The sequence below is a fragment of the Paenibacillus kobensis NBRC 15729 genome (assembly GCF_004000825.1).
In the GTDB taxonomy this organism is placed as follows: Bacteria; Bacillota; Bacilli; order Paenibacillales; family Paenibacillaceae; genus Paenibacillus_T; species Paenibacillus_T kobensis.
The window spans coordinates 1-57,671 of the sequence record NZ_BILZ01000027.1; the positions used below are offsets into that span (position 1 = coordinate 1).

At 53.1% G+C, this 57,671-nt stretch carries 53 protein-coding genes, 1 other RNA gene and 1 pseudogene (1 of these 55 running past the window's edge); 20 read left to right on the forward strand and 35 right to left on the reverse strand.

All coding sequences use genetic code 11. The annotated features are described in order from the left end of the window. From PKO01S_RS28820 to PKO01S_RS16180, 3 genes and pseudogenes are all read left to right on the forward strand, one after another. Positions 1–370 (forward strand): annotated as a pseudogene (locus PKO01S_RS28820) (hypothetical protein); the annotation flags it as partial. A 111-nt stretch (positions 371–481) separates the two neighbouring features. Beyond that, positions 482–1,906, forward strand: coding sequence for an RsmF rRNA methyltransferase first C-terminal domain-containing protein (locus PKO01S_RS16175; RefSeq protein ID WP_127532476.1), 1,425 nt, complete (start codon positions 482–484; stop codon positions 1,904–1,906). Positions 1,907–2,349: 443 nt separating this feature from the next. Then, positions 2,350–2,448, forward strand: a complete 99-nt coding sequence (locus PKO01S_RS16180; protein WP_006036210.1) for a hypothetical protein — start codon at positions 2,350–2,352, stop codon at positions 2,446–2,448. A 77-nt stretch (positions 2,449–2,525) separates the two neighbouring features. Here the strand turns inward: PKO01S_RS16180 and PKO01S_RS16185 are convergent, their stop codons facing one another. The 5 genes from PKO01S_RS16185 to PKO01S_RS16205 all read right to left on the reverse strand — a co-directional run bounded on the left by PKO01S_RS16185 (position 2,526) and on the right by PKO01S_RS16205 (position 8,031). Continuing rightward, on the reverse strand, positions 2,526–3,350 hold the full coding sequence (locus PKO01S_RS16185) for a Cof-type HAD-IIB family hydrolase (protein ID WP_174818581.1): 825 nt from the start codon (positions 3,348–3,350) through the stop codon (positions 2,526–2,528). Positions 3,351–3,539: 189 nt separating this feature from the next. Next, positions 3,540–4,322 carry a pseudouridine synthase gene (locus PKO01S_RS16190; protein WP_127532477.1) on the reverse strand — a complete coding sequence of 261 codons (783 nt, stop codon included), beginning with the start codon at positions 4,320–4,322 and terminating at the stop codon, positions 3,540–3,542. After that, positions 4,323–5,996 carry an RsmB/NOP family class I SAM-dependent RNA methyltransferase gene (locus PKO01S_RS16195; protein WP_127532544.1) on the reverse strand — a complete coding sequence of 558 codons (1,674 nt, stop codon included), beginning with the start codon at positions 5,994–5,996 and terminating at the stop codon, positions 4,323–4,325. A gap of 107 nt (positions 5,997–6,103) precedes the next feature. Further along, a complete protein-coding gene (locus PKO01S_RS16200) occupies positions 6,104–6,913 on the reverse strand; it encodes a GTP pyrophosphokinase (protein WP_127532478.1) in 810 nt (269 codons plus the stop codon). A gap of 20 nt (positions 6,914–6,933) precedes the next feature. Further along, the gene (locus PKO01S_RS16205) at positions 6,934–8,031 is read right to left on the reverse strand and encodes a quinone-dependent dihydroorotate dehydrogenase (RefSeq protein WP_127532479.1); all 1,098 of its coding nucleotides are present in this window, start codon (positions 8,029–8,031) and stop codon (positions 6,934–6,936) included. A 192-nt stretch (positions 8,032–8,223) separates the two neighbouring features. Here PKO01S_RS16205 and PKO01S_RS28825 point away from each other — a divergent pair, with 192 nt between their 5' ends. Continuing rightward, positions 8,224–8,367 (forward strand): hypothetical protein, encoded by a 144-nt coding sequence (locus PKO01S_RS28825; RefSeq protein ID WP_164779633.1) that lies wholly within the window; start codon positions 8,224–8,226, stop codon positions 8,365–8,367. An 8-nt stretch (positions 8,368–8,375) separates the two neighbouring features. Here PKO01S_RS28825 and PKO01S_RS16210 read toward each other — a convergent pair whose 3' ends face one another. From PKO01S_RS16210 to PKO01S_RS16220, 3 genes are all read right to left on the reverse strand, one after another. After that, positions 8,376–9,782 (reverse strand): L,D-transpeptidase family protein, encoded by a 1,407-nt coding sequence (locus PKO01S_RS16210; RefSeq protein ID WP_127532480.1) that lies wholly within the window; start codon positions 9,780–9,782, stop codon positions 8,376–8,378. Between the two features lie 234 nt (positions 9,783–10,016). Beyond that, a complete protein-coding gene (locus PKO01S_RS16215; RefSeq protein WP_127532481.1) occupies positions 10,017–10,253 on the reverse strand; it encodes a ferredoxin in 237 nt (78 codons plus the stop codon). Positions 10,254–10,342: 89 nt separating this feature from the next. Further along, positions 10,343–11,629, reverse strand: a complete 1,287-nt coding sequence (locus PKO01S_RS16220) for a DNA polymerase IV (protein ID WP_127532482.1) — start codon at positions 11,627–11,629, stop codon at positions 10,343–10,345. Positions 11,630–11,832: 203 nt separating this feature from the next. Here PKO01S_RS16220 and cimA point away from each other — a divergent pair, with 203 nt between their 5' ends. Then, the gene (cimA, locus tag PKO01S_RS16225) at positions 11,833–13,446 is read left to right on the forward strand and encodes a citramalate synthase (protein WP_127532483.1); all 1,614 of its coding nucleotides are present in this window, start codon (positions 11,833–11,835) and stop codon (positions 13,444–13,446) included. Between the two features lie 141 nt (positions 13,447–13,587). Here the strand turns inward: cimA and PKO01S_RS16230 are convergent, their stop codons facing one another. Then, entirely contained in the window at positions 13,588–14,127 is a 540-nt protein-coding gene (locus tag PKO01S_RS16230; protein WP_127532484.1) for a TlpA family protein disulfide reductase, read from the reverse strand. A gap of 277 nt (positions 14,128–14,404) precedes the next feature. On the opposite strand from PKO01S_RS16230, the gene PKO01S_RS16235 reads away from it, so the two are divergent. Next, the gene (locus PKO01S_RS16235) at positions 14,405–14,890 is read left to right on the forward strand and encodes a M67 family metallopeptidase (protein ID WP_164779634.1); all 486 of its coding nucleotides are present in this window, start codon (positions 14,405–14,407) and stop codon (positions 14,888–14,890) included. A 378-nt stretch (positions 14,891–15,268) separates the two neighbouring features. On the opposite strand, the gene PKO01S_RS16240 is transcribed toward PKO01S_RS16235, so the two are convergent. The 3 genes from PKO01S_RS16240 to PKO01S_RS16250 are packed head-to-tail and all read right to left on the reverse strand — an operon-like array spanning position 15,269 to position 18,517. Next, the gene (locus PKO01S_RS16240) at positions 15,269–16,003 is read right to left on the reverse strand and encodes an exonuclease domain-containing protein (RefSeq protein ID WP_127532486.1); all 735 of its coding nucleotides are present in this window, start codon (positions 16,001–16,003) and stop codon (positions 15,269–15,271) included. Between the two features lie 17 nt (positions 16,004–16,020). Continuing rightward, a complete protein-coding gene (locus tag PKO01S_RS16245; protein ID WP_127532487.1) occupies positions 16,021–17,094 on the reverse strand; it encodes a DUF294 nucleotidyltransferase-like domain-containing protein in 1,074 nt (357 codons plus the stop codon). A gap of 43 nt (positions 17,095–17,137) precedes the next feature. Continuing rightward, complete coding sequence (locus tag PKO01S_RS16250; protein WP_127532488.1) at positions 17,138–18,517, reverse strand: ammonium transporter; 1,380 nt, start codon at positions 18,515–18,517, stop codon at positions 17,138–17,140. A gap of 388 nt (positions 18,518–18,905) precedes the next feature. Here PKO01S_RS16250 and PKO01S_RS16255 point away from each other — a divergent pair, with 388 nt between their 5' ends. Together PKO01S_RS16255 and PKO01S_RS16260 are read left to right on the forward strand one after the other, a co-directional pair. Further along, positions 18,906–19,331 carry a MerR family transcriptional regulator gene (locus PKO01S_RS16255; protein ID WP_127532545.1) on the forward strand — a complete coding sequence of 142 codons (426 nt, stop codon included), beginning with the start codon at positions 18,906–18,908 and terminating at the stop codon, positions 19,329–19,331. A gap of 51 nt (positions 19,332–19,382) precedes the next feature. Further along, a complete protein-coding gene (locus PKO01S_RS16260; RefSeq protein ID WP_127532489.1) occupies positions 19,383–20,072 on the forward strand; it encodes a zinc metallopeptidase in 690 nt (229 codons plus the stop codon). A gap of 230 nt (positions 20,073–20,302) precedes the next feature. Here PKO01S_RS16260 and PKO01S_RS16265 read toward each other — a convergent pair whose 3' ends face one another. Continuing rightward, on the reverse strand, positions 20,303–21,205 hold the full coding sequence (locus PKO01S_RS16265) for a LysR family transcriptional regulator (protein ID WP_127532490.1): 903 nt from the start codon (positions 21,203–21,205) through the stop codon (positions 20,303–20,305). A 159-nt stretch (positions 21,206–21,364) separates the two neighbouring features. On the opposite strand from PKO01S_RS16265, the gene tpx reads away from it, so the two are divergent. Beyond that, a complete protein-coding gene (gene tpx, locus PKO01S_RS16270; protein WP_127532491.1) occupies positions 21,365–21,877 on the forward strand; it encodes a thiol peroxidase in 513 nt (170 codons plus the stop codon). 79 nt (positions 21,878–21,956) lie between these two features. On the opposite strand, the gene PKO01S_RS16275 is transcribed toward tpx, so the two are convergent. The 6 genes from PKO01S_RS16275 to PKO01S_RS16300 all read right to left on the reverse strand — a co-directional run bounded on the left by PKO01S_RS16275 (position 21,957) and on the right by PKO01S_RS16300 (position 28,379). Next, positions 21,957–22,352, reverse strand: a complete 396-nt coding sequence (locus tag PKO01S_RS16275) for a DUF1499 domain-containing protein (RefSeq protein ID WP_127532492.1) — start codon at positions 22,350–22,352, stop codon at positions 21,957–21,959. 132 nt (positions 22,353–22,484) lie between these two features. Next, positions 22,485–22,669: non-coding RNA, 6S RNA (gene ssrS, locus PKO01S_RS16280), on the reverse strand. Positions 22,670–22,742: 73 nt separating this feature from the next. After that, complete coding sequence (locus PKO01S_RS16285) at positions 22,743–23,504, reverse strand: YesL family protein (RefSeq protein ID WP_127532493.1); 762 nt, start codon at positions 23,502–23,504, stop codon at positions 22,743–22,745. Positions 23,505–23,645: 141 nt separating this feature from the next. Further along, a complete protein-coding gene (locus PKO01S_RS16290; protein ID WP_127532494.1) occupies positions 23,646–25,316 on the reverse strand; it encodes a DEAD/DEAH box helicase in 1,671 nt (556 codons plus the stop codon). Positions 25,317–25,453: 137 nt separating this feature from the next. Continuing rightward, positions 25,454–26,965: a copper amine oxidase N-terminal domain-containing protein gene (locus PKO01S_RS16295; protein ID WP_127532495.1), complete on the reverse strand. Its 1,512-nt coding sequence runs from the start codon at positions 26,963–26,965 to the stop codon at positions 25,454–25,456. Positions 26,966–26,975: 10 nt separating this feature from the next. Continuing rightward, positions 26,976–28,379, reverse strand: coding sequence for an MBOAT family O-acyltransferase (locus tag PKO01S_RS16300; protein WP_127532496.1), 1,404 nt, complete (start codon positions 28,377–28,379; stop codon positions 26,976–26,978). A gap of 109 nt (positions 28,380–28,488) precedes the next feature. Between PKO01S_RS16300 and PKO01S_RS16305 the strand changes: the two genes are divergently transcribed. The 4 genes from PKO01S_RS16305 (at position 28,489) to PKO01S_RS16320 (ending at position 31,711) form a co-directional block, all read left to right on the forward strand. Beyond that, the gene (locus tag PKO01S_RS16305) at positions 28,489–29,337 is read left to right on the forward strand and encodes a YitT family protein (RefSeq protein ID WP_127532497.1); all 849 of its coding nucleotides are present in this window, start codon (positions 28,489–28,491) and stop codon (positions 29,335–29,337) included. Between the two features lie 146 nt (positions 29,338–29,483). Continuing rightward, on the forward strand, positions 29,484–29,678 hold the full coding sequence (locus PKO01S_RS16310) for a hypothetical protein (RefSeq protein ID WP_127532498.1): 195 nt from the start codon (positions 29,484–29,486) through the stop codon (positions 29,676–29,678). 231 nt (positions 29,679–29,909) lie between these two features. Beyond that, entirely contained in the window at positions 29,910–31,100 is a 1,191-nt protein-coding gene (locus PKO01S_RS16315) for a putative glycoside hydrolase (RefSeq protein ID WP_127532499.1), read from the forward strand. A 158-nt stretch (positions 31,101–31,258) separates the two neighbouring features. Further along, entirely contained in the window at positions 31,259–31,711 is a 453-nt protein-coding gene (locus PKO01S_RS16320; RefSeq protein ID WP_127532500.1) for a peroxiredoxin, read from the forward strand. 93 nt (positions 31,712–31,804) lie between these two features. Here the strand turns inward: PKO01S_RS16320 and pfkA are convergent, their stop codons facing one another. The 3 genes from pfkA to PKO01S_RS16335 are packed head-to-tail and all read right to left on the reverse strand — an operon-like array spanning position 31,805 to position 34,225. Further along, positions 31,805–32,773 carry a 6-phosphofructokinase gene (gene pfkA / locus PKO01S_RS16325; protein ID WP_127532501.1) on the reverse strand — a complete coding sequence of 323 codons (969 nt, stop codon included), beginning with the start codon at positions 32,771–32,773 and terminating at the stop codon, positions 31,805–31,807. A 22-nt stretch (positions 32,774–32,795) separates the two neighbouring features. Continuing rightward, entirely contained in the window at positions 32,796–33,875 is a 1,080-nt protein-coding gene (locus PKO01S_RS16330) for a tetraprenyl-beta-curcumene synthase family protein (RefSeq protein WP_246070599.1), read from the reverse strand. A 32-nt stretch (positions 33,876–33,907) separates the two neighbouring features. Beyond that, complete coding sequence (locus PKO01S_RS16335; protein WP_127532502.1) at positions 33,908–34,225, reverse strand: hypothetical protein; 318 nt, start codon at positions 34,223–34,225, stop codon at positions 33,908–33,910. Positions 34,226–34,390: 165 nt separating this feature from the next. Between PKO01S_RS16335 and PKO01S_RS16340 the strand changes: the two genes are divergently transcribed. Further along, positions 34,391–35,581, forward strand: a complete 1,191-nt coding sequence (locus PKO01S_RS16340; RefSeq protein ID WP_127532503.1) for an MFS transporter — start codon at positions 34,391–34,393, stop codon at positions 35,579–35,581. Between the two features lie 607 nt (positions 35,582–36,188). On the opposite strand, the gene PKO01S_RS16345 is transcribed toward PKO01S_RS16340, so the two are convergent. Beyond that, positions 36,189–36,386 (reverse strand): cold shock domain-containing protein, encoded by a 198-nt coding sequence (locus PKO01S_RS16345; RefSeq protein ID WP_127532504.1) that lies wholly within the window; start codon positions 36,384–36,386, stop codon positions 36,189–36,191. A gap of 75 nt (positions 36,387–36,461) precedes the next feature. After that, positions 36,462–37,169: a class I SAM-dependent methyltransferase gene (locus PKO01S_RS16350; RefSeq protein WP_127532505.1), complete on the reverse strand. Its 708-nt coding sequence runs from the start codon at positions 37,167–37,169 to the stop codon at positions 36,462–36,464. A 157-nt stretch (positions 37,170–37,326) separates the two neighbouring features. Here PKO01S_RS16350 and PKO01S_RS16355 point away from each other — a divergent pair, with 157 nt between their 5' ends. The 3 genes from PKO01S_RS16355 to pepF all read left to right on the forward strand — a co-directional run bounded on the left by PKO01S_RS16355 (position 37,327) and on the right by pepF (position 39,882). After that, a complete protein-coding gene (locus tag PKO01S_RS16355; RefSeq protein ID WP_127532506.1) occupies positions 37,327–37,560 on the forward strand; it encodes a hypothetical protein in 234 nt (77 codons plus the stop codon). A gap of 101 nt (positions 37,561–37,661) precedes the next feature. Beyond that, on the forward strand, positions 37,662–37,841 hold the full coding sequence (locus PKO01S_RS16360) for a hypothetical protein (RefSeq protein ID WP_127532507.1): 180 nt from the start codon (positions 37,662–37,664) through the stop codon (positions 37,839–37,841). Positions 37,842–38,091: 250 nt separating this feature from the next. Beyond that, positions 38,092–39,882 carry an oligoendopeptidase F gene (pepF, locus tag PKO01S_RS16365; RefSeq protein WP_127532508.1) on the forward strand — a complete coding sequence of 597 codons (1,791 nt, stop codon included), beginning with the start codon at positions 38,092–38,094 and terminating at the stop codon, positions 39,880–39,882. 82 nt (positions 39,883–39,964) lie between these two features. Here the strand turns inward: pepF and PKO01S_RS16370 are convergent, their stop codons facing one another. The 10 genes from PKO01S_RS16370 to hemE all read right to left on the reverse strand — a co-directional run bounded on the left by PKO01S_RS16370 (position 39,965) and on the right by hemE (position 52,308). Continuing rightward, the gene (locus tag PKO01S_RS16370; protein ID WP_127532509.1) at positions 39,965–40,855 is read right to left on the reverse strand and encodes an ABC transporter ATP-binding protein; all 891 of its coding nucleotides are present in this window, start codon (positions 40,853–40,855) and stop codon (positions 39,965–39,967) included. A 4-nt stretch (positions 40,856–40,859) separates the two neighbouring features. Beyond that, on the reverse strand, positions 40,860–43,721 hold the full coding sequence (locus tag PKO01S_RS16375; RefSeq protein ID WP_127532510.1) for an ABC transporter permease: 2,862 nt from the start codon (positions 43,719–43,721) through the stop codon (positions 40,860–40,862). A 32-nt stretch (positions 43,722–43,753) separates the two neighbouring features. Beyond that, positions 43,754–44,617, reverse strand: a complete 864-nt coding sequence (locus PKO01S_RS16380) for an efflux RND transporter periplasmic adaptor subunit (protein ID WP_164779636.1) — start codon at positions 44,615–44,617, stop codon at positions 43,754–43,756. A gap of 142 nt (positions 44,618–44,759) precedes the next feature. Next, positions 44,760–45,464 carry an ABC transporter ATP-binding protein gene (locus tag PKO01S_RS16385; RefSeq protein ID WP_246070596.1) on the reverse strand — a complete coding sequence of 235 codons (705 nt, stop codon included), beginning with the start codon at positions 45,462–45,464 and terminating at the stop codon, positions 44,760–44,762. A gap of 35 nt (positions 45,465–45,499) precedes the next feature. Beyond that, a complete protein-coding gene (locus PKO01S_RS16390) occupies positions 45,500–46,507 on the reverse strand; it encodes a LacI family DNA-binding transcriptional regulator (RefSeq protein WP_307719835.1) in 1,008 nt (335 codons plus the stop codon). A gap of 402 nt (positions 46,508–46,909) precedes the next feature. Beyond that, on the reverse strand, positions 46,910–47,809 hold the full coding sequence (locus PKO01S_RS16395; RefSeq protein ID WP_127532514.1) for a DUF92 domain-containing protein: 900 nt from the start codon (positions 47,807–47,809) through the stop codon (positions 46,910–46,912). Between the two features lie 61 nt (positions 47,810–47,870). Then, positions 47,871–48,605 (reverse strand): glycerophosphodiester phosphodiesterase, encoded by a 735-nt coding sequence (locus PKO01S_RS16400; RefSeq protein ID WP_127532515.1) that lies wholly within the window; start codon positions 48,603–48,605, stop codon positions 47,871–47,873. 23 nt (positions 48,606–48,628) lie between these two features. Next, complete coding sequence (locus tag PKO01S_RS16405; protein WP_127532516.1) at positions 48,629–49,990, reverse strand: CapA family protein; 1,362 nt, start codon at positions 49,988–49,990, stop codon at positions 48,629–48,631. A 292-nt stretch (positions 49,991–50,282) separates the two neighbouring features. Beyond that, positions 50,283–51,242: a ferrochelatase gene (hemH, locus tag PKO01S_RS16410; protein ID WP_127532517.1), complete on the reverse strand. Its 960-nt coding sequence runs from the start codon at positions 51,240–51,242 to the stop codon at positions 50,283–50,285. Further along, positions 51,235–52,308, reverse strand: a complete 1,074-nt coding sequence (hemE, locus tag PKO01S_RS16415) for a uroporphyrinogen decarboxylase (protein WP_127532518.1) — start codon at positions 52,306–52,308, stop codon at positions 51,235–51,237. Before hemE ends, hemH begins: the two co-directional genes overlap by 8 nt. 286 nt (positions 52,309–52,594) lie before the next feature. Here hemE and PKO01S_RS16420 point away from each other — a divergent pair, with 286 nt between their 5' ends. Continuing rightward, complete coding sequence (locus PKO01S_RS16420) at positions 52,595–53,806, forward strand: MFS transporter (RefSeq protein ID WP_127532519.1); 1,212 nt, start codon at positions 52,595–52,597, stop codon at positions 53,804–53,806. 391 nt (positions 53,807–54,197) lie between these two features. Here PKO01S_RS16420 and PKO01S_RS16425 read toward each other — a convergent pair whose 3' ends face one another. Next, positions 54,198–54,827 (reverse strand): O-methyltransferase, encoded by a 630-nt coding sequence (locus PKO01S_RS16425; protein WP_407669660.1) that lies wholly within the window; start codon positions 54,825–54,827, stop codon positions 54,198–54,200. Positions 54,828–55,059: 232 nt separating this feature from the next. Here PKO01S_RS16425 and PKO01S_RS16430 point away from each other — a divergent pair, with 232 nt between their 5' ends. Continuing rightward, the gene (locus PKO01S_RS16430) at positions 55,060–56,208 is read left to right on the forward strand and encodes a THUMP domain-containing class I SAM-dependent RNA methyltransferase (RefSeq protein WP_127532520.1); all 1,149 of its coding nucleotides are present in this window, start codon (positions 55,060–55,062) and stop codon (positions 56,206–56,208) included. 157 nt (positions 56,209–56,365) lie between these two features. Next, positions 56,366–57,671: the 5' portion of a TerD family protein gene (locus tag PKO01S_RS28830; RefSeq protein ID WP_164779637.1), read on the forward strand. 218 nt of this gene lie beyond the right edge of the window; the window shows 1,306 of its 1,524 coding nt (coding positions 1–1,306); its start codon is at positions 56,366–56,368; its stop codon lies off the right edge, out of view.

Here is a 57,671-nt window from a genome sequence, read left to right on the forward strand (position 1 = left end):
CCGCGACAGCGGCGCGGCTTCGCGCGGCGCAGCTGGCGCTCGCGGCGGCTGGAATCCAGACGGCGATTGGACGCCAACGGCGGCTCCAAGCCGGGGCGGCTCACGCGGCGGCGCGGCGGCAGGCCAGCGCAGCAACGGTTTCGCTGCTTCGAGCGATAAGCGTTCGGCAGCAACCGGCAACCCGTGGGACGACGTAGCGGCAACAGGCCGAGGCGGCGGCAGCTCACGCCAAGGAGAGAACAACCGAGGCTCCCGCAGCCAGTCGTCAACAAGCGGCAAGCGAGGCGGCTCAGGCAACGCCGGCAACGCACGCGGTGGCGGCAGAAGCGGCGGTCGTTCGAACGGCGGCGGCGGACGTCGAGGACGCTAATCACCCGAACATTGTCATCACTTAAGTGGACCAATGCTTAGACCATTCTCGCCGCCGGCGCAGCTTCATCGCTTGCCGGCGGCGATTTCCAGTTAGAAGGAGTGTTATCCGTTGTCCGATTCCTTAACAACCCATCCCGCCCTCCCGGCATCCTACATCAAGCAAACGAGGGAACTGCTCGGCGACGGAGCAGACGCTTTCCTCGCCAGCTACGATGCCCCGCGCGCGTACGGACTGCGGCTCAATCCGCTTAAGGTAAATGCGCTTCATCTCAGCGAAGGGGAGCTTAGCCGGCTGAAATCAGAGTTTGACTTGCAGCCGATCCCTTGGTGCGCGACCGGTTACTATTACGATGAGACGACCCGCCCCGGCAAGCATCCCTATCACGCCGCAGGCTTGTACTATATCCAAGAGCCTTCCGCCATGTCGGCAGCGGAAGCGCTCGATGCTCAGCCCGGCGAGACGATTCTCGATCTCGCCGCTGCGCCAGGCGGCAAAACGACTCAAATCGCTGGCGCCATGAACGGTGAAGGATTGCTGATCGCGAACGAAATCCATCCTGCCAGAGCCAAAATATTAAGCGAGAACGTCGAGCGCTGCGGCATCCGCAACGCCGTCGTTACGAGCGCCTCCCCCGATCAGCTGTCGGTACGTTTCCCGGCAATGTTCGACCGGATTATGCTCGATGCGCCATGCTCCGGCGAAGGCATGTTCCGCAAAGACCCTGACGCGATTGCCGAATGGTCGCCTGAGCATGTCCAGATGTGTGCAGCTAGACAGGCAGACATTTTGGAGCATGCTGCTATCATGCTGAAACCGGGAGGACGGCTCGTTTACTCCACCTGTACGTTCAACCGTTCCGAGAATGAAAAGGCAATGAATACGTTCGTCGCACTGCATCCCGAGTTCACACTGGTGCACACGGAGCGGCTGTGGCCGCATCAATGCAAAGGCGAAGGCCACTTCGTTGCGGTATTGACGAAATCAGCGGAAGCCGAAGACGCAGCTGCGCTGCGAAGCCCAGAGTCTGACTCCCGATCCCGCAAAGTGGGCAAACCATCGAAAACCGGCGGCAAGGCGAACCGATTCGATTTGGAACTATCATTATTTGAAGCATTCGCAAAGGACACCGTTCCTGCACTCCGATTGGGTCCCGGCGAACCCGTTCGATTCGGCGATGCCTTATACTGGTTGCCGCACGACAAGGATGGCCGCTTCACTGCCAGTTCTATGGAAGGATTGAAGGTCGTTCGTCCCGGACTCCAGCTAGGCGAACTCAAAACCAAACGAATCGAGCCCGCGCACGCGCTTGCTGTCGCTCTTCGTTCGAACGAAGCAGCCAATGCTAATACTGTCTCCTATTCGGCCGACGCACCTGAGACCGCCGCTTATCTCCGCGGCGAGGCGCTGCAGGCTGACACCGGTCTTACCGGTTGGACAATCATCACCGTCGACGGCTACCCGATTGGTTGGGCCAAAGCAAGCAATGACCAACTGAAAAACCATTTGCCCAAAGGTCTCCGCAGAATGAGCTAATCCGCAGCACTCCGCCTGCTGCATTCGAACTTGGGCAGCTGCATATGCAAATACCCGCTCATGAAATAGAGCTAAGCGTCCTGCCCGACGCTTAGCTCTATTTTGCTTTAATCAGGTTCACGTCCGCCCTCCAGAACCATCGTTCCCGCAGCACCAAATGTCCCCCCACCGCATCAACCGCGCACGTTCCGCCCATTTTATCGCCCGCATGTCCACCCTTTCCGGCCGTACAAGCAGACTCCCCCGCCGTTTATCCTGCAATTCGAGACGGATTTACCTGCAATTTCGAAGATTACGGGCGCCCATTCTTGCGAAATACGGGATAAATGTCCAATCGTTCAGGGCTGAAATTCATACTATACTGTATACCGAGCAACGAGATATAAGAACTCAACACCAGCAAGTCTCGGGGGCCGGAATTTCGAGTCAGGGAGGAATATCGCATGTCCGGTGTATACGGCGGTGGAGGTTTCACGACGGCAGGTGTCATCCTGGTTCTGTTCATTCTGCTGGTAATTGTTACTCGCGGAATCTTGTACTAATCACCAGAGCTATGCGAAACCAATACAAAAACAGCCAGGCAGCACGCTGCCTGGCTGTTTTTCCTTCTTGCTGTCTGCTACTCAGCACCGCTGCCGAGCACATAATGCATCAACGCATGTTTAACGCCATCCTCCGCATTCGACCGCGTCCCGGCATCGGCCGCCTGCTTCACTTCATCCGGAGAATTGTCCATTGCCACACCGAGCCCGGCGTAACGAAGCATCGAAATATCATTGAAGTAATTACCGATCGCCATAATCCGCTCGCGGTCAATCCCCCGCTTCAGAGCGAATTGTTCCAGCGCACTGCCTTTGCTCGATGAAGGATGTTGAATATCAATAAAATACTCCCCGCTCCGAATGACCTGCAATCCGGTATCCCAAGCCCGCCAGTCCGCTTCCACCTTATCCAGCGTCTTCGGATCGGCGAATGCCGTCAGCTTGACGATTCCGCCAGGCAGCTTCGCTCCATGCTCCACAAGAATCGGCGTAATGCCGTATTTCGCATACATATCGAGACCTTCTTGATCGATCGCTTCGAAAATATACAAATCAAATGCCGTATTCAAATCGAAATGAACGCCGTTCTCCCGGCAATACTTCACATAAGGCTCGGCCTGTTCCTGGTCAAAATCGAATTGATGAACAACGCTTCTGTCATCCGCATCGATCGTAGCCGCACCGTTATGCGTAATAATGATGCCGCCAAGCTCCAGCTCTTCCAGCAGATGATATGCGCCGTTCGGCCCGCGTCCTGTGCAGAGCATAATTTGCGCTCCGCTTAATCCTGCCGCACGCACCGCTTCGCGCGTTCCTTCCGTTAACTCATGATCGTCTGTCAGCAGCGTCCCATCTACATCGAGCGCAATCAACTCATAGCGCAGCTCTTGCCGTGTCGTCATCGTTTCACCTCTATCATCATCTTCCAGCTAAAAACAAAGTTAAAACAGCCGTTCATCCTTCCACAACCAACAACCAGCCTTGAACGATTATTGCTTATCCTATCACACCGTTCCGGCTGCTACAAGCCGATCGCCTACGTAATGCCTGCTCTGGCAACGGACTGATCCTGCTCTCACCTAATAACAGCTTTAGGATTCGATAGACCGATGCGCACGCAGCAGCTCCAGTTCCTCTTCCGTCAGCTCTCGATACTCGCCAATCGGCAGCGATTCATCGAGCGCCAGCGGTCCCATCGATATCCGCTTCAAGTAGACGACCTGTTTGCCGACCGCCTGGAACATCCGCTTAATCTGATGGAACTTCCCTTCGTGAATCGTAATCGTAATTCGCGATTCATATCCTTCGCTGTTCGGCTCGACCGAATCGACCGTCAGCTGTGCAGGCATCGTCACATAGCCATCGTCCAGTTCCACGCCTTCGGCGAACCGTTCGCGGTCTTGCAAGCTGACCGGCATATCGCCTTGAACCCGAGCCACATACGTCTTCGGCACATGCTTGCGAGGGGACAACAGCTCATGCGCGAGCTGTCCGTCGTTCGTCAGCAACAGCAGCCCTTCCGTATCTTTATCCAGCCGGCCGACCGGGAATGGAGACAATACCTGATCATCCGGAGCCAGCAGGTCGATGACGGTACGGTCACGCGTATCTTCTGTTGCGGAAACGACGCCGGGCGGCTTGTGCAGCATCAAGTAGATGACATCCCTGTAGACGACCGTCTCCCCGTTGAACACGACCTGCTGCACATCAGGCTGTACTTGCAGACCGCTGTCTTTCACGACACGGCCGTCGACCGTCACCATGCCTTGCTTGACCGCCTTCTTAATTTCGCTCCGCGTGCCATAGCCCATATTCGCCAGCAGCTTGTCCAGCCGCAGCCGCGCAGGTGCGCCCGCTTTGTCTTTTTTTGCCATTTACACCCATCTCCATCCGGCAGGAAGCTCATTCTTCAGCATACCGTCCGCATATTTGCCCCATCCAAGCGGAAAGCCGTCCACACATACGAGAGTGTAGCCTTTACCATTTGCACTTCCGTCCGTAACAGTCAATTCATCGGCATTCAAATGAACCGTCTCGCCTTTCAAATATCGCACGATCGCCGCGTCACCGGCTGATCCGTTCCACTTCCGCTTCGCTTCATCCGCCTTCAGCCCCATTGCCAGCGGCTGCGACGGCTCGAACCGATGCGGACCCGCATCACCTAAATACCAACCAGCGCGTACGACACGCAGCCCGTCTAATGACGGCACCTGCTCCGGCTGTAAATAAACGCGCGAGCCGTACATAATGAGCCTGCCCTGCCATTCTTCCGCTCCGATCAGATGATCGGCAGCGAAGCTTCGCCATGATTCCGCAGGTGATACCGCGCCAGCAGATCCGCCAGCCGGGGCAGATTTGCCGCCTCGCTGCTTTAATGCACCGCCGCTTGCAGCGCCGCCTCGCCTTCCGCCGGCCTGCTTGCCGCGCTCGTCCCGGTCGCGGCGCTCCTGCCGCCCGCTAATCCGAAGCGTTTCGCGGCGCGGCTCATCGCGCCGTCCGCGTGATTCGCCCGCCGGCAGTACCTCTCGGCCATTATCATGCGCTGATCCATCATCCGCTGACGCCAGAGCAGCCTCAGCATTGTCTTTGCGCCGAATAACTGCGGCGAAATGCCCCTCGCCATCCAGCTTATGCGGCCACAACCGGATCATCCCGCTGCTGGCGATGCCGTTCTCATCTGCCTGGCCCGCTCCATCCGCATCACCTGTAAAGCGCCAGTCTATTCCGGCCCAATCCGGTCTGCCATGCGCAAAGCCCGGCGCAAGCCGCACCGGCACTGGCTCTAGCTCCGGATGCTCGACGAGCAGCTTCGCAATCTGTGCTTCATTCTCGATCGGCGAGAACGTGCAAGTCGAATAGACGAGTACGCCTCCCGGAGCCAGCATTGCCGCAGCATGCCGCATAATGTCGCGCTGCATCGTCGAGCACCGCTCAACCGAATGCCGCTCCCATGCGGCAATCATCGATTCATCCTTGCGGAACATGCCTTCGCCCGAGCAAGGCGCATCGATCAATATCCGGTCGAACCAGCCAGCGAACACCGGAGCAAGCGATGCCGGCTCTTCGTTGAGCACGACCGCGTTGCGTACGCCGGCAAGCTCAATATTTTTCGCTAGCGCTTTCGTCCGTTCGGTTGCATTATCGTTCGTGACGAGCACGCCTGTCCCTTGCAGCTTCGCCGCGATCTGCGTCGATTTGCCGCCCGGCGCTGCACACAGGTCGAGCACGCGGTGTCCCGGCTGGACGTCCAGCAGCTCGACAGGCGCCATCGCGCTCGGCTCCTGAATATAATACAGGCCCGCATGATAATACGGATGCTTGGCTGGCCGGTCTACTTCTCCATCATAATAGCTGCCCGTCCCGCACCACGGCACCGGTCTCAGCTGGAACGGAGACTGCTGCCGCCACTTTGCAGAATCGATCTTCAAGCTGTTCGACCGAAGTCCATACAGTCTTGGCGCATCGTAGGAAGCCATGAACAGCTCGAATTCATCTCCAAGCCGCTCCTTCATTTCCCGGACGAACAGCTCCGGCAATTGCTGCTTCATCATTCGTAATCCTCCTGCTGGTCATCAAGGTCAATCGGAGGACATGCCTCCATAACGAAAACCGGGCTCACCGCAAGGCCGGCCCGGTCTTCATGTGTTGTCTTGCTTTATTCCGCTGGTTGGTTGCCGCGCTTCGCTCTAATGATCGCCGTCTCGATCTCATCGGACAGTTGCTTCAAGCCGAACACGTCTTCTTGCTCCCACAGCTCGTTGAATTTCAGTTGGAACTGGGCCGCCTCGCGGAACCGGTGGAAGAAGTATAGATGCTGGATACCGGTCAATACTTTGGACACGACATTCGACTTCTCCTCGAACCCGCGCTGCGCATCGAGAATTTCTGCCCGGATGCTGGACATCTCCGTATCGAGCAGCGATGCGGCTTCCGCCGCTTTCTTCAGTCGCTCCCTTACGTCCTCTGGCAAGCTTTCCTTATATTTGTAGTTCAGCGAATGCTCAATCGTTGCCCAGAAATTCATCGCAAGTGTCCGAATCTGAATTTCCGCCAACACCTTCTTCAGGCCGATTGCCGTCTGAACGGGATACTCCACGATCATATGGTAGCTTCGATAGCCGCTGTCCTTATAGTTTGTAATATAGTCCTTCTCATAGACGAGCGACAAATCCTGCCGAGAACGGATCAATCCGGCGACGCGATGAATGTCGTCTACGAATTGGCACATAATGCGGATGCCCGCAATGTCCTCGATGCCCGTCTCCAATTGATCCGGAGGCACCGACAGACGCTTCGACTTCTCCATGATGCTCGATATCTTTTTGACTCTGCCTGTGACGAATTCGATTGGCGCGTACGCTTCGCGCATCTTTAATTCCGCCCGCATCGTCTTTAATTTAACCTTTAATTCTTCAACAGTCTGTTCATACGGTTGCAGAAAAAAATTCCAATCTCTTCCATCCATCCGGCCGCCTCCTGATTCGATTAGTGATGACTGGAGCCTACCGCTTCCATTACGTTACGGAAGCCGTCCCGTCTAAGCCGCTCCTTCAACCCTTCAGTCAGCTCGCGGAACACATCCGGTCCTTTATAGATGAGCGCCGTATAAATTTCGACCAAACTCGCCCCCGCGCGAATTTTATCGTATGCATCATCCGCTGTAAAGATGCCACCCGAACCAATAATCGGCAGTTTGCCGCCCGTTTGGCGGTATACGGCAGAGATGACCTCCGTCGAACGGTCGCGCAGAGGCTTGCCGCTCATGCCGCCCGTCTCGCTGCGGTTCGGATGCGTCAGACCTTCGCGCGAGATGGTTGTGTTCGTTGCAATGATGCCGGATACGCCGCTACCCGCAATCGTATCAACCGTGTAACCCAACTGCTCATCCGTCATGTCAGGCGCGATTTTGACCAATACCGGCTTAACCGCCTTGGCACGACTCGCGGCTTGCTTATCCATCTCTTCCCGAACGGTCGAGAGCAGCAGCCGAAGCTCGTCGCCATGCTGAAGAGCCCGCAGGTCCGGTGTATTCGGCGAGCTGATATTGACGACGAAGAAGTCGCCGCAGTCATACAGCTTCTGGATGCAAAGGCGATAATCCTCGTGCGCCAGCTCGTTAGGCGTCGTTTTGTTCTTGCCGATATTGACCGCAAGCGGCAAGCTGCGGTTGCGCCGGCGCGACAGCTTATCCGCCATCGCATCCGCGCCTTCATTATTAAAGCCCATTCGGTTAATCAGCGCTTCGTCTGAAGGGAGCCGGAACAGCCGCGGAAGATCGTTGCCCGCCTGGCCTTTCGGCGTTACGGTTCCAACTTCCATGAACGAAAGTCCGACATTCGCAAAGCCGTCCGTCGCTGCGCCGTTCTTGTCCAGACCGGCCGCAAGTCCTACCGGATGCGCAAAGTTCAAGCCAAGCAGGCTGACAGCCAGCTCAGGCGAGGGCTTGACGCCGTACATCGAGCGCAGCATCGCCAGCGCGCCCGGAATGCGTGGCGCTGCCGCAAGCCCGTCGATCGTTAGATGATGCGCCCGCTCAGCATCGAGCGAGAACATGAAAGGTTTGAAAATTTTGGTATACAACAATGGTGTTCACTCCGTTCATTAAGCTACAGGTCGTTTATTCTCTAACGTTCAGTTTATCTGTTTCTTAAACAAAAGAAAAGAGCCGCGAACGCCCGCAGCTCTTCATTCTGTCTTGCAGGCGGACAAGTAAACGATTACAATATTAGTGATCGATTTATTATTTTCTATTGTCCGATAGAAAGGGTGATGGGCATGAGCGCACCGAAACGCAAAGCGCCAGCAATGAAAGCAAAGCCAGTTGAAGCCGTGAACAAGAAGCTTCTGATCTGGCTAGGTTCGATTGTAGGCGTAGTTATCGTCGGTATGGCACTTCTACTCATTCTGAACAACGCCTAGTCGGCGGCTCAGTCCAGCCATGCATACGTACGTAGGGGGTTTGTCTCGTCCTGCTTCGGATCCAGCCGGAATCGGCTTTCGGGAACCGATACAGCGTCGGGCAAGCCCCCTTGTTGTATCGTCACCTTCGTGCCGAGCGGAACGAGGTCGAACAGCTCTTCAATATCCTCGCGGCTCATCCGGACGCAGCCGAGCGATTCGTCCGCTCCTACAGACAATGGCTCGTCGGTTCCGTGAATAGCGTACCGGGTATCCGATAGCGTCATCCCTCTGCTTCCGAATGGACCGTCATCGCGTCCGTTCGGGTTTTTTACTTTCTCGCTAATATAAAAGGTGCCTTTCGGCGTCCGGTCTCCGCCAAGGCCGACTTTGTACGACCGGACGATGACATTGCCGCTGAGTACGGCTAGCCGGTGCGCGCTCTTATCGACAATAATGCGCAGCGGATCAGCTGATAAGCCGGAAGAGGTGCCACTGCTGCTAGCCGGCTTCTGGGATGAAGCCTTCTCTCCTCCTTGGGCTGAGGAACCGGATTTGCCGCCGCCAGTCGCCTTTTCGCCCGATCCGCTGGCAGAAGCCGCATCCTGCATCTGTGCAAGCAACTGAGCGAACATCGCTTGCATTAATGGCGTATCACCGGAAAGCGTATTGTTCGGATAAGGCTGAACAAGATCTGCCATCGATGCCGGCCACTTGTCCGTCCGATTATTGTATTGGCGGATCGCACTCGACAGCGTCCAGCGCTGCTCCTGCTCCTGGCTCCACCGTTCATAGGCTTCATAGGATTCGGCGGCGTCAGCAGGTGTGCAATCGCACAACCGCGACTCATACCAATTCATCTCCATTACGCCGCCCTGCGTCGTCTGCTCCACAGCGAACAACAGCTCCGTTGCTCCGTTCCAATTGCGCCAGCTGTCTAGCGGAGCAAGTTTCGCCGCAATGCCCAGCGCCGCACGCTTCTCATCTGCAGTCAGCTTGACCATCGCTGCGCCGAGGTCCGTATTCTCCGTCGAATCGACGTAGACGACGCCTACTGCGGCGGCATCGAGAGGCCTTGTATGGGACGGCGCAGCCTCTTCCTGCTTATCATGCCTCAGCGGCAACAGCAGCGACAATAGCAGCAGCACCGCTGCAATAGCTCCCCAACGAAAGAGCAGCCTGCGCTTGCGGGCATGGCGCAGCCATTCCATTGCATGCTCAGCTTGAGCCCGCACTTGTTCCTGAGCTTCTGACAACGGATCGCGCCTTTGCTCGAATGCTTCGAATATATCTCCTGCCTGAATGAAACAATAATTCGCTTTCGCCAGCTTTCCCTGCTCTTCATAGTACTTGCCCAACAAATACCAGCCCATTTGATTGTCGGGATGTCTCTTTACGTATTGTTTTAGATGCTCCGAATGCCGAATCGGCTCCATGGTCGCACACCTCTCCCCGCGGATAACCTAATCTCTATTAGTTATATCGGCGGAGAGGTGCATTTCGATAATTTTTAAAATCATCACCTGACGACCAGGTTTGAGGCTCCATATAAAGGAAGGCTAATTTTCAAAGCGTTTTATTAGGCCGTTCGGCAGCGTCCAGTCTGTACGAACATCCAATAAAAAAAGCCTTGTCCGCATCGGACAAGGCTCTCGTTCACTTAACAAGGATTAGGCATTGAACGGATCATCGGCAATCTTGATGGAATCCGTCGGGCAACCGTCCGCTGCATCCTGCAGGTCGTCGAACAGATCCTCTGGAATTACCTTCGTTCCCGTGTTACCGTCGCCGTCGTAAATCGTTTCGGCGAGTCCTTCATCGTCATAATCGTAAATATCAGGAGCCGTCGCGCCGCAAGCGCCGCATGCGATGCATGTATCTTTATCGACCCAAGTAAATTTACCCATCGTGAACCCTCCTTATTTATTGCGTAAGCTGGCTGGCATCATTATATCGTAATAATGCGAATTAGGTAGCTTGTGCATCGTCAAAACCTTCAATCATCACTATATAACATATGCTCGTCTGTTTGCAAGGATGTCCCTCTAATTCGCTTATTTCGAATTAATGCAGACGGATCATCGCCCAGCATGCCTGCCGTAAGCACTGCTCCTTCGCCGAATTTGTCGCGCAAGGCATCCATCGCCTTGGTCAACGCTTCCTTCTTCGGCTGCTCTTCATAATCGAACAGATCGAGCTGAACCGCCGTCTCGTCGCGCGATGACAGCTGAGATAGCGTAACGCCGAGCAGCCGGACCGGTTCGCCTGCCGTCCAGTTGGCATCGAACAGCTTGCAAGCTTCCTTATAAAATATATCCGCCGCTTCCGACGGTACATCCAGCGTCGCGGAACGCTGAATCGTCGACATATCCGGCCGCCGGATCGTCACCTGCACAACCTTGGCCATCAGCTTCTGCCGCCGCAGCCGGCGTCCCGTCTGATCGGCTAGATTCAGCAGTACGCGGTGCGCGTCCGCCCGCTTCGTCAGATCCGCAGGGAGCGTCGTCGTGTGGCCGATCGACTTGTTCTTCTCGCGCCCTTCTTTCACAGGGGAATCGTCCTGTCCATGTGCCGCTGCTTTCATCCAAGCCCCATAGACGCCGAACTGCCGAGCGAGCAGCGCTTCATCCGCTGCGGCAAGCTCGCCGATCGTCATAATGTTGAGCTTGCGGAGCTTGTCGGCCGTCTTGCGCCCGATGCCGAACAGCGTATCGCATGGCTTGTCCCACAGCTGTCTCGGAACGTCCCGTATGCGCAAAATGGTCAAGCCGTTCGGCTTATGCATGTCCGACGCCATCTTCGCGAGCAGCTTATTCGGCGCCACGCCGATCGAACACGGCAGCGACCATTCCGTCCGTATTCTTTCCTGAATCACCTTCGCTATCTCAAGCGGAGTCCCGAATTGCTTGGAGCCTGTTATATCCAAATAACACTCGTCGATCGATGTTGCCTCGACTAGCGGTGTATATTGCGTTGCAACCGACATAAATCCGCGCGAATATTTCCGGTACAGATCGAAGTCCGGCTGGATCAGAATAAGCTCCGGACATAGTCTCGTCGCCTGCCGGACCGTCATCCCCGTCCTTACGCCCCGCCTTCTAGCCGCGTAGGAGCATGTAACGACGATTCCTTTGCGAAGCTCGACGCTTCCGGCGACCGCCGTTGGCTTATCCCGGTACAGATGCGGCTCTTCCGCTTCATGTACAGAGCAATAAAACGCGTTCATATCCAGATGAAGAATGACGCGTCCTTTTGCCGGATAATACTGCTGAGTTTCGTCCATGCCGCAAGCCTCCCTTCCATCGTACCTTCGTACTGCTGCCGACAACTGGTTACCCTCAGCATACATTCGAATCCAGTTCACGGCAATGCGAACATCGGCTGCAAAAAAAATAGCGCTTCCTCTCTACATTCGTTTACACAAATGGTATAATGGAAATTATGACTTGCCTACGGTAATTGATTGAAGGAGGAGACGTCCCGGCTATGACTAATGCCATTTCGATCTTTGATACGACGCTGCGTGACGGCACACAAGGTGAAGGAATCAGCTTGTCTGCGGAAGATAAAATCAAAATAGCGCTGAAGCTGGATGCTTTGGGCGTTCATTATATTGAAGGCGGCAATCCCGGCAGCAACGGTAAAGACATTGAATTCTTCCAACGCGCGAAGAGCCTCGGGCTCCGCGCCAAGCTGACCGCTTTCGGCAGCACGCGCCGCAAGAACAGCCTGGCTGAGCAAGATTCGAGCTTGCTCCGAATCGTCGAATCCGGTGTGCCCGCTGCGACGCTCGTCGGCAAATCGTGGGATTTCCACGTTCATACCGCACTTCAGACGACGCTCGAAGAGAACCTGTCGATGATTTTCGATTCCATCGCATTCTTGAAACGCAACAGTATTGAAGCCATGTTCGATGCGGAGCATTTCTTCGACGGCTTCAAGAACAACCCTGAATATGCAATTTCGGTATTGCAGCATGCGCAAGATGCCGGCGCCGATTGGCTCGTCCTGTGCGACACGAACGGCGGCACCCTGCCAGGCGAAATTCATGACATTGTGACGCAAGTACGCCGTGCGATTAACGCTCCGATCGGCATTCATACGCACAATGACTGCGAACTTGCCGTTGCGAATACGCTCGCAGCTGTACAAGCCGGTGCCCGTCAAGTGCAGGGCACGATCAACGGCTACGGCGAACGGTGCGGCAACGCTAACCTGTGCTCCATCATTCCGAACCTGCAATTGAAGATGGGCTATGATTGTATCTCCGAGCAGCAGCTGCAAGCGTTGACCGGTACGGCCCGCTACATCAGCGAGATCGCGAACGTACATATGCCAGTCGGCCAGCCTTACGTTGGCAACGCGGCATTCGCCCATAAGGGCGGCATTCACGTATCTGCTATTATGAAAGACTCCAAGACGTACGAGCATATCGTACCGGAGCTTGTCGGCAACAAGCAGCGCATCCTCGTCTCGGAGCTTGCCGGACAGAGCAATATTGTCTCGAAGGCACATCAGCTAGGACTCGACGTTAATGCCAATACCGAGAAGACCAAAGAAATTATGAACCGCATCAAGGACCTCGAGCATCAAGGGTACCAATTCGAAGGCGCTGACGCCTCGCTGGAACTGCTGCTGCGCGAAGCTTACGGCGAATCAACCGAACTGTTCAAGGTTGAATCGTTCAAGATGCTCGTCGACAAGACGAACGGCCATATGGTGTCCGAAGCGATCGTGAAGATTTCGGTCGACGGCGAGATCGTTTACACGGCTGCTGAAGGCAACGGTCCGGTGAACGCCCTTGACAATGCGCTGCGCAAGGCGCTTGTCCAATTTTATCCGGAAATCAAGAACATCCATCTGTCCGACTACAAGGTACGCGTTATCGACGAGAAGGATGCAACAGCCGCAAAGGTTCGCGTACTCGTCGAATCGTCCGACTTCGAGAATACATGGAGCACGGTCGGCGTATCCAGCAACGTCATCGAAGCAAGCTGGGAAGCGCTCGTCGACAGTATCCGCTACGCCTTGCTCGGTATGTCCAAGATCGAACCGGTGAATGCAGACTCGAGCGAACGGCTTGGTCTTGTGAACCACTAATACGCGAATGCTAAGAAACCTCCAGATAACACCGCACGTTACAACGTGCGATGCTGTCTGGAGGTTTTATTTAGGTAGAACAAAAAAGCAACAGGCTGCATACGGCAACCTGCTGCTTGTTATTAAACCGATGCGTGTATCTTAACCGTTCGCATATTGTTGTACGAAACGATCGATATCTTCCGCCGTAATGATGCCGTTCACCCGTTCCACAATCATGCCGTTCTTGTCGACGACCAGAGTCGTTGGGAACTGACTGACTTTATATTGCTCAATAGCCTTGCCGTCGCGGTCCATTAGAATCGGGAAAGTCAGCTTCTGGTCCTCCACGAATTGCCGCGCATCCCGCTCACGGTCTTGGCTCGTAGCATTGATGCCGAGTATTTGCAGCTGACTGGCGTGCTTCTCGAACGATTGTTGAAGCTCCGGCGCCTCAAGCTCGCACGGGCCGCACCACGCAGCCCAGAAATTGATAAGTGTCAGCTTATCTTGAGGTCCGCCAACCGTAATATCCGCATCCTGCAAATCCGGCAGATCGAGTACTGGCGCAGCGTAGCCCGTCTTAGGCTTCGTATCGACTGTTGTCGCATCTGCCTCTTTGTTCGTATATTGCGTAATGGCGACAACAACCAGCCCGAGGATGACGAGAATAGCCAAATACGTTTTTTGATTACGTTTCATATGCTGTCCATATCCTTTCATTAATGACGCTTGTCCGATCTTATAACTGCTAACATGTTACCATGCTCTAAGTCTCAAGCTCAAGCGAGCAGTATGCAGCAGCGGAACCGATACAAGCGAAGTTCATGAATATGCCACAATCATCTGCGATAAAGCACGATTCTTCAACCCCTCCATGTTATTGTCGGCTTCGTCCAGCAGGTTTATCCTGAATCGACACTCAGGTATACTTAGGGAATATATCTATCTCATTCAAACGGCTAGGAGAAACTTACCGATGAACCCATCATCTCATCGCGATTCTGAACCTGTTGTTCCAGCTGCAACATCAAACGAAATGAAGCTGACGATTTCTCACGACATCTATATATCAATCGCAGCGCATTGCGAGAGCGATCTCCCGAATGAAGCCTGCGGTTTGTTAATTAGCAGCCGTTCAAGCTTGGCCGTTGAGCGGTTCATTCCGATCCCGAACCGCCATCCCCAGCCGCGCCATTCCTTTTCATTCGATCCTATGGCTTGGACTTCAGCTATATACGAACTGGACCGCCTCGGACAGAAGGTGATCGGTTATTATCACAGCCACCCCAGCACACCAGCTATACCGTCCGTCTACGATGCTGCCGGCCTACCTGGATCCGGCTCGGCGTTGATGCTCATCCTCTCCTTCGCATCCCCCATACCGGAAGCACGTGCATACCAGTTGACGCGTGGCGCTTATCCCGACACGATACTTTCGGAGATCAATCTGATAATTGACTAAATAACTCCGTTCACGAGTCCCGCAATAAGCGCTATCGGCACTTATTAAAGTAATTACAATAAAAAGGCAGCTCACTTGAGCTGCCTAAGAATGCATTCAATTAAAGGAGCAAGGATTACCGCTCCGCCCATCATGATCTCCCTAGAATTGGAGCGGATGGGCAGGCACGGAGGCGGAGTGTGCGGTGTCGGGCTGTAGAAACGGAGTGTTCGCCTTTGTCCTCGAGTTGTCACCATTTCTGGTTTCACAAGTTCAAGCAACTCGAAGACAACAGCGATCGAAAGACCGACACCGCACGCGCAGCCGGCTGCAATCCATACTCCATACTCCCTACTCCCTGCTCCCTACTCCTCACTCTGCACTTCACATACCAACCCTTTATTTGCTCAAATAAGCATACAAATCCCCGAGCGTCACAACATTTCTCTCCGCAATACGCTCCAAATACACCAGCCACAGTTTTGCCGTCATCATCGAATCCTCCAGCGCATGATGCCGGCCAAGGATCGGAATGCCGGCGCTCTGGAGCAACTCATCCAAGCCGTAGCCGTCTGGACGTTTTGGATCCAGCCACTTCGCAATCATCATCGTATCCAGCAACCGGTGATTCAGCTGCACTTTCGACGTTCGCCATAAAGCTGCATTCAGAAACTGTTTATCATGTCCGCTCCCATGTGCGATCAGCACCCGCCTGCCGATAAACTCCATAAAATCGTGCAGCACTTGCATGAGATCGGGCGAGTTTTCCGCCATCTCGTTCGTAATGCCGGTAAGGGTGGTAATATGCATTGGAATACGGCGTTTCGGATTAACTAAACTATAGAAAGACTCGTTCTCGTAAATTTCATCGCCCTTGATAAGCACGCCGCCGAACGAGATGATTTCATCGTCATTATATGGGTAAAAGCCCGTCGTCTCCAGATCGAAGACGACGATCTCCAACTCGCGCAGCGGAACTTCGAGCGTTGAGTGCTTACGCTGCTCTTTTGCCATCGAACGGATAAACGCCATCTGCTGCGCATTAGGAGAACCGAGCATTGATGCGATGGCAGGTGTAATTCCGCCCATTTTATACAGATGCCACATCCGCCCGGCGCCCTTCTGTTCCTTCATTCTCCGTCCCCTCCGAATTACCTGAACCTGCCTGAAGCCTGTTTGAAGACGCGCCGCTGCAACCTCTGACCGACACGCAATCCTTCTTTCAACTCTGCAATCATGTCGCGTGTCAACTTTCTTACGGTCAGCTTGCCGTTATTGGCATACATCCCCATCTCCTGCTTCTCCGTTGCCATCAGACGCAGCTTCAGAAATAATCGAAACGCACGCTCGTACGATTCCGCCTCCGATTCTGTCAGTATGCCAGCCTCCCGCAGTTCCGCCATCCTCTTCAATGTGGAAGTGCTGCGAATGTCCTGCCGAATCGCCAACAGCCGAATAGCGTTCACCATCGGAATATACGCTCCGTATTTCATATCCAGGCTGCCCGCGTCCTCCCCGTACTGCTCCTTGAGCAGTTGACCGAACACGCCGATAAGCACTTTGTGACGCATCGTATTGTCCAGCATACGTTGCACAATGACCGGATGCTTCAACATGTCATGATTAAAAGTGTCGCGCAAACGCGCCACGAGATCATCCGCACCATACACACAGCGCCCGTCCGCTACAATAAGCAATTGCCGAACCGATTCCCAAGCCGGCTCGTCAAACCATCCGTTTAGCTGCTCTACCCACTGCGCCAGCGACATCCCCCACTCTGGATGATCGCTGAGCACATTCCCTTCGCAGCGCGGAAACCCTAGCCGTTCCAACAGAATAACGATCTGCTTCGACAGCTCCGCAAAATAATGACGGTACGCCTCCGCCTCTTCCGGGCTCGATCCGTCGTCATAGACAAGACCGCTGTCCTGATCGCTGGACAGCGTCTGCTCTCCCCTTCCGCCGCTGCCGAACAAAATATACGCATAAGGCACGGGGGGAAAACCCATCCCAGCCCGTGCCAAATCTGCTTCTGCGAGCGCTATGGAACGCCGGATCAGCGCATCATAGTACTCGTTCAGCTCGGTATAAAATTGTTCGACCGGCAGTTCGGACAGCACCGCTGCCATTCGTGCGTTTACATGATCCCGCAGGCTGCGCAGCGCGTCCGCGTCGACGGCATTGCCGATCGACTGCAGCAGCTGCGACCGATGCGGATCGCTCATGCGCCGTCCTCTCCCCTCGGTCAATGTCCCATCATTTCAACCATTATGCTTGAATGTTGTTTTGTGCCTTTTTCATTTGTTCAGGATAACCATACGTGCCGTGCTCGCTTAGGTCAAGACCGATAATTTCTTGCTCTTCCGTAACGCGAAGTCCCATCACGACTTTCATTATGCCAAGTACGATGAACGAAACGACCAGTACGTATGCACCGCAGACGACGACCGATTCGAATTGAACCCACAGTTGGTGCCAGCTTCCCGTGTCAATCAGACCGCCGCGGCCGACGTTAACTTTCGTCGCCAGCTCATCCGTTGCAAAGATACCGTTCGCCAGCGTACCCCAGACACCTGCCGCGCCGTGAACCGACAGAGCATAGATTGGATCGTCGATACGAAGTTTCTCGAACAATTTGGCACTGAAGAATACGAGCACGCCTGCTACCAGACCGATAACAACCGCCGCCCAAGGATCTACGAATGCACAAGATGCGGTAATGGCAACGAGACCTGCCAACGCGCCGTTGAGCGTCGTCGAAATATCCGCTTTGCCGGATACTGCCCACGAGATCAGCAGGGCAGCAACCGTACCAGCGCCAGCGCCGAGCATGGTGTTGAATGCAACGAAGCCGAAGAAACCGTCGCCTACGCTAAGCGCGCTGCCTGCATTGAAGCCGAACCAACCGACCCACAGCAAGAGAACCGACAAAGCGCTGAATACTTGGTTATGACCGAGAATTTCATTAGAAGAACCATCTTTATTGAATTTACCGATCCGCGGTTTCAACAAAATCGTGCCTGCCATTGCAGCAAGCGCACCTGTCAAGTGAACAACCGTCGAGCCTGCATAGTCTTGCGCTCCATCTTGGGCAAGCCAGCCGCCGCCCCAAATCCAGTGTGCGATAACCGGATAAATAATGATCGAGAATAATACCGTGAACACGAGATAGACCGACAGCTTAGCGCGTTCCGCGAAGCCGCCCCATGCGATCGACAACGAGATCGTCGCGAATGCGAGTTGGAACAGGAAGAACGTCGTGATTGGGAATGCATCACCCTCGCCTGCCGAGTTCGTCGGGCTGAAGAAGAAATCGCCCCAGCCGATAAATTTCCGGAGGCCGTCGCTAATATCAGCGCCTCCGTTGAAAATGCCGTAGCCGAAAGCCCAATAGATGAGCGTACACAAGCCGACTGTGAAAATCGTCTTGCCGGCAACGTGGCCCGCATTTTTCATTCGCGTCGAGCCCGTCTCAAGCAAAATGAATCCGCCTTGCATCAAAAGTACGAGTACGAACGCAACGACGATCCACAGCGAGTTCAACCCCATGTTCAGCATGGAGGTCGATGGACCTTCATCCGCCGCGAAAGCCATTGCCGGGAAAAGCATGAGTAAGGCACTTACCGATAACAATAACTTCTTGACCACAACGACCACTCCCTCAATGTCATGTTAACTAACATCTAGCGAAAGACTTAAGGTCATTATAGTAAGGAAATTCGATTTTGACAATACACAATTTGCATAAAATGCTGACATGAGCTAACAATCGTTATCCTCGTTTACATCAATGTAATGTTAGATAACATAAGAAGTCCGAGTTCTATATACAATCGACATATATCTCTATAACAAACCTACCTTTTGTAAGCGGAATACACGGCATGAAATACCTTCTGTTCGTTTCGACTGCAAATATTACAATTTGCGCAACTTAAAAGCGTTACGTTTGACTGTACGGTTCGTTACCCGTTATCATGAATATAGGTAGTTAGGAATGTGAAAGAAAGAAGGTGCGAATGTGGCAGAGCAATCAATGTACCGGATCGGTGAGCTGGCTAAGCGAGCGAACATCAGCCCCAGAACGATCGATTACTACACTTCGCTTGGACTTATCGAAGCCGCACGACGCTCGGACAAAAATTACCGTCTCTACAACGACGAAACGCTTATGCGTCTGAAACGTATTGAACAAATGAAGACCGACAAGTTTTCGCTCGACGAAATCAAGCGCACACTTCACGACTGGGACCGGGTAACACCGGAAGAGCAGGTATCTCAGAAGCTTAGCGAACTGCAGCAGCAGCTTGCGAAGCTGGAGAAGGAAGTGAAAGAGCTGGAGCCGGTCATCGACCAATTAAAGCCGCGTCAAGCTAACAGGATGTATACCCGGCTGCTTCCTCAGACGGCAGCCTGCATCGAAGCGCTGATGCTAATAATGAACAAGAGCAATCTTATGTAGCTTCGTTTCGATCGGGTATCGTCCACACTCTTCGTATGGAGGGATACATCTATGTTATTATTTCACCCAATGGATTTTTTGATTTTGATTGCATTCGCTGTTTCAATCTGGGCGCAATTCCGCGTCCGAAGTACGTTCAATCGATGGTCCAAAGTTCCCGTCATGAGCGGAATGACCGGTTATGACGCCGCTCGCCGGATGCTCGATGCGAACGGATTGCACAACGTTCCAATCGAACCGGTGCGAGGGACTCTTTCCGACCATTACGACCCGATCCACCGCGTCGTAAGGCTGTCCGAATCGGTTTATTATGAACGTTCGATTTCAGCCATTTCGGTTGCATGCCACGAAGTTGGACACGCAATTCAGCACCACAAACGCTATCCGATGCTGACGCTTCGCCATCGCATGTTCCCGATCGTCAATTTCGCGTCCGGTCTTGCACCGTTCCTTCTTATCGCTGGCTTTCTGTTTCAAGCGACAGGCCTGATCGGTATAGGCATTATCTTCTTCGCCGCAGCGGTAGCCTTTCAACTCGTTACACTGCCGGTCGAATTCAATGCCAGCAGCCGCGCCCGCGACTTAATGGTAGCCGAAGGCTTCATCCGCAACGAAGAAGAACGCGGCGTCGCCAAAGTATTGAACGCTGCCGCACTCACTTATGTAGCAGCCGCGCTTATTTCATTGTTGGAGCTCATTAAGTACATTCTCATTTTCACATCGTCCAACAACGACGATTAATCGCCCCAGCAGATAACGCTAACCAGTCAACTTTTCAATTGACCATATGAATACTAAACACCCCTTAGAACGAGTAAAGGAAGATCATTTCCGATACTCAGACTAAGGGGTTTTCTTATTCTATGACAACAGCAAAAAGCCGCCCCCTCGCCTTACGGCTCCAGGGCGGCCCTGCGTTCGCACATCAGGCAATCGGCTTCCTCGACGGATTGCCTGCCTGTGCGTCTTATTCACTTGTCGTGCATGTTACGGTTGAAGTAATCGATCAAGAAGTTGCGGAACACTTTGGCCACGAGCGGCAGCTTCTCGTTCGTCCGGTGAATCAAACCGATCGTGCGCGTTACGCTAGGCGACTTCAACTTCACCTTCGCAGGCTGCAGCGGCCCCGTCTGACGCAGCGCCATATCCGGAAGCAAGCTAACGCCCATACCGGCCGCTACAAGCCCTCTAATCGTATCGGTCTCTTCACCCTCGAACCCGACCTTCGGCGTAAAGCCTGCCTCATGACAGGCCTCCCAGACGATCGGGCGAAGCGAATAGCCCTCGCTGAACATGACGAACGTCTCGTCCTTCAATTCTGCAAGATCGATCTCCTCGCGGCTGGCAAGCGAGTGATTCGGCGGCAGGATCGCATACAGAGACTCTGTAAGCAGCACTTCACCGCACACCGCTTGATGATCGTCCGGGAACGGCGAGATGAACGCCAGATCGATGTCGCCCTGCACCATATCCCGCAACAAACTGGGATACATCCCTTGCTTAAACCTGAATTGCACCTTCGGATGCTGCTTACGGAAAGCAGCAACGACTTGCGGTACAAGCGACATGCCTAGACTGTGCGGGAAACCTAGCCGAATCTCCCCGCGTTCCGGATCCATAAACTCATGAATCTCGATGACAGCGCGCTCGATGTCGCCTAGAATAACTTCCGCACGCTTCAAGAACAGCTGACCGGCAGGAGTCAACTGCAAATTGCGGCCTTTCTGCAGAAACAGCTTAACGCCAAGCTCCTCCTCCAATTGATGGATTTGCCTGCTGACAGCGGATTGTGCGACATGAAGCTCTTCGGCCGCTTGCGTCACATGCTCTTTCTTGGCCACCTTAACAAAATAGTATAACTGACGAAGTTCCATGTTAAGCCCGTCAAGTCTCTCCTTCCGTACTACCCCTATCAACGTTCCACTCTATAGATACGCTGATTCCCCCTCTTGGCTTCAATTGGACAAGCCGGAAACAAAACGATTATAATAATGGGTGGAATCCACCAATTATCCGAGGGAGGAAATATTCAAATGTCTCAAGAACGCAATGCAGCATTTAAAGGAAATCCAATTACGCTTGTAGGTCCAGAACTCAAAGCAGGTGACCAAGCGCCAGATTTCCAACTGAATAAAAACTTGCTCGAAACGGTGTCGCTGAACGATTATGCCGGCAAAATTAAACTGATCAGCGTTGTTCCATCGATCGACACTGGTGTATGCGATGCGCAAACCCGCCGTTTCAACGAAGAAGCAAGCAGCCTCGGGGACAACGTAGTCATCCTCACTGTAAGCGTCGACCTTCCATTCGCTCAAGCCCGCTGGTGCGGCGCTGCAGGCGTCGACCGTGTCGTTCTGCTCTCCGATTACAAGTCGCACAGCTTCGGCGAAGCTTATGGCGTCTATATTAAAGAATTCGGACTCGATATGCGTTCCATCTTCGTTCTCGACGCGAACAATCAAGTGAAATACGTCGAGTACTTGGGCGAAATGACAGAGCATCCGAACTATGAGGCAGCAATCAGCGCCGTTAAGTCGCTTCTGTAATTGCCCCTCTCATAGACAAAGCGAGTGAAGGAGCTTCCTTCCTCGCTTTTTTTCTTGATGTCCGATTCGTGTGTATGCTTTATTGGGTTGGCGTCGTCTTGTAGGCTGCCAGCTTCTTGTCCAATATGCGGTAAAGAGCCAGGATGACCCGGTAATTCGATCCGAGGTCGCCGAGCGAGCCACGGGACGCCGAATAAATATCGACCGCGCTTGTCCATGCATTCACACCGATAACCGACACGGTTATATCCATCGTACGGCCTGTAACCGTGCGCTTCTCCAGCACAATCTCGCCTACAGTCGGCACTTCGTGAACAATCTTGTAGCCTTGAACTTTCTTAAGTGTCGACAAAACTTCGTCCCAAGTTTTATCTTTAGACAACTTGTAGTAATGGGATTTCATTAACGGATCCTTCGCTCTATCCCCCGTTGATTCTTGACTGCGCAGCAGTCCGATCAAGGTCCGCTTCAACAAACGAGATCTCCCCCTCCGGCTTCGATGTACACTAAATACTATCATACCACGATTAGGCCTCATCCGACAATTTGTACGTATACATATGCAAAAAATCCCGGTTCCGATGAGGAACCAGGATCTTGTTGTTGAATAAAACCCGCAAATGCCGTCCGACTCACATGTTTCTGAACCCGCTCTCGCAGGTGGGTGTCCGCAGGAACGGTTTTGAGATCCCCCGCTTGAGGGGCATGTCAGCCGCGTTCCAATCTAGGTCTCCCGTGAAACAGCCATTGGTTCAAAACAACGAAGAGTCGTAACGAGCACTGCAGGATGTATCGTTATTATAGACGGATCAGAAGCAAAAGTAAACGTTCTATTCGACGTTATTTTTTACCGGATATCTGTCCATTATTTCGTCTTAGCACCGTCATCGATCATCTCGCTAGATTCGTCTTGATCAGCAGCACGCTTCTGATCTTCCTCCAACTGAGCCTGCATCTTCTGATAAATAATGTTGAAGTTCCAGTACGAGATGTACCCGATAATGCTAAACGTAAAGAATGGGAACAAGAACGTCCATCTTAAGCTGAAATAGAATACGATGCCCGCCATCAACAGCGTGCTGATCGACCGGAACGGTCTGCCAATCGAGACGAGAATCGCGTTCTTAAGCAGCTGCATCGTCTTCATATGGTAATGAACGAGCATGGAGAAGAAGTTGAACATCGAGACGACAAGGATGAACAGGAAGCCGACGAACAAGTATGAGATGAGCTGCATGTTCGGCTGATCCCAATACACTTTAAAGTCGACTAGGATAATAGCGTAGAATACGGCATACAGCAGGCCGCCTACCATGCTCTGTACATAATTCTCCTTGTAACCGCGGAAGAACGTCTTGAACAGCGGCACGTCCACTTCACCCATAACCCACTTGCGCGTAACCGTGAACAAAGCAGCCGTAGCCGGAAACAGCGTGAATGGCGCTACCCCCAGCGCTGTGTACAGCATCGACAGCTGGACAGCTCCGTCGGTGCTAAAGAAAAGCGCCGACATAACGAAAAACAAAAACGGAATCGAACAAATTGCCCACAGAACGTTCGTCACCGAAAGACGCATGATCCATTCGGAGATTCGATACATTCCTCCCATGAGGCCTTTCATTTCCATGTCAATTCCTCCAATATACTCTGCTTTTTCCACGAAAGCGGTGCCATAAATGCTATGACGTAAGAAGCGAAGCATCCCGTAATAAGAAAGACCGGAGGCCGGCTACGCCAGCGGCGCTGCCCAATCCCCCGGTCTTGTGTCTTATTGGTTCACGAAATCTTCAGATGCCGAATATTTACGGCGCGGCTCGCTCGAGCGTTCGCCGCGGCCTTCACCACTGCGACCTTCGTTGCTGCGTCCTTCGCCGCTGCGGCCTCTGCCGCCTTCGCTGCGATTGCCGCCATAGCTGCGTCCGCCGCCGCCATAGCCGCCGCGTCCGCCTTCGCTGCGGTTGCCGCCTTCGCTGCGGTTGCCGCCGTAGCTGCGTCCGCCGCCACCGCCGTAACCACCGCGTCCGCCTTCGCCGCCGTTGCCACCGCTACGGTTGCCGCCAAACGAACCGCCTGGGTAACGGCGTCCGCTTGCGCGTACATCCGGACGGCGCTTCTTCGCGCGAATCGGATCTTCCGGCGTCAGCTCGATCGTTACGTCCTTCTTCTCGCCCGTAAGCAGCTTGATCGCTGCAGCAAGCAGGTTGACGGAATCATATTGCTCGAGCAAATGAATCGAAATGCCTTTGTATTCTTGGAAGTCGTTGTTTTGCACGTTCTCGATCAGGCGCTCTGCCGTTACGCGTTGCTTGCCTTCGATCGCTTCCGCAATGCTTGGAAGCGGCTTACGCGTAATTTTGTGGCGGGTAACGCGCTCAATGAAGTGCAGATGATCGATCTCGCGCGGCGTAACGAACGACCACGCCGTACCTTCTTTGCCGGCACGGCCCGTACGGCCGATACGGTGAACATAGCTCTCCGGATCTTGCGGCAAGTCGAAGTTAATTACGTGTGTTACGCCCGAAACGTCGAGGCCGCGTGCAGCAACGTCCGTTGCTACGAGCACGTCAATGCTGCCGTCGCGGAACTTGCGCATAACGTTGTCGCGTTGGTTCTGCGACAAGTCGCCGTGCAAGCCTTCTGCGGAATAGCCGCGCTTCTGGAGCGCTTCGCTCAGCTCATCTACACGGCGCTTCGTACGGCCGAAGATGATCGCAAGATCAGGAGATTCCATATCGATCAAGCGGCTAAGCGCTTCGAACTTCTGGCGCTCATGCACTTCGACGTATGCTTGGTCGATCAGCGGAGCGCTGACTTGCTTCGGAATGACCGATACGTGCTCCGGATTGCGCAGGAATTGTTGAGCAAGACGTTGGATGTTCGGAGGCATTGTCGCCGAGAACAGCATCGTCTGGCGCTCTTCCGGCACCAGGCTGAGAATCGAAGTAATGTCTTCCATGAAGCCCATGTCGAGCATTTCGTCTGCTTCGTCGAGTACGACCGTTTGGACGTCAGCGAGCTTGATCGTCTTACGGTTAATGTGGTCGAGCAACCGTCCAGGCGTACCGATAATGATTTGCGGGTGTTTCTTAAGTGCGCGGATCTGACGTCCGATTTCTTGTCCGCCGTAGATCGGCAGCGTACGAAGTCCTTTATAGCGCGTCAGTTTTCCGATTTCTTCAGCTACTTGAATCGCAAGCTCACGGGTCGGTGTCATGATGAGTGCAACGATCCGGTCTTCGCTTGTCGGGATTTTGTTAATTAACGGAATACCGAAAGCAGCTGTTTTACCTGTGCCCGTTTGCGCTTGGCCAATCAGGTCGCTACCGGTCAACGCAATAGGAATCGATTTGGACTGGATCGGGGTTGCTTCCTCGAATCCAAGCTCCGTAATGGCCTGAAGCACTTTAGGCTCCAGTCCGAATTCAGCAAATGTTTTCAAACTTCTTCAAACTCCTTCTATCTTCAGCCTACTTAAAAATATCCAGTTCATTATAACACATCTTGAACATCGAATACCAGCGAGCAAGGCTTGGAAGGATTTGCGGATAACGCATTTTTATCAATGAATTAATATCATTAATGAACCAAGAATGCCGTAACGGCGGGCCCTCGCACGTCCTGATCAATGGTCAAGCCGACGGCTTCAGTTACAAAAATAAGCGGAATATGAAGCTTATTCTTGATCAATTTAGCGGGTGAAGGCGCTTCCTTTTTTTGATCATCTACTATTGCAAACGCTTCCCCGGTTGTCATCTTTACAACATGCTTGCCAAATTGCAGTGTAATGGTTTTGCTCCCAGCATCCCAAACCAATTGCATCTTAAGCGCAGCTGCAAGCTCTTTGGCCGGAACGAGCACTTCATCCTTCCCCGCTTCTTCACGAGACGTGAAATCGACTTCCTCGCCCATAATAAGTACCGGATTGGAAGTAACGAAATCGTCATCCCTGATCACGAAAGTCCGCACCTGCTGATTCAGTTGGCTATTGTGTTCGTCGATATTGCCGCGCGTAAGAAGATATGCCGCATCCTTGCGTCCGACCGCTTCTGCGATTTCAGTATTGATGCTGCCACGGTGATGCGATAAATCTTTATATTGATCAAGATCGAACGTCCAGCGGCTTTCTGCTTGGAAGTCGAAGACAGAAGCGTTCGGCTGCATGTCCAATTGCTCGAACATCCATTTGCGCATCGTCATCTGATTGTCATACCGAACCGGATTCGTCTGGCGCCATACGGCATGTCTTAGGATCGAATACGGCGGATAATAGAAATCGAACTGCACCTGAGGGTACTCTTTGACGAGCGGAAGCACGTAAGTGTTGAATGATTCCTGAACGTCTGCAAGCGGGTCCTCGTTCAATCCGAAATACGCTTCTGTCTGCTGCGCTTCTTTGTAATCGCTCAGAACGAGCCGCTTGTCGAACTTCGTCCAGCTGTCCCAGCTGTCAAGCGTCTCCAGTTCGGTGCCGTGATGGCTGAACAGCTTCTTCGCCGCTCCTTTTGCCAACTCCGTATATGGCGTAATACTGAACCAATACGGATAGTCGTTCCACAGCTTATCGTCGTACAAATAGCCAGGGAATGTCCCTTCACCCGTATCGGATTCCTCTCGAAGCGCGAAGTAATCGAGCCCCCACAGCACCCTCTTCACTTGTCCTGTCGACAGAGCAAGCTTGGCTGTCTCGTACTGCTCGGATACGACAGAACCGCGCAGAGGCAGCTTCATCACCTTCCCGCCGAGTGCTTTCCCAACCGCATTAGGACTAAAATTTTCGGTCATGGACGTACCCAGAATGATCGTATCGTAGCTGTAATTACGAGCTAAACCCGCGTTCTGGTACCGCTCCTCGCTGGAATAGACGGGCGGATACCATGCTTTACGGTAATGCTGCAGCGGATCGACCGTCCATGAGAACGCAACGGCTGCCGCTGCAAATCCGATCGCGGACACGCCGGCCAGCAGCACCATGCGGCGGGCGGCCTGCTTGGCCGATTGCCGTTCCCGGAGGCGTGCGATTCCGCGAACTGGCATTCCCGCTGCAGGCGAGGATGCCGCAGTAGAATCATAATTAGCCCTGTTCGTCATGCTGCGCCTCCTAGAAATTAAAGTACAAGAAAGTGCTGATCCGGTTAAAGTAAAGCAGGGAGTAGATGAAGAGGAAGCCGACAAGTACAGCCGCCGGCCAGCTTGGACGCAACACCTTCTGTTTCTCGCTGCTGTTGCGAAGCAGCAGTACCGCAGGCAGCAAAATGGCAATCAGCAATATTGCCGGAGCGATCGTCTCGAGCCCTGCTACCGTGATGCCGGATAAACCGGTCATGCCGCGCAATATGCGAACTGCCTCATTCCACGAGTCCGCCCGGAAGAATACCCAGGCAGCGTTCACGAACTGAAACGTTATGAACCATGCAAGCCACCGCGGCATTGTCGGTCCATAGCGGGACCATAGCCGATGCACCATCTGAGCTGCCCCGTGAAGAAACCCCCAAAAAATAAACGTCCATCCCGCCCCGTGCCATAACCCGCCGATCAAGAACGTAATCATCAGGTTGGTAAGCATGCGGACCTCGCCTTTGCGGTTGCCGCCAAGCGGTATGTAAATATAGTCTCGCAGAAACCGGCTGAGCGTCATATGCCATCTGCGCCAAAAATCTTGAATATTGACGGCTTTATACGGCGAGTTGAAGTTCTGAGGAAGCCGGATATTGAACAGCAGCGCCAGTCCGATCGCCATGTCGGTATAACCGCTGAAATCGAAGTATAGCTGGAAGGTATAGGACAATGACGCTACCCAGCTGTCGATGAAATGAACTGCATTCGCAAATCCGTCATCCGCGTAGGAAGCCATCGTGTCGGCGACAACGACTTTTTTGAATAAGCCGATCACGAACAAATAGATGCCTGCAGCCGCATTGCGCCAACTCCACAGTTTATTTCGCAGACGGTCGAACTGTGGCATCATCTCGCTATGGTGCAGGATCGGACCTGCAATCAGATGAGGAAAGAACGTAACGAACAGCGCATAATGCACAAGACTCGCCTCACGCGCCTTCTTCTTGTACACGTCGACCAGATAAGCAATCTGCGTAAAGGTAAAGAAACTGATGCCGAGCGGGAGCGCAAGCTTAAGCAGCGTGACGGGTGCGCCGGTAGCCGATGACCAATTGGTCAGGAAGAAATCGGCGTACTTGTAATAGGCGAGCAGCAGCAGATTGGCTGTTATGCCTCCGATCAGTACCGTCCGTCTGCGTCCGCCCTCCATGCGGGACGTTCCGTCCCCGTTGCGGGCGCCGAGCAGCCGGCCAATCGTATAGTTAAAGCCAATCGAAGCGACAATAAGCGGTATATAGCGATAATCCCACCAGCCGTAGAAGAATAACGAGGCAGCCACAAGCCAGCATTTGGCCGCGAAGGTAAGCCGAAGCCGGGCAAGCAAGAAGTATACCATCACGGTAACCGGCAAGAACGCGAATAGGAACGGGTAGGAATTAAACAGCATTCAGCTTCGTCTCCCTCTGTCGGATGCGGCATAGAAACGTAATTTCGACTTATTCGACAGCGGGTTGGAAAATTCCTGTTTATTCGTCAAGAAAGAGGGTGAGACGCGGATGGCTTTCTACGCACGCCGAGTCAGCCGTCAACTTACGGCTGTCGCGCTTACGGTTGCAAGCGCCGTGCTCGTTGCAGCAGGCTTCAATCTCATGCTGATCCCGCATCAACTCCTGAGCGGCGGCGTATCCGGCATATCCATGATGATCGGATACATATTTGGCGGCAATATTAGCTTGTTTTATTTTGTGCTCAACGTTCCCGTCCTCATCTGGGGCTGGATTGAGCTCGGAAAACGGTTCGTGCTGCTGAGCATCTTATCTGTCGTTGCCACGACACTTACGCTGCAATTCATCCCCATTCGCCCTTTGGCGGGAGATATATTGCTCGCATCCGTGTTCGGAGGCATCATTGTCGGTTTCGGCAGCGGCATTGCACTTCGGTTCGGCGGATCATCCGGCGGTTTCGACATCATTGCCACCATCATCTCGCGCAAACGGGACTATCCGGTCGGCATGTTCATCTTCATCCTGAACGGCGCCGTCATCGCTGCGCTCGCATTGTTCACACGAGATCCCGATATTGCACTCTACTCGCTCCTCTCCATCTATACAGCGGGCAAAGTTGTCGATTTGATTCATGTGCGGCATGTCAAAATAACAGCTTTTATCGTAACCAAAGAAAGCGACCAGCTCGTGAAGAAGCTGCTTGAGGTTAAGCGGGGCATTACGATTATTCGTACAAGAGGCGCCTTCACCGAGCATGAGCAAGATATGTTGATGACAGTGACAACCCGTTATGAACTGGCAGAGCTTCGCAAAACGATTCTTACGCTTGATCCGAAAGCGTTCGTCAATATTGTCGAGACGGTCGGCGTCATCGGGCAGTTTCATAAGCCGCAGCCATAAACCGGGCATGAATGGATTTCCATGGAAATCGCTATTCATTTGTTTTCACCCCTGTTATAATAAAGCTATCCCGTAGATTTCTCGTTTTACGTTTCTAGTAGCCTGATGTTTTGCCCTGAACATGACTAATGAAAGGGTGATGCGAGATGGATATGGAAACCGTCAAATTGTCGCGGATAGTGGAAAAGCTGGCGCCAGAACTCGAACCCTTCCTTACGGAACGCGAACGGCAATTAAACATCGTGCTACGGGATGGGCTTAACGTTTTGGAGCCGGAAGATGCTATGGAGATTGTGCAGTTAAGCATTTGCGAGCAGCAGAAAGAAGCACGTCTGCATTAATGCTTTACTTTTTGAATAGCTAGCCAAGCGGAAGCGGCGAATGCCACTTCTTAACATCCTGCAGCCTGTCGCCATTCGGCGGCAGGCTCTTTTCATGCAGCTTGCAGGCATTTGCATTGTAAGCGTCTACAAATTTCTATTAATTTCATCAAAAATCGATCTTAAGACGTCTATTGCGTTATACGATTCTGCATTATAATCAAATAGAACGACATACGAGGAGAGAGCACTATGGACATCTTGCTGACCGTGTTACTACTACTGAATCACCTGTTTACCGGAAGTGGCGATGAAAGCGCCTCCGCGAAGCAAATTCTGACTGCCGTCGTACATAACAATGCCGGCGCAGAGAACCAACCGGGCTCCGCATCAAGCGGCGCAGCGGAACAAGGACAGCCGTCCAACGTGTTAGAGAAGAAAGATCCTCAGCCGGATTCGCCGAAGATCAAAGGCATTTACGTCACGGCGCACAGCGCAGGCGGCTCGAGGATGAGCAAACTCCTCGACTTGCTCGACAAGACGGAACTGAACAGTATGGTTATCGATATTAAGGACGACAACGGGTACATTACGTATCCAACGGACAATTCGGAACTGCTTAAGCTTGGAACGCCGCAGAAGTATATCAGAGATTTGCCGGCAACGATGAAACGGTTGCAAGAGCATGACGTATATCCGATCGCCCGCATCGTCGTCTTCAAAGACACCGTATTGGCTCGGAAGCATCCGAATATGTCGTATGTCACAAGCAACGGCAAAGTGTGGGAGAATGGCAAAGGCGACAGCTTCGTCAACCCTTATCTGAAAGAGGTATGGGATTACAACGTACAGATCGCCAAGGAAGCCGTGAAGTTCGGCTTCAAAGAAATTCAATTCGACTACGTTCGTTTCCCGGAAGGCTTCGAGAAGAAGGAAGCATCGCTCAAATTCGAGAAGACCGACGAGAAACGCGTCGACGTCATCGCCGACTTCGTCAAATACGCTCGCGAGCAGCTTGAACCGCTTGGCGTTCGCGTATCGGTCGATATTTTCGGCTATGCGGCATCCGTACCAGCTGCCGAAGGCATTGGTCAGGATTTCGTAAAAATTTCGAAACAGGTAGACGTAATTAGCCCAATGGTCTATCCAAGCCACTACAGCACCGGCTGGTTCGATGTGAAAGAACCGGACATGAACCCTTACGCTACGATCAAGGGCGCTATGGAAGATACGCACAAGAAGCTTACGCCGCTTGGCTCGTATACTCCGGTCATCCGGCCGTGGATTCAAGACTTTACGGCGAGCTGGCTCGGCAAAGGCCACTATATCAAATACGGTAAACCTCAAATCGACGCGCAGCTGAAAGCGCTCAAAGATACGAACATCGAAGAGTACCTGCTCTGGAACGCGAATAACAACTACACACCAGATGCGAACTATTAAGCACTTATCTTTAATTTTTTTAACGCGAAAGCCCGGACAAGTCGACTTTCAGGCACAACCTGAACCCGTCGATTTGTCCGGGCTTTTATCGTTGAGTTCGTTCGTTGAATAGTATACAATATAATTGTGTAAAATATTAAATTCGGAGGTCGATCCGTATGCTCCCAATCGGAACGCAAGCCCCATTATTCGAAGCCGACAGCACCACTGGCATGATTAAGCTGAACAACTACATCGGCAAGCAGCCGATTGTCCTTATTTTCTACCCGATGGACGAAACGCCGGGCTGCACGAAGCAGCTGTGCGCCGTTCGCGATTCGCGGGCGCTCTACGCGCAGTATGACGCGCTCGTCATGGGCGTCAATCCCGCTTCGCTGGAGCATCACCGCAAGTTTGCCGAGAAGCAAGGGTACGACTTCCCGCTCATCGTAGATAGCGGAGGCGAAATCCGCAAAGCGTTCGGCGTAGGCAAAATGCTCGGACTTATTGCGCAGCAGCGCGTCGTCTTCGTCATTGGCCGCGACGGCAAGATAGCCTTCGCTCAGAAAGGCAACCGGCCGACCGAAGAAATTATTGGCGTACTGCAATCTCTGCAAAACACGAACCATTAAAGGAACGACAAATAAAGCCTTATGCATCCTGAACCGCACAGGCGGATATGAATCCGCACAGCGATTCCGTGCATAAGGCTTTTTTCTTGCCGTTTATTGAGACAGGCGCAGCGCCAGATCGTACATGTCCATGTTGAATGATTTCTTCGTGCTGACAACCATATCGATATCCGTGGCAACCAGCTCGCCCTTAATGATGCCGCATGACTTGGCAGAATCGCCTTCAATCAGCTTGCGAACGGCGAAATCACCGAGACGGCTTGCGAGAATACGGTCATTATGCGTCGGCGTGCCGCCGCGTTGGATATGGCCAAGCACCGTAACGCGCGGCTCGATGCCGTTGTTCTTCGTAATTGCGTCAGCAATATCTTGTCCGCTTGCTGCGCCTTCGGCTACAACGATAATACTGTGGCGTTTGCCGGCACGGAAGTTCTCCGCCATACGGGTCGAAACTTCAGCCAGATCAAACGGCACTTCCGGCACGAGAATCGTCTCAGCGCCGCTTGCAAGCCCCGCATACAGCGCAATATCGCCGCAGTGGCGGCCCATAACTTCGACGATCGAAGAACGCTCATGCGACGTCATCGTATCGCGAAGCTTATTGATTGCATCGACGACGATGCTGACAGCCGTATCGAAGCCGATCGTAAAATCGGTGAATGGAATGTCGTTATCGATCGTGCCCGGCAGGCCCATCGTCTTAATACCAAGCTTGCTCAGCTTGTTAGCGCCTTGATAGGAACCGTCACCGCCGATAACGACCAGGCCGTCAATTCCGCGTTCACGCAAAATGTCGGCCCCGCGCTGTTGGCCTTCCGCCGTCATAAACTCTTTACAACGGGCTGTTTGCAGCACCGTACCTCCGCGCTGAATAATGTCGCCTACACTGCGCAGGTCCATCGGGCGCAGGTCGTTGTTCAGTAACCCTTGATAACCGCGTTGTACACCATAAACATCAATACCGTGAAAGATCGCGCTCCGTACGACTGCGCGGACAGCTGCGTTCATGCCTTGCGAATCGCCTCCGCTCGTTAGAACAGCGATCGATTTAACTTCTGACATAATTGTATCCTCCTTAGCTTCTCTAAGCATGTCTGGTTCGTATCCAAATGCTGTTGAAATAAAAAAACAACCGGGTCCAAGGGCTGCCGCGCATTAGCCTGCGCGCAATCCGCTTGACGTCCCCTTGTCTCTTTACTTTCGGATCGGATAAATAAAGGGCAAGCAGCCCTTCAATGATAAGGCGGTGAAACTTGGCATCCGGCAGTCCGGCCACGTCGGTACGCGCACGTTCAACGATCATGACAATCCTTGATACGAGTGTCTCCTGGTCCGGATAATAGCTGCAGAAATTCAAATCGCCGCCATCCCGATCCTCTGCTTGATCGATCAAATAATCGAGCATTATATGCAGACCGCAAACATGCGGGAAATAGCTGTCTCTAATGCGAATCGCTTCTTCTTCGGACAGATCGGTCAACGATGCCGCCAGAAAAAGCATAAACATACCGAGCGTCGAGCCGGTCGCCGCCGCAAATTCATTCCACTGCAAATGCGGTCCCAGCTTGCTGTTCCTCTCGCGCCAGGCAAGCAACTCTCGTTCTCTTAGATCTGTCTGAATATGTTTGTATACTTGCAAATCGCAATATAATTGAACAAGCTCCGTTACATACGGCTGTACGCAGGAATAGGAGGGCAATTGCCTAACCGCTTGTTGGCAAGTACGAACAAGCTCCTGCAAATAACCACCGTCTTCCTGCTCGCTTCGAAGCTCATAATAGAATCCGACCGGCCCGGCTGGATCGATAGCATCGAGCATCGATTGATGCAGCAGCCGAAAGTCGTTCGGATCAAGCGACGTGCTTCGGTCACAGAGATTGTCCAAATAATCGCTTATCGTCTGCAATGCGACTATAAGCGCAACGAGTATGTGGCGATACTCCGGATTGGCAGCAGCATAGACCGAGCCGCCTTGACAATGAAATTGTTTGCTCTTGATGCTGGCTATCGCCTGCGTGCGAAGCTCGTTATCCGGAATCGCAGCAGCCTTCGTGCGCCATCTATCCAGCTCAAGCCGAACGTCCGGGAGCACGTGTTTGTATACCCGATGCATCATGCGCAGTGCCCCGATCGGCTTGGCTGAGCCTCTTCGTGCAGGAGACATGATATGCACTGGCGCCTCCTTCTTCCGATTCGTCAGGAATGACGCCGCGGTTCAATCTCTTGATTGATGCGGTACCAAATATGTAAATCGTTAATCCGGCTCGCGAGCTCTGCAATCTCGTAATTGATCTCGCAGCTGGTATCGAAATCGTCTTCCTCATAAAGCCGGGCTTGCTCGATATGAATGCGCTTCTCAAGCGCGATGATCCGATCCGGGATAGCCCCTCTTATCGTTTCCCACTGCTCGACAATGCGCGCCTGTTCGTCTTCGGAATAGGCGTCCCAATCGAATTCAAGAACCGGCAGCGGGATGCCGAGCCGATCATTCCACTGAAAACGATATTTGTCCATCTTCCGAATCCTCCCTACCTAATTTAACATTTTGCATCGTATAAATCTAGCCTTCGAAAGGGGTTGAAAATGCGTACGTACGCCTTCCATAACCATGTTATACTGGACAACATAATAAGAATGGGCGATGTACGCTTGTACATTCAAGGAGTGAATTTTTTCATCATGGGAGCGACTTCATCATCCATGCAAGCACAGACGACGATCCACGCAGCCAAAGAAACAAATATACTGCGCGCTTACAGCTTTGCATCCTATGCGACGCTGGCGCTTGTCGTCTCTTATTTCCCGCTTTATTTTCTGGATCAAGGCTTTAGCGGCCAGCAGATCGGCATTATTTATTCGACAGGCCCGTTCATCTCAATCTTCGCCAACCTGTTGATGGGAATCGCCAGCGACAAGTATCGTACGATAAAGAAACTGCTGCATTTGCTGTTGTTCGGCCAGCTCGTTACGGTATCGCTGCTGTTTCCTATCGAGTCATTCGCGCTTACTTGCTTTGTTATGTTCTGTTTCTACTTCTTTCAGATGCCGATCAATCCATTAAGCGACAGCCTGCTGCTGTTATCGAGTACTTATACAGGCACGCCATATGCGCTCATTCGCATATTCGGTTCGTTAGGGTTTGCGATCTCGGCATACGTATTCGGTCTTGTGCTGAAGCATACGGGATCGACTTACACCCTCCCGCTCGCGCTGATTACGATCTCCGTGACGCTATTATTGACGTTTTTGCTGAAAGACTATCAGGGCTCGGTGCGCAAAATGAACTTTTCCGGCTTCTTTAAGCTGCTGCGGAAGCCGAAAGTTATCGTTTTCTTCTCGATTCTGCTTGTCATCTCCACCGCTCACCGGATGAACGAGGGCTTCCTCGCCGTAACGCTTAGACAGATGGGCGCATCAGATTCGCTCGTCGGACTCGCTTGGCTGCTGTCGGCTTGCAGCGAAATCCCGATCTTCTTCCTGCTCGGCAAATACGGCCACAAATTCAAGGAACTGCCGCTGCTGATCGTCGCCAGCATACTGTATGCTGTGCGGCTGTTGATCGTTGCCAAGATGAGCGATCCTTCGCTGGTCGTCGTGACGCAGCTGATGCACAGCGTAACATTCGGCATCTTTTTCTCGACGTCGCTGCGGTATATATCCTACTTGATCCCGGATGACTTCCGTTCGTCGGGCCAGGCCATATTCGCGGTTGTATGGAACGGTATTTCAGGTGTGATCAGCGGTTTGATGGGCGGATTTGTGTTCACGACGTTTGGGCGGGAAACCTTCTTCTTGATTGCGTCAGGGCTGGCGTGTGCCGCAGCAGCAGGATTTGTGGCGAAGTATGTTGTGGAGCGGCGTAGTTCTTAATCGAATGCTGAAGACTTATCACACCCACTATCGCTGCGCAAGGAATTCAAGACGGAAACCTCGTTACACCACTATCGCTGCGCAAGCGAATGTTTCCTACGACCGCTGTTGTAGCCGGATTCCTTCGATTCCACTATCCAAAAGTGGGAATCCAGCTACAAAGGCGGACGCTGACGCTTCTTCGGAAATCATTCGCCCGCTCCGCTGCTGGCTGATACTCGAATAACACAAGACGGACTGCGAGGAGGGCACCCGCAGCCCGTCTTTTTTATGCGATATCGCTCCTGCGGCATACATCCGTATGCGCCTTCGCTAATTCATGAAATTCTTCTGCTTCGCAGTAGCTGTGAAAGGCTATCCGTTGACTGCGTCAACTCTTTGCCATTAGCTAACTGCTGAGGTACAGCAATAGTTAGTTTATGGGTACTCACGTATACGAACGTTGGATAAGAAGCAACAAGTAGACAGATGAGCAACGGCTTTCTGCACCGCGAGCAGCTCCCAGCGCGCGTGGGGCGTTACGAGTGTCTCACAATATAAAAAGACTCCCTGCATGGCAGGGAGTCTCTTCGACGTGCTAGGGCATCTATTATAAGAAGCTCTTATCTTATAATTTAGTGACGTTAGCTGCTTGTGGACCGCGGTTACCGTCTGTGATGTCGAATTCTACGGCTTGACCTTCGTCCAGCGTTTTGAAGCCGTCGCCTTGGATAGCGGAGAAGTGTACGAATACGTCTTCACCGTTCTCTACTTGAATAAAGCCATAACCTTTTTCTGCGTTAAACCACTTAACTGTTCCTTTCAATTGAACAACCTCCTAAACTTAATCGCCGTATACGGCGAATATCTCCATTATACACAGGCCAATGACAAAAAGCAATTACAGCTGAATAACCAGCATTTCGGAAGATCCCGGTATGAATGGAAGTTCCGATTTCGCAAGGAATGGTGCAGCTCCTGCCTTCCGAATCGAGGCAAACAGCGCCTCCATATGCGGGTACGGCTCCCATTGCAGCGACTTCAGAGGATAGATCCGCACCTCTCCGCCTGGACGGCATAATCGGATCATTTCTAACACGGCCTGCTCATGAAATTCAGGTCCAAACTGATCTGCGTACAGAAATAAAAAATGACTGCATAGGACAAGATCGAACGAACCATCCGCAAATGGCAACGCCGGCAGCGAACCTGCAATGTATCGCTCTTCTTTGTCTGGAGAAGTAAAATCTTCTGCGAATCGGGCGAACGAACGCAACCGCCCTTCCCGGTGAAGATCAACGTTGCCGTAATATGAAAAATCGAACCGGTGAGCAATCGCTCTTATCTTATCCGTGGACGTCTCGATCTCTTGTCTGGCATCCGCCAGCACCGCTTCCGTATCGAGACCGTAGCGCGGATCGACTGCGCGTGCATCGATACCCCGCGATCGGCAATCCGCCGTGAACGAAGCTGCCCCTCCGGCAATATCCAAGATGCTCTTGCCTTCCAAACTGCCGTTCAACGTGAACATTCTCACGTATTCATCATATCCCCGGCATGTTGCCGCTACTCCAACCTGTTCATACACTTCTTGACGTTTCTCGCTCATCTCTTCTCGTCCCCTTCTCTCAACTCTTCTACACCGGAGCCGGGCGATCAGGCCGCCGCACTTGCCGGATACCTAATATTACCACTTGATCTAGTTGATTTCCACCCCTTTTTTTGGCTATGATGAATGCAAACCGTTAGAGAGGGGACATGTGCCCATGATCAAGAAGCATCAAATTTATAAAACTGACAAATACAACATGCTTACTGTCGAAGTACATGGCAAAACGCTTGTTGTTCGCGAAATTTCTGATCAATGGGGCGAGGAATGCCATACGTTCGTCAGCCGTCCAGAGATGATGAATTGGGCAGAGAACCGCTTCAGAGCTTCCCAGTTCACAGGCCGTGAAGAAGAACGCGAATCCATTATGAACGCATTCAAGGAAGTATAATCCTTATCGCTCCGCATTAAAGGAAGGAATTCCCTAAGCTGCGGCGAACATATCGGTTACAGCTTCCGCATACAAGTTTCTACGAGAGGATTAAGTTGTCGATGAATACGCAATCCACACTTATTTTCGTCATCGCGGCATTCGTTCTCGGCGGTGTCATCATTATGTACCGGAATTCGATTCCAACTCCTCTCCGCCGACCGCTTGCCATGGCTGCCATCGTCTTTATTTTGTTTGCCTTTTTCCTTATTGTGTACAGCTTGACCACCATGGGCAGCTAGCAGCTGCCCGTGATTGGACGATTGCAACGGATACGCCGAGCGAGGAACATGCATACTAGTGGCAAACTGTGCCGCGAGGTGTTCGTCGATGAAATGGCTGCCCGCTCTTCTGTCCGTGATGCTGCCCGCTGTGTTGTTAACCGGCGAATCATTGAATGACAAGGTTCGTTCCTTACCATCTGGCGGAAGCCTACCAGCTTCATCGTACCAGATGAAATCGAAGCCTAATTCCCAATCAAGGAGGAATACGATGTCTAGCGTACCGAAACGTTCCGAAACCGCGACCGAATTCCGTTGGAAGCTTGAGGATCTTGTTGCCAGCCAGCAGGCTTGGGATGAAGAATATGCAACCGCCAAGAAACAAATCAAGCAAGCTGCAGAGTTCGAAGGAAAGCTTGCCGATCCTCAGCAGTTGAAAGCATGCTTCGAGCTCGAGGACGAGCTGTCGCTGCATGTAGAACGCCTTTATGTATATGCCAATATGAAGCACCACGAAGATACAGCAGAGCCGGAATTCCAAGCGCTGTCCGACAAATCCAAGAAACTTAGCGTCGAGACGGGCGAGGCGCTATCGTACGTAACGCCGGAAGTACTCAGCTTGTCGGATGAGCAGCTTGATGCACTCATCAACAATCCGGATCTTGCCGTCTACCGCAAGACGCTCGAAGAAATGCGCCGGCAGAAAGCGCACATTTTGTCCAAATCGGAAGAAGCGCTTCTTGCACAAGTCGGCAGCATCAGCCAAGCGCCGAACACGATTTTCAGCATGTTGAACAATGCCGACATGAAGTTCCCGAAAGTAAAGAATGAGAACGGCGAAGAAGTCGAGCTTTCGCACGGACGCTACATCCAATTCCTGGAGAGCAAAGACCGCGAAGTTCGGCAGAACGCTTTTAAGGCGATGTACGATACATACGGCAAGCTTCGCAACACGCTCGCATCGACACTGAATGCTAACGTTACGAAGAACGTCTTCTACTCCCGTGCGCGCAAATATCCTTCTACGCTCGAGATGTCGCTGTTCGGTGACAACATTCCGAAGGAAGTCTATACGAATCTGATCGATACGATCCACAAGCATCTTCCGCTCATGTATCGCTACATGGAGCTGCGCAAGAAGCTGCTTGGCGTAGATGAGCTTCATATGTATGACCTGTTCGCACCGCTTGTCGATGAGTTCAAGCTAGACATTACGTATGACGAAGCGAAAGCAACCGTGAAAGATAGCTTGAAGCCGCTCGGCAACGACTATCTGAACGTACTTCAGGACGGTTTCGACAACGGCTGGATCGACGTATACGAGAACGAAGGCAAACGCAGCGGCGCTTACAGCTGGGGCGCATACGGCACGCATCCGTACGTGCTTCTCAACCATAAAGACAATTTGAACAGCATGTTCACGTTGACGCATGAAATGGGCCACGCCCTCCATTCGTACTACTCGGACACGACGCAGAACTACCGCGATGCGCAGTATACGATCTTCCTGGCGGAAGTCGCATCGACGCTCAACGAAGCGCTGCTCATGGACTACATGCTGAAGAAATCGACTGATCCGAAGGAAAAAATGTATCTGCTCACTTATTACGCCGATCAATTCCGGACGACGGTATTCCGTCAGACGATGTTCGCCGAATTCGAGAAAATCGTTCACGAGCGTACAGAGGCAGGCGAGTCGCTAACACCGGCTGACCTGTCCAAAATCTATTACGACTTGAACGTGCTCTATTACGGCAAAGGAATGGTCGTCGACAAAGACATCGAAATCGAATGGGCGCGGATTCCGCACTTCTATACGAGCTTCTATGTATACAAATATGCGACCGGCTTCTCTGCCGCAACCAGCTTCGCGAAACAAATACTCGACGAAGGCGCGCCAGCGGTCGAGCGTTATCTCGGCTTCCTGAAGAGCGGCGGCAGCGACTACTCGATCAACATCCTCAAACGTGCGGGCGTGGACATGTCGTCGCCTGAACCGATCGAGCAAGCGATGGCCGTATTCGAAGATTTGATTACACAGATGGAAGAATTAACGAAATAACGAACGTAAGGCTCCGCTGAATGACGTGTTCACGTCATTCAGCGGAGCCTTTATTATTGCGGTTATCGATCAATTACCGAATTCACCGTTCTGCCTTCACCGTCTCCGGCGGCGTCAATACGATGCGCCCGTCTTCCCAATCGACGCGTACCCTCGTATGATCCTTGAACGCCTCATTGTCCAGATACGCTGCCGGTATTTGCAGCCGGCCTGCTTTATCGATGACCGCATACTCGACATGCGACTCGGCTGCCGATTCCTCCTGCTTGTCCGATGCGGCATTCTCCTCTGCGTTTGCGCTGCGAATCATCTCCGACGACGTCCGGCCGTCCCGTATCGCCACAACCCGGTCTACTTTACGGGCTAACTGCGGGTCGTGCGTAACGATCACGATCGTAAGTCCAAACTCTTGGTTCAGCCGCCTGAACAGATCAAGCACCTGATTCGCCGTCTTCGAATCGAGCGAGCCCGTCGGCTCGTCAGCCAGCAGCAGCTTCGGTTCGTTCGCCAGCGCGATGGCGATCGCGACACGCTGCTGTTCGCCGCCGGACAGCTCGCTCAGCCGATTATGCCGCCGATGCTGAAGACCGACTGCATCAAGCAGTTCCAGCGCCCTTGTTTTCTTTCTTCTCCCTTTTAACAGAATCGGCAGTTCAACGTTCTCCTGCGCGGTCAGATAAGGGATAAGATTACGGGCATTGTTCTGCCAGACGAAGCCGACGGTATCCCGTTTATAACGAATCAATGCGCGGTCCGACATCGTCAGCATATCCTTGCCGTCGACAAACAGCTTGCCTGCCGAAGGGCGGTCAAGACCGCCCAGCATGTTGAGCAGCGTAGACTTGCCGCTTCCGCTCGACCCGATGATCGCCATCAACTCGCCGTCAGCCACCTGCAGGTCGAGACCTTGAAGCGCGACGACTTCAAGGTCGGAAGATTTGTATATTTTTACCAGGCCGTCACACCGAATCATCCGATCACTCCTCTCCCAGCTTCAACGCTTGATGAACGCGTATGCGGAACAGCCTAATGCCGAGCACGGCCAATCCGACGACCAGCATGAACAGAACAATGGACATTAACCGGACGTAATCGGACGGGTCATGCGCAATTCGAAACGGAAGGATCTGCACCTTCGTGTCAAATGACATTTGGAACAACGGTACAAACCATTGGCTTGTTATGCGGCCGGACAACAGACCGATCAGCACGGCGACGCCTGAAGTCAAAGCCTGCTCGCTGACCAGCATGCCAATGAGCTGTCCGAATGGTATGCCCATCGCACGTAAAATGCCGTACTGAAGCGTTCTGCCCGACAAAGTCAAGATCCAGAACAGAAGGAAGCCGCTCAAGCAAATTAACATCGAAATGACGAATCCGAGCGTCATGACCCCGTTGATCGCAAGTCGGAAAGGATCGTTGCGCGATGCTATCAGCTCCGACTCGCGGTCCGAAATCTCTACGAACTTCAACTTCTTCTCGGCAAGCTCAGCATACACGTCGCTGATCGAGCTCTCCGGCTTCTTCTTCAGCCATACTTCGTAAGGCTCGACTGCCAGCCGGTTCTGGATCGTGTCCAAATGAGCGATGATAAGCTTCGGCTGCTGTCCCGACTTTCCGTCCTTCGTCACTTGAACGGAAGGATTCCACGACGGCCAATAATCGACAATGCCGTATACGACGAAGGATGCAGGAGTAAGATCTGTCAAGTTAATGTCAATCGTATCGCCCACCTTGATGCCGTTCTGTTTCGCAAGCGACCGCGAGATTAGTACAGCCGTCGGCTCCGGAGCGATCAAATTCAAATATAAATTCAAATGATGGTCGAGCAAGTCGCTTCGCAATCCCGTCACCTTGCCGAATTCGTCCGTCTTAATCCCCATCAGCTCAACGCTGATTGTCCCGCTGCCGGCGGAAGCTTGAGCATTCGGATTGCGGTATACTTGCGCAGCTGATTCCACCGTCTGGAGCTGCTGATACACAGAGAAGTCCGGCTCGAGGTATTGGAGGCGCTTCGACGGCGCCGTTGAGAGCGGCTCAGTCGTTCCCGGTTGTCCCACCCAAGGAGGCGGAGAATTATTCTGCCACTGCTCCTGCAAGACGATGTCGCTGCCCATCGAGTAATTAATCTTGTCCTCCAGGTTATTGTTGATCGTCCGCGCGGAGTGTGCGCTGAACAAACCTGTAGCGACTGTCAGCACAAGGAACAGTTGAATAGTCAGAAACTGCTTGGACGACCGGCTCGTTTGCGTCAGCACCGAATAGAGCGCCGGCGGCCACCATCTTCGTCCTAGCCAATAAATAAGCCGCAGCAGCCAAGGGTAGATCCGAAGCATCAGCAATCCAGCCCCGAACGCAAACAGCGCCGGCGTCAGAAACAGCATCGGATCGATGCTCATCGCTTGATTGTCAAGTCCGAGCTTACTAAAGCCTTTCAATTGGTTGCGGAAGCCGTTCAGCAAATAAATCGTAACGCCAAGCAACACAACATCAAGAGCAAGTTTATGCCACAACGATGTCCCTTCGCCTCTGGATACGTTCCGCTTCCGGTCGACAATCGATACGCTCGCAGCAAGAATAACAGGTATAAGCACAAGAATGATCGCTCCTGCCATTGCGAAGGCGGCGAATTTTATAGCCTCTTCCGACATATGGACTTCTAGAGCGGACCTATTGACGAATTGCAGAAAACCGTTCGCTGAACCGAGCACCTTCGTGAAGAACAATCCGGCGCATAATCCACCTGCGAGCGCCGGCATTGCAAGCAGGAACGCTTCGATCGCGTAGATGCCGACAATCTGCCACCTGCTTGCACCGCGGCTCCGCAGAACCGAAATCTCGTTCTTTTGGCCTTCGATCATTTTGTTCGAAATAAGCAGCAGGTAGAATACGAGCATCATCATAAGCGGCGCATACAATGCCCATAGCAGCCTGGACAAGCGCTCCTGCGTATCTCCGAAACTCTTTAATACGGATACGGCCGGAAATTCGAAATTCCCTGTGCCTAGCCGGCCCTGAAAGTATTTATCGAGTCGTCCCGCCTCAGCAAGGAACGTATCCATATTCCACACTTTCAAATCCGTGTAGTCGAGCGCGGCCTGATACTTTAACGAATAAAGCTGCAATCGGGACGCCCCGACAATCTCGCGCTCGAACCAGTCATAAGGCGCATACATCGCAAAGCCTGTACTTTCCAGTCTAAAACGCAAATAGGCCGCATTACCTTTCTCTTCCTGCTCAATGAGACCGACAACCTTAAAGCGCATAGTCTCGCCCGTCTTATCGTTGCGTACAAGGAATACGGTGTCCAAGTCGCGTTTGAATTCGAGTAGAAACTTTTGCGTGACGAGCACTTCAACGACACCGTCAACCGGATCGGCAGACGGCATGCGCCCATCCAGCAGCTTAATGTGATCTTCTAAGTCCGAGATCGCAACGATGGAAGCCGTCCTGTTCCGAAACTTCCGCTCGGACTCCATTATCCCATCGGCGATGGTTGAGTAAGCGATGGATTCTCTTACTTTCTGGTAGGACACGACATCCATACCGAAACGCTGGAACTGCCGGTCCATGAACTGATCCGCTGCCGAGACCCGCTCAGGCAAACGATCCACTTTGCCCATAACGGTTGTCGACACGCTTAACCAACCCGGGTAATAGGAGACTTTCTGCTGCTGTAATCCTTGCAATTGCTTCTGCATCGTCTGTTGCATGATGGCATCCGTATACATCGGCATCGAACTGAACAATGCGGCACATATAAGAAGACCGATCAGCAGATTGAACTGGAGCCAGCCGTTTTTGCGCATTTTCCGAACGATCATGGTCACAATGGCCACAACATCACCTGCTTCTGCCGGCCTATGACCGGTTAGTTATTAAGAACGATCTTGTCGCCTTCCGATAAACCTCGGACAATTTCGACCTCGGTCGTCGTTGTCAAACCGATCTCCACGTCAACCTCTTTACGTCGTTCACCATCGAGCACCTGCACGTATTTGCGGTCCAAATAATTGCGGATGGCAACCTTCGGAAGAACGAGTACGCCCTGCTTCTTCTCCAAAAACACTTTGATATCAGCCAGCTCACCGATTTTGGCTTTCATCCCGTCCGTATTGATAATTAACGATTTGATGTTGTTCTCGTTCAAATCCTGATCACCGGACAAGGAATTGGGCGTTTGTACGATCTTGCCATTGTAACTCACATCATCTATCGTCACCTCGGCAGGCATATTCACTTCAAGCCTTGCAAGCTCCGCCGGATTATTCGACTGGTAAACGATATGAGTCTGGGAAGGATCCGCGATCGTCATCAGGGTCTCGTATGCGTTTACATTTTGGCCTTCGTTAATATCCGCTATGTAAATAATGACGCCGTTGATCGGTGAGACCAGCCGCGTGCGCTCCCACTGCGATTCCAGTGCATCAAGCTGCAGCTTGGCCGATTTCAGATCAAGCTGTTTCGACTTGATTTCTTCGGAATTGCCTCCCTTAATCGCCTTCTGTACGTCTAACTGAGTGCGCTCATAGCTGATTTGTTGCAATTCAAGCCGCAGCTTCAAATCTTCGTTCTCTAGCTGAATGAGCAATTGTCCTTTCTTTACTTCGTCACCTTGGGAGACCAGAATATCCGAAATTCGGGCACCGTTCTGCTTGAAATAAATATCTTTCGTCGATTTCGAAACGACGGGCGCCGTACCGCTGAAGTAGGTCGACAGGTCGCCCTTCTTCACCTCGATGACATCAAATTTCTGTTCCGCCGGTTTGACGAGAGGTGGAGGTATCGGTTCTTCTTCGTTAGGTAAAAGAGAACATCCTGACAACGTTGCAATTATGAGGCATAACGTTCCGAAGATTAGCGCAGCCGTTCTTATACTACTCGACATTGATCTTACCAATATGCCCATCCTCCAGTGCGATCGTCTGATCCATCATACTGAGCACGCTTAGATCGTGCGTGGTCATAATAATAGTCGTCCCAAGCTGTTCCACTAGCTCGCGGAACAGCCGGATAACCGTCAATCCGGTCTTAGAATCCAATTCCGCAGTCGGTTCGTCCGCTAACAGCAACACGGGTTGATGAGCGATTGCCCTTGCAATTGCAACCCGCTGCTGCTCGCCGCCCGACAATTCGCCGGGACGATGCTTCATGCGTTCTTTCATGCCGACTTGTTCAAGCGCTTCTTCGGCCATCCTTCTCGTTCGGGACGAAGGCACGCCTGCAATGCGCAGTCCGAATTCAACATTCTCATAGGCTGACATCAAAGGCATTAATCCAAAAGACTGAAACACAAGTCCGATCCGCTGTCGGCGAAGCGCATTGCGCTGTTTCTCCGTCATCGCGGTCAACTCTTCGCCCTGCAGCCATAACTTGCCGTCCGAAGGCCGGTCGAGCGCTCCGATAATGTTAAGAAGCGTCGTCTTCCCCGACCCCGAGCGTCCGCGCAGTGCCGTGATCGTTCCCTTCTGTGCCGTAAAGCTGATCGCGTTCAAAGCGGTCACTGCGCCTTCGCCTTTGCCGAATATGCGTGTAACTCTATCGGCTGTTACCATCGATTCACGCACTAGTGGCGCCGTCATCTGCCTGCCCTCCTTCTTCATATGCAGCAATAATTTTACCGAGGGGCTGCTGTCGATTGCCGGATAATAAGCTCGACTTCCTCGACGAGCACCGGCGGGGACTGGTCCGGATTCTCGACAAGCTCAATCAGCTGCTTGATCACTCTTGCGCCGATCGATACGATGTTCTGATTCACTGTCGTTAACCCTGGATTCACGATCGATGCGAATGCCGTATTGTCGAACCCGACGACCGAAATATCGTCTGGAACCCGAAGTCCCGCGTCTGCAACCGCATTCATGACACCAATCGCCATCACATCCGACGTACAGACAATTGCCGTCGGCCGGTCAGACAGCTTTAACAAATTTTGCATCGCTCCGTATCCGCCGTTTATATCGAAGTTGCATATCTCGACATAATTAGAATAATACGGGAGGTCGAATTGGCGCAATCCCTGTTGATAACCTTCAAACCGCGTCCGACCGGCAACATAGCCCAGATAGCCGGATATGAACGCAATTTTCCGGTGGCCAAGTTCGTAAAGATGCTCCATGACCTGCAGGATGCCGTTTCGGTTGTCGGCGGTAATGTAACCGGCCCGGCGGCCGATCAGATCGGTATCGACGAACATCGTCGGCAGCTCCGCCTTCACCAGATCCATGCCGATTTTATGGTCTCTGCTCACGCCGAACACGACCATTCCGTCCACATTGCGGCTCGAGCAGTGTCGAACGACGGAATAGTCCGGATCGTTGAAATTGGCCGTCAGATGCAGCAGATCGTAACCGCTGGACTCCAGTGCTTTCTGCATGCCGGCCATTAGTTCCGATACGAATGGATTAGTCATGATATTATGAAGTAAAATGCCGATCGTCCACGACCTTCTTTTCACGAGTCCCCTGGCAACCACGTTCGGTTCATACCGGAGCAGACGAATCGATTCGTTCACTTTCTTCCTCGTCTTCTCGCTAACGTCGGTGTAATTGTTGATTACTTTCGATACGGTCGTAACCGAAACTCCCGCATGCTTGGCCACATCTGTAATCGAAGCCACAGCCATCACCTCATCTAAATCGGAATGATTTCATTATGTGCCCGCCACACGCCGAACCCGGGCCGGTAGCACAAAAGGGCCGTCATTTAGACGCCCCTTTATCCGCTGTGCCGAGCGAACGAATGACGAATGACTATATGCCGAGCAACTCTGTTCGTCTTTCGTAAGTTATCCATTATTCTAAGCGTTCGTCCGCAATTGGCTGCAGCGCCGCTCTCGATTCAGTTCTATCAAAGCCGACTCATCGATACTCTGTGAATGTTTCCTTATTTTTCCCTGTCCTAATCCATCCTAGTATACCATTGCAAATTTGCTTGCGGCAACGGCTTGTTTGATAGGATTATTCGGAACACGTCCCCTATTCAAGCCGAGCACAAAAGGGGCGAAGCATGCGAGCAGCACAAAAAATCAGCCGATCAACCGGCTGATTCCAAGTGCCGCAGCGCCTGCAGCGATCGAAGACAAAATGTTGACGGCATCATTGCTCATCCATTGAAATCCGCGCACGACAGACGTCGGGCGGCCGCAATGGATAAGACGTTCTGTTTCCTTCCCGCAACCTTCGCACCGGTACATGGCCTGCATGGTCGCACCCAAATATGAATCCGCGAAAGCGCCTGCGATGCCGCCAAGCAGCGCCGTCAATACAATCGTCCCGAGCACCGCGCCAGTTTGTCCCTCTTCCGACCAAGCGCCGGGAACAAGCGCCGCACATGCGGCGAAGACGCCAATGGTCAGCGCTCCGGCCGCCGCGGCCGCACTGCCGGCAACCGTTATGCCTCCGCTTGTCCCTGCCGGTACGCGTCTGCCCGTCCGGATCGAGACGGGCTGAACTCGGCTAAGCGAACCGAGCTCGGTTGCCCATGTGTCGGCATTGACAGCCGCCATGACGCCGATGAACGCGTACAGCCAGCCTGAATGCGGCCATATGGCATGCGCGGCGCACAGTGCCAAGCCGGCACCTCCATTCGCCCACACTTGACCAGCATCGCGTGCTCCCGTTTTCTCATACAGAAGCTCAGCCTCCGCCTTCCGCTTATGCTTCCTTTTCCAACGGGAGAGCATCGTGGACGTCGAGAAAAACACGAGCAGAGCGCCGAACCAGAGCAAGCCCCCTAGCGCTGTATAGCCCGTGCCCATAACGGCCGCCGATACCGCGCCCCAGCGCGTCAGCGACCGCGAACGAACGGCCAGGATGGCAACCGTTACGCCGCCCGCCGAACCGATCGCCGCCCTTGCCCACAGTCCTTCCGCTCCACCGAACAGCCATGCCGTCGATTGCAGTCCTTCATACCATTCGCTCCACATATAAACTCGCCTTGCCTTTCAGGCCTGTATTATGGCAGTCCGATCGAAGCGCAGAGTTACGTCACTTCTTGCTCGGCAGCACCGCTTCCCGCCATCTGTCGGGGTAATTCGTGCAAATCATAACATCGGGATCCAATGCTGCATATTTCTTGATCGTCCGCGTATCGTTCAGCGTCCAGAGCATCGTCTTGATTCCTGCATCCTTGAGCGCCTTTAACCGCTTTGGCGTCGCATGGGGATAGCCAAGCGACAAGAAATCGCCCTTCATGGCCTTCAATTCCTGAATCAACGATTCTCTCCAACCGTCGATAATTAGACCGATAGACACTTCCGCCGAACGCTCGCGCACCTCCCGTAAAGATGGCGGATGGAACGAAGTGAGCACGGTATCATGCTGGAGACCGTACTTGTACACGAGCTCCAATACTTTGTCTGCCAATCCCGCATACCGGCCGTCTGTCTTTAGCTCGATATTAAGCCGGCATCGTCCGCAAGTTAACGCCAGTACCTGCTCTAACGTCGGCACCGGCTCGCCTTTGAACGACTCATCGAACCAACTGCCCGCATCGAGCTGCTGCATCTCTTGCGCTGTATGCACCCTTACTTCGCCTCGCCCATTCGTCGTACGGCTGAGTGTATAGTCATGGATGACCACCGGAACGTTGTCCTTCGACAGCTGCACATCGATCTCGATCCAGAACAGATGCGGCTCTTTCATGGCCAATTGAATCGCCGCGAGCGTATTCTCCGGCGCTTGGCCGGACCATCCCCGATGGGCTACACAAGGATTCCGCACAGTTTCACTCCCTTTGCTTTGCTTCATTGTGCAGTGATGTAACCGTCTTGGTCTACTTTGGCTCCAATGGATATGCGGCTTAAATAATCGATAATTTCCGTTGCTTTGTCCGGCTCGGCTGGCGCAGGCCTCGATTGATCCGCAACCATCGGATGGAAGGCCAGCTTGCATTCTCCGCTCTTCGTGCACACCGCATCCAATACGCCGGTATCCTTCGTCCTCGGCGTCGCGGTGACGTTAAATATAAAGTTGCCTAGACTGTAGGCAATCCACTTGCCCTTATACTGTTCGAACCCCTGCAGCACATGCGGGTGGCTGCCGATGATCAGGTCGGCTCCCGCATCGATCATTTGCTTGCCTAAATTGGTTTGTTCGTCGACCGGATTCTCCGCCCGCTCAACGCCCCAATGCACCATCACGACGACAAGATCGGCCTGCTCTTTCGCCTTCTCAATTGCCGCTACCGCACGTTTGGGATCATACCCTTCGGCAACGCCTGGATGATTCTTATCCGCTTTCCATTCCGTCACTGGCAGCACACGGCTTATTCCCAGATAGGCAACCTTAATGCCGTTCGCCTCCAATATGACAGGAGCATATGCTTCCGTATCATCGTTGCCGCCGCCCACGCTCGGCACTCCGGCTTCATCCAGATGCTTGATCGTATCGAGCAGTCCCTCGGCGCCTTGATCAAGCGTATGGTTGTTGGCAACCGACACCACGTCGAAGCCGGCATCCTTAAGCGGCGGAAGCAAGTCGGGCGCACCCTTGAAGACGTATTGTTTATTTTGTGCCGGCGTACCTCTGGTGGTGATCGGATTCTCCAGATTTCCTGCCGTCAAATCGGCCAATGCCAAATAATCGACAGCGCCGGAGAACGGATATTCAAGCCCTTTGCTCCGCATCGTCGTCTCTACGGTGGAACCTAACATAATATCGCCAACGAAGGCAAGCTTCACTGTATCACCGGAAGAAGCGCTTTGATCATCCGAAGAAGATGACTCCTTGTCGCCCTCCGGCTCTTCGCCAGTGCCCGGTGATGAAGTGCCTTCCCCGCTGGCTTGACCCTGCTGATCTCCGGTTCCTTCCCCTGATGCACCGCCCTTGTCCGTCTGCAGATCATCGGTCTGCTCCGTCCCGCCGTCTTCAATCGGACTGCCGGCATTCGGCGGCTCCGATTCCGGCGTCTTGCCGATCGATCCAGCCGTTTCGTTCTGCTTCTCCGGTTCAGTCGTCGAATCGGCAGGAAACAACGTAGACCAGAATACGGCCGCCAATATTAGAATGACGGCGATCATAGCCAAATTCAATATTGCAATCTTGCGTATGCGGCGTTGCTTGCGTTTCTTATTCTGCTGGTGCGATTCCGAGCGCGACACGTACATAATCGAATAACCTCCGATATGAACTAATAACACGGATAACGAGGATGAGAAATTAAGCAGTAAAGCAGGTAAGCTATTCAATTGACTAAAAGCTATTAACCTCGGACGAAATTTTCACGCTAATAGACTCCAAACAGAAGACTTCCCTATTATACCAGCATTCGAATCGTCCATGAAGCGCTCTTTGCGGCCGCACCAAAAAAGCGGAGACCGGCCGCCGGTCCGGTCTTCTGCAGACACGAACCGTCCTTGCCAATCTCCGCTTTTCGCGTTATTTCATTCAAGTATTCGGCTATTCGGTGCCAATCTTGCTTGCCGCTTCGACGACCGAGTCTGCCAACGTCTCCATATAGAATGGATCACTATTGAGCATAGCGGTACGTTCCATCGACATGCCGATCTCGGCGGTGAACGCCTTCGCTTCGATGTCGAGATCGTACAGTACTTCCAGATGGTCGGATACAAAGCCGATCGGCGCGACAAGCGCCGCATCATAACCTTCCTCGCGCAGCGTGCGCAGCGTATCGAGCACATCCGGTCCGAGCCATGGCTCGCGGGTACGGCCCGCGCTCTGCCACGTGAACTGCCAGTCCGTCACGCCTGCCGCCTCTGCGACGGCTGCGGACGTCTCGAGCAACTGACGCTCGTAAGGATCGTTCATTTCGCGAATTTTCTCCGGCAGGCTATGGGCGCTGAACAGCACCTTCATCCGTCCGTCGAACGACTCGCCGCGCTCATGCTTCGCCGTATCGGCGAGCTTACGAAGAGCGTCTTTCACTCGATCAGTCAGAGCCTCGATCAACTTCGGATGAAGATGATACGAGTCAACGCACGACATCGCGATTCCGAGCTCCGCCGCCTTTTCCTTCGCGCGCTTGTTATAAGAACCGACACTCATGATCGAATAGTGCGGTGCAAGTACGATGCTGACCGCCTCGGTAATACCGTCCTCTGCCATACGTTGAACGCCATCTTCTATGTAAGGCTGCGCATGCTTCAAGCCTTGATAGCATGCATAGCGGCCTGGAGCGAGCTGCTCCAGCTTATCCTGCAGTGATGCGACCTGCCGGTCCGTATTCTCGCGCAGCGGGAATACGCCGCCGACGATCGCTTCATAACGGCCGCGCAGCTCCTCCAGCTGCTCCGGCGTCGGCGCATGGCCGCGGCGGATATGCGTGTAGTACGCTTCTACGTCGTCCATGCTTTGGGGTGTTCCATATGACATAACAAGTACGCCGATTTTGTTAGACATGACTGCTCGCTCCTTCTGCCTTGCCGGCTGCAATCGCTTCGGCCGAATACCGGTGCACGAACGCTGTCAGATCCTTCAGCTTGTCCAGTGACGCTTCCGGGAACAGGCCGTGTCCGAGATTGAACACGAAGCCTGGCTGCTGCAGTCCTTGATCGATAATCGTCTTCGCGTGTGCCTCGATTACCTGCTGCGGTGCCGTCAGCACGACCGGATCCAGATTGCCCTGCACAGCAAACCTGTTGCCAAGACGACGTCTGCCTTCCGGAATCGATACGCGCCAATCCAAACCGATTGCATTCGCCTGCACGTCATGCAGCTCGGTAAGCAGCTCGCCGGATGCAACGCCCGGGAAGTAGATTTTCGGCTGCGGCAAATCGGACAACTCTGCGAATATACGCTCGATCGTCGGAAGCACGAATGTGCGGAAATCGTGCGGCGCAAGCGCGCCGACCCAGCTGTCGAACAGCTGGAACGCCTTGCCGCCTGCGGCCATATGGGCACGCAAATAAGTAATGACCATGTCGCCGAGCTTGTGCATCAGCTTATGCCATACTTCCGGTTCGCTGTACATCAGCGCTTTCGTGCGCAAATAGTTTTTGGACGGTCGTCCTTCGATCAAATAGCTCGCAATTGTGAACGGAGCGCCGGCGAACGTAATAAGGGGCACTTCCAGCTCGCGGTCCAGAATGCGGATCGTCTCCAGCACGTGGTTAAGATCGCCTTCCACATCAATAGGCTTCAGACGTTCGACATCCGCCGCGGAGCGGATCGGATTCGCAATCACTGGTCCAACATTCGCCACAATATCAAAATCGATGCCGATCGATGCCACCGGATTCATAATGTCGGAATAGAGAATAGCGGCGTCGACGCCTAGCTTCTTCACCGGCATCATCGTCACTTCCGCAGCAAGCTCCGGCTGCTGGCATATTTCGAGCAGTGAATATTTTTCTTTAATTTTCCGATAATCGGGGTCGTAACGTCCTGCCTGCCGCATGTACCATACAGGCACACGATCAACGGGCTCCTGCCGGACGGCCCGAATAAATCGGTCGTTGTAGCTCATTTCCGTTCCCCATTTCTGCTTATTTCCCTTCGTTTCCATTATGCCCGTTTTAGAAGGAGCTAACAACCGTCCCTCTTCGACTTTCGTTGACAATAGTTTGACAATCGTATGAAGCAGCCCTTCATTTGTGAACGCTATTAGTCGTTCGAATGTCCTGCAGCAGCCGTTCGTTCGGCCTGGCTGCCTTTATGGCCTCTTGTCGAATTATGTTATACTTAGTGAACATGCGCATAGAGCGGAATGAATCATACTGCCATTTAGGCCAGATCAGTAGGAGAGGATCATCTTGGAGCGATGGAAAATAAACTTGGCCGTCCTCGGGGTCGGCCAATTTCTCGTTAACGGAAGCATGACGATGATTATTCCGTTTTTGTCTCTTTATTTGCAGAGCGATCTCGGCGTGCATGGCGAACACAACGTGTCGTTATGGACGAGCGTCATTTTTGCAGCCAACTTTATTACTTCGTTTCTGTTCCAGCCGTTCTGGGGCAAACTGTCGGACCGGTACGGGCGCAAGCCGATGCTGCTTCGCTCGGGCTTCGGGATGGCCGTCGTCATGGTATTGATGGGCTTCGCAGCCACGCCTTGGCAACTGCTGCTGCTCCGGATGCTGAACGGCACCATCTCCGGCTTTAATCCGGCAGCCGTTGCGCTCGTCGCTTCGAACACGCCGAAGGAACGTATGGGCTTCGCGATGGGCACGCTTCAATCCGGCGGCATAGCCGGGACGATTCTCGGGCCCTTCTTCGGCGGATTGCTGGCAGACGCGGTCGGATTCCGCCCGATCTTCTATTTGACCGGCGTACTGCTGTTCCTTGCCTCGCTGCTGTCGATGATCGTCGTGAAGGAAAAGTTCGATAAGCAAGCGGCGGCAGCCAAGCCGCAGATGTCGGTTACAGAAGGGCTGCGCAGGCTAAGCCGCGTACCGCAAATTCCGGCGCTGATGGCAGCGACGTTCCTCATTCAGTTCGCGATGATGAGTCCGATGTCGCTTATCCCGCTGTTTGTGCAGCGGCTGCACGGCACGCCGGAAAACTTGGCGTTCTACGCCGGCTTCGTCAACTCTGTGACCGGCTTGTCCAACATGATCGCCTCGCCGCTGCTTGGCAAGCTAAGCGACCGGATCGGCGGGGAGAAGATACTCGGCGTCTCGCTCGTCGGCGCAGCCGTCGCGTTCATTCCGCAGGCGTTCGTTCATACGGTGTGGCAGCTTCTGCTGTGCCGTTTCGCGCTCGGCATGTTCCTTGGCGGTCTTGTGCCATCGGTGAACGCGCTGCTCCGCCGATATGCGCCGGAAGGGATGGCGACGCGGGCATTCAGCTTCAACAGCAGCACGCTTGGCCTCGGCAACATGGTCGGCCCGATTACGGGCGGCGTGCTGTCCGCGTGGACCGGCATCGAAGGACTGTTCCTGCTGTCAGCTGTGCTGATGTTCGCGAACGCGCTATGGGTGTACCAAAGCCTGCTTCGCGGCAAGCGCACGGCCGCTCGAACGTAGGACTAGCATCAGGAGCACGCAGGTTCTTTTAGAGAGAATCGTTCTTAAATTTCTGTACGATTCATGAACAAACCTTGCTCTTTAGCTCAGCAACGCAGACTTTTCTGCTCTATTCGGACGCCGACTGCACTCCGTGGCTCTATAACGCAGGTTTATCTGCTCTATTCGGACGCCGACCTCACTCTATGGCTCTATAACGCAGGTTTATCTGCTCTATTCGTGGTGCAAACTCGATTGATGACCCATTCGTGCTATTTCCTACCTAAAAACAAACGGATGAGCCGAGAGGTCATCTCTACTCATCCGTACACATACCACTATCACATGCTCCGCCTGCGGCAGGGCGATATAGTGATTTTCATCTCTATTCGCCCCTTACGCTTGCGGCGGGTTACTTCACTACGGCCAGCGCCAGCCCGTCGTACGCGGGCAGCATTGCGCCGATCAGCCGCTCGTCGCGCGCAATGGCCTCATTGAATGCGCGGATCGCTTGAACCGATGGACCGTTGCGAGTCTGGTCGATGGTTTTGCCGCGCAGCAGCGTATTGTCCGCCGCAATAATCGCGCCGGGCCTGGCCAGCTTGATCGCCCATTCCAAATAATCCGGATATCCGCCCTTGTCCGCGTCGATAAAAAAGAAATCGAACTTTCGGCCTTCTTCGGCCAATGCCGCCAGCGACAGCTTCGCATCCCCGAGCCGATACTCAACGACGCCGCCGAAACCGGCTGCTTCCATGCTGGAACGCGCGACCTCTGCGAATTCCGGCTTCAGCTCCAGCGATACCAATGAACCGCCCGCCGCCATTCCACGTGCCAGACAAATTCCGCTGTAGCCGCCGAGAGCGCCGATTTCGAGCGCATCGCGTACGCCGGAAGCCCGGACGAGCAGCGTCAGCAGTCTGCCGTAGCCGGGCTCGACGGAGATGTCGGGCATATCGTTCGCCGCAAGCCGTTCCCGCACGCCAACCCAGTCCTCGTCCGCCGCAAACAATCCGTCCACATAAGTCTCCGGTGTTAGCACGCCTGGAGCTTCCGCCACGTCTTTATCCCTGTCTAACGAGCCTGCGCCGCCCGTATGCCCTGCATCGAGATTCATTTTCCATTTCGCTTGTCCATCGACTTTCATTGCCGTTCCTCCAACTCCGTGTTTGTACAGGTAACCTTTTTATTCTATACTTGATTGTATGATTTTGACCGGCGACGCACAACTGTAAGAGCGGGACGCCGCTTTAGGATACGAAACGGGGATGACTATGACAGAACGTACAATTCAATTAATCGCAACGGCGCCGATGGGGCTGGAGGCGATCGTAGCACGCGAGCTGAAAGAGCTGGGCTACGAGGATACGCAAGTGGAGAACGGCAGAGTAACGTTTACCGGCGTACCCGCCGACATTTGCCGAACGAATATATGGCTTAGAACCGCCGACCGGGTACTTGTCAAAATGGGCGAATTCGAAGCGACGACGTTCGACGAGCTGTTCGAAGGCACGAAGGCGCTCGATTGGCCGGACTGGATTCCAGGCAACGGTGAATTTCCGGTGGAAGGCCGCTCGCACAAATCGCAGCTGTCCAGCGTGCCGGCGTGCCAGAAGATCGTCAAGAAGGCCATCGTCGAGAAAATGAAGGAACGTTACAGCACCGAATGGTTCCCGGAAGACGGCGCCCGCTTCGTTATCGAAGTAACGATGCTGAACGACCGCGCGCTTCTAACGCTCGACACGACGGGTCCTGGCCTGCACAAACGCGGCTACCGCAAGCTCGTAACGGAAGCTCCGCTCAAAGAAACCATGGCGGCTGCCATCCTGCAGCTCAGCCGTTGGGGCCCGCACCGCCCGCTGTACGACCCGTTCTGCGGCTCCGGTACGTTTCTCGTCGAAGCCGCTATGATCGGCTGGAACGTCGCGCCTGGGCTTCGCCGTTCGTTCAACAGCGAACATTGGCCGCTCGTGCCGGAGGAGCTGTGGGCGCAGGCCCGCGAGGAAGCATTCGACGCGGTAAAGGATGACATCCCGCTCGATATTGCAGGCTCGGACATCGACCCGTCCGCTATCGAAGTCGCCGAGGCAGCCGTGAAGAGAGCCGGCTTCGCCAAAGAGATTAAGCTGCGTGTGCTGCCCGTCGCCAAAGCGCAGCCGCAAGGCTCGTACGGCGTCATCGTGACGAACCCGCCCTACGGCGAGCGCCTTCTCGACGAGAAGGAAGCGGAGAAAGCGGTCAAGCAGCTCGGCTTCAACTATCTGATGCTGCAGAACTGGTCGCTGTTCGCGATCAGCTCGTCGAAGAACTTCGAGCAGCATTTTACGAGAAACGCAGACAAACGGCGCAAGCTGTATAACGGCCGCATCGAATGCCAGCTGTATCAGTACATGGGGCCGCTCCCCCCAAGAAATAAAGAATAGTTCAAGCAAGCCTTCCCGATGAGCCTCTTAACGAGAGTTCATATGGGAAGGTTTTTTATTTAAACAAATTCCTCTTTCTTGAAATGGAAGGAATTTGTTGCTTTTTCTCGAAACTTATGTTCAGTGTCATCGCTCACTTTAGTTAAGGAGTGTTATTATGGACTTCGTGGCCATAGATTTTGAAACCGCAAATTCGAATCGTTCCAGTGCATGCTCGGTTGGACTTGTTGAGATACGGGGAGGTATGATCGTAAACAATCAATCGTGGCTAATCGATCCCGAGCAGCATTTTGACAGCCTCAACATTGGAATTCACGGCATTACGCCAGCGATGGTAAGAGGAAAACCAACGTTCCAGAAGCTTTGGCCTACTATTCGTCCAATGCTCGAAGGCAAACGTGTTATTGCCCATAACGCTTCTTTCGATATGAGCGTACTCCGCTATTGTCTGGATCGTTATGCAATCCCATATCCGACTCTCGAGTACTATTGCACATACTTGTTAAGCAAAAAACTTCTTCCCGACCTGCCTGCCTATCGGTTAAATGATTTAGCAAAGCTCCACTTTATACCGCTCAATCACCATGACGCCCTCGATGACGCCAAAGCCTGCGCTATTTTGATGATAAACTTTTTACATAACAACCAACTCAGCGACCCTGCTTCCTTATCCATTTCCTATGGATTTAAAATCGGCAGGATGCATACAGGCGGGTACACTCCTTTCTCGGCGCCAGCAGCAAACAAAGTGAAGAAGGAACAATCCGCCATTCAAACCGATATGACGCCTGATACGGCAATGGTTATTGCTTCGCCGATTCCCGCTCTTCCAGATCCCGTCCAGCCAACTCAACAGCCCCATCCATCAATTCGACTTATCAGAGGTCATAAAATTGACGTGACTAAAACGATCAACATGCCCAAACTTCTCGTTCATTTAGAATGGGATTCGCTCAATCCCGATCTTGATATTGACAGCTCTGCATTTCTATTAAACGCACATGGCATTTGCAGCAAAGATGATGATTGTATCTTTTACGGAAATCCTGATAATCGAGACGGTTCTGTCGCCTATACGAAATTAAACTCCAATATGTCGCAGTTTATTATTGCATTCGATCGAATTGCCCTGGTCACTCAGAAGATCGCTTTCGCTCTTACGATTTACGAAGGAGAAGAACAAGGCCATCATTTCAATCAAGTCTCAGAAATTCGAATCCTCTTGCGAAATTTCCACACTGGTCATGAAATCGCAAGTTATTCATTCGGCGAAGATCTGACCAGAGAAACAGCTATCGTTGCCGGAGAGCTTTATGTATATAAAGGCGAATGGAAATTCAATCCGATCGGTAACGGATATTTTGGTGGCTTGCGCGCACTATGCTTAGATTACGGACTCGAGGTCGTCGATACGCTCCCTGAAGCTGCGGCTGATGCTCAAACCATCCCTTCCAAAGAAACAT

Coding starts and splice junctions, on each gene's coding strand:
- PKO01S_RS16180 (WP_006036210.1), top strand. CDS start 2,350: ATGTCCGGTGTATACGGCGGTGGAGGTTTCACGACGGCAGGTGTCATC.
- PKO01S_RS16185 (WP_174818581.1), bottom strand. CDS start 3,350: ATGACGACACGGCAAGAGCTGCGCTATGAGTTGATTGCGCTCGATGTA.
- PKO01S_RS16190 (WP_127532477.1), bottom strand. CDS start 4,322: ATGGCAAAAAAAGACAAAGCGGGCGCACCTGCGCGGCTGCGGCTGGAC.
- PKO01S_RS16195 (WP_127532544.1), bottom strand. CDS start 5,996: ATGAAGCAGCAATTGCCGGAGCTGTTCGTCCGGGAAATGAAGGAGCGG.
- PKO01S_RS16200 (WP_127532478.1), bottom strand. CDS start 6,913: ATGGATGGAAGAGATTGGAATTTTTTTCTGCAACCGTATGAACAGACT.
- PKO01S_RS28825 (WP_164779633.1), top strand. CDS start 8,224: ATGAGCGCACCGAAACGCAAAGCGCCAGCAATGAAAGCAAAGCCAGTT.
- PKO01S_RS16210 (WP_127532480.1), bottom strand. CDS start 9,782: ATGGAGCCGATTCGGCATTCGGAGCATCTAAAACAATACGTAAAGAGA.
- PKO01S_RS16215 (WP_127532481.1), bottom strand. CDS start 10,253: ATGGGTAAATTTACTTGGGTCGATAAAGATACATGCATCGCATGCGGC.
- PKO01S_RS16220 (WP_127532482.1), bottom strand. CDS start 11,629: ATGGACGAAACTCAGCAGTATTATCCGGCAAAAGGACGCGTCATTCTT.
- cimA (WP_127532483.1), top strand. CDS start 11,833: ATGACTAATGCCATTTCGATCTTTGATACGACGCTGCGTGACGGCACA.
- PKO01S_RS16230 (WP_127532484.1), bottom strand. CDS start 14,127: ATGAAACGTAATCAAAAAACGTATTTGGCTATTCTCGTCATCCTCGGG.
- PKO01S_RS16235 (WP_164779634.1), top strand. CDS start 14,405: ATGAACCCATCATCTCATCGCGATTCTGAACCTGTTGTTCCAGCTGCA.
- PKO01S_RS16240 (WP_127532486.1), bottom strand. CDS start 16,003: ATGAAGGAACAGAAGGGCGCCGGGCGGATGTGGCATCTGTATAAAATG.
- PKO01S_RS16245 (WP_127532487.1), bottom strand. CDS start 17,094: ATGAGCGATCCGCATCGGTCGCAGCTGCTGCAGTCGATCGGCAATGCC.
- PKO01S_RS16255 (WP_127532545.1), top strand. CDS start 18,906: ATGTACCGGATCGGTGAGCTGGCTAAGCGAGCGAACATCAGCCCCAGA.
- PKO01S_RS16260 (WP_127532489.1), top strand. CDS start 19,383: ATGTTATTATTTCACCCAATGGATTTTTTGATTTTGATTGCATTCGCT.
- PKO01S_RS16265 (WP_127532490.1), bottom strand. CDS start 21,205: ATGGAACTTCGTCAGTTATACTATTTTGTTAAGGTGGCCAAGAAAGAG.
- tpx (WP_127532491.1), top strand. CDS start 21,365: ATGTCTCAAGAACGCAATGCAGCATTTAAAGGAAATCCAATTACGCTT.
- PKO01S_RS16285 (WP_127532493.1), bottom strand. CDS start 23,504: ATGGAAATGAAAGGCCTCATGGGAGGAATGTATCGAATCTCCGAATGG.
- PKO01S_RS16295 (WP_127532495.1), bottom strand. CDS start 26,965: ATGACGAACAGGGCTAATTATGATTCTACTGCGGCATCCTCGCCTGCA.
- PKO01S_RS16300 (WP_127532496.1), bottom strand. CDS start 28,379: ATGCTGTTTAATTCCTACCCGTTCCTATTCGCGTTCTTGCCGGTTACC.
- PKO01S_RS16305 (WP_127532497.1), top strand. CDS start 28,489: ATGGCTTTCTACGCACGCCGAGTCAGCCGTCAACTTACGGCTGTCGCG.
- PKO01S_RS16310 (WP_127532498.1), top strand. CDS start 29,484: ATGGATATGGAAACCGTCAAATTGTCGCGGATAGTGGAAAAGCTGGCG.
- PKO01S_RS16315 (WP_127532499.1), top strand. CDS start 29,910: ATGGACATCTTGCTGACCGTGTTACTACTACTGAATCACCTGTTTACC.
- PKO01S_RS16320 (WP_127532500.1), top strand. CDS start 31,259: ATGCTCCCAATCGGAACGCAAGCCCCATTATTCGAAGCCGACAGCACC.
- pfkA (WP_127532501.1), bottom strand. CDS start 32,773: ATGTCAGAAGTTAAATCGATCGCTGTTCTAACGAGCGGAGGCGATTCG.
- PKO01S_RS16330 (WP_246070599.1), bottom strand. CDS start 33,875: ATGTCTCCTGCACGAAGAGGCTCAGCCAAGCCGATCGGGGCACTGCGC.
- PKO01S_RS16335 (WP_127532502.1), bottom strand. CDS start 34,225: ATGGACAAATATCGTTTTCAGTGGAATGATCGGCTCGGCATCCCGCTG.
- PKO01S_RS16340 (WP_127532503.1), top strand. CDS start 34,391: ATGGGAGCGACTTCATCATCCATGCAAGCACAGACGACGATCCACGCA.
- PKO01S_RS16350 (WP_127532505.1), bottom strand. CDS start 37,169: ATGAGCGAGAAACGTCAAGAAGTGTATGAACAGGTTGGAGTAGCGGCA.
- PKO01S_RS16355 (WP_127532506.1), top strand. CDS start 37,327: ATGATCAAGAAGCATCAAATTTATAAAACTGACAAATACAACATGCTT.
- PKO01S_RS16360 (WP_127532507.1), top strand. CDS start 37,662: ATGAATACGCAATCCACACTTATTTTCGTCATCGCGGCATTCGTTCTC.
- pepF (WP_127532508.1), top strand. CDS start 38,092: ATGTCTAGCGTACCGAAACGTTCCGAAACCGCGACCGAATTCCGTTGG.
- PKO01S_RS16370 (WP_127532509.1), bottom strand. CDS start 40,855: ATGATTCGGTGTGACGGCCTGGTAAAAATATACAAATCTTCCGACCTT.
- PKO01S_RS16385 (WP_246070596.1), bottom strand. CDS start 45,464: ATGACGGCGCCACTAGTGCGTGAATCGATGGTAACAGCCGATAGAGTT.
- PKO01S_RS16390 (WP_307719835.1), bottom strand. CDS start 46,507: ATGGCTGTGGCTTCGATTACAGATGTGGCCAAGCATGCGGGAGTTTCG.
- PKO01S_RS16395 (WP_127532514.1), bottom strand. CDS start 47,809: ATGTGGAGCGAATGGTATGAAGGACTGCAATCGACGGCATGGCTGTTC.
- PKO01S_RS16405 (WP_127532516.1), bottom strand. CDS start 49,990: ATGTACGTGTCGCGCTCGGAATCGCACCAGCAGAATAAGAAACGCAAG.
- hemH (WP_127532517.1), bottom strand. CDS start 51,242: ATGTCTAACAAAATCGGCGTACTTGTTATGTCATATGGAACACCCCAA.
- hemE (WP_127532518.1), bottom strand. CDS start 52,308: ATGAGCTACAACGACCGATTTATTCGGGCCGTCCGGCAGGAGCCCGTT.
- PKO01S_RS16430 (WP_127532520.1), top strand. CDS start 55,060: ATGACAGAACGTACAATTCAATTAATCGCAACGGCGCCGATGGGGCTG.